This window comes from Chromobacterium haemolyticum (assembly GCF_002081825.1).
GTDB classification, from domain to species: Bacteria; Pseudomonadota; Gammaproteobacteria; order Burkholderiales; family Chromobacteriaceae; genus Chromobacterium; species Chromobacterium fluminis.
Genome location: NZ_MUKU01000009.1, coordinates 108,862 through 164,903, shown reverse-complemented (window position 1 = coordinate 164,903; position 56,042 = coordinate 108,862). Strand labels below are relative to the sequence as shown.

At 65.1% G+C, this 56,042-nt stretch carries 54 protein-coding genes (2 of these 54 only partly in view); 28 read left to right on the top strand and 26 right to left on the bottom strand.

Annotated elements, in window-relative coordinates:
* Window positions 1-1,131: the 5' portion of a phosphate acetyltransferase gene (gene pta, locus B0T39_RS09165; protein WP_081545896.1), read on the bottom strand. Its footprint begins 963 nt before the window's first position; only the first 1,131 of its 2,094 coding nucleotides appear in the window; its start codon is at window positions 1,129-1,131; its stop codon lies off the left edge, out of view.
* A 672-nt stretch (window positions 1,132-1,803) separates the two neighbouring features.
* Between pta and B0T39_RS09160 the strand changes: the two genes are divergently transcribed.
* The 7 genes from B0T39_RS09160 (at window position 1,804) to B0T39_RS09130 (ending at window position 8,740) form a co-directional block, all read left to right on the top strand.
* On the top strand, window positions 1,804-2,913 hold the full coding sequence (locus tag B0T39_RS09160; RefSeq protein WP_081545894.1) for an aromatic ring-hydroxylating oxygenase subunit alpha: 1,110 nt from the start codon (window positions 1,804-1,806) through the stop codon (window positions 2,911-2,913).
* Window positions 2,914-2,988: 75 nt separating this feature from the next.
* Window positions 2,989-3,516, top strand: coding sequence for a hypothetical protein (locus tag B0T39_RS09155; protein WP_048415453.1), 528 nt, complete (start codon window positions 2,989-2,991; stop codon window positions 3,514-3,516).
* The gene (locus tag B0T39_RS09150; protein ID WP_254894527.1) at window positions 3,513-4,403 is read left to right on the top strand and encodes a DMT family transporter; all 891 of its coding nucleotides are present in this window, start codon (window positions 3,513-3,515) and stop codon (window positions 4,401-4,403) included. The genes B0T39_RS09155 and B0T39_RS09150 overlap by 4 nt, the downstream gene beginning before the upstream one ends.
* Before the next feature lie 87 nt (window positions 4,404-4,490).
* Window positions 4,491-5,303 (top strand): DMT family transporter, encoded by an 813-nt coding sequence (locus B0T39_RS09145; RefSeq protein WP_081545892.1) that lies wholly within the window; start codon window positions 4,491-4,493, stop codon window positions 5,301-5,303.
* A 48-nt stretch (window positions 5,304-5,351) separates the two neighbouring features.
* Complete coding sequence (locus B0T39_RS09140) at window positions 5,352-5,879, top strand: ClbS/DfsB family four-helix bundle protein (RefSeq protein WP_081545890.1); 528 nt, start codon at window positions 5,352-5,354, stop codon at window positions 5,877-5,879.
* A gap of 67 nt (window positions 5,880-5,946) precedes the next feature.
* Complete coding sequence (locus B0T39_RS09135) at window positions 5,947-6,309, top strand: STAS/SEC14 domain-containing protein (RefSeq protein ID WP_081545927.1); 363 nt, start codon at window positions 5,947-5,949, stop codon at window positions 6,307-6,309.
* 109 nt (window positions 6,310-6,418) lie between these two features.
* Window positions 6,419-8,740: a Tex family protein gene (locus B0T39_RS09130; protein ID WP_081545888.1), complete on the top strand. Its 2,322-nt coding sequence runs from the start codon at window positions 6,419-6,421 to the stop codon at window positions 8,738-8,740.
* Between the two features lie 33 nt (window positions 8,741-8,773).
* Here the strand turns inward: B0T39_RS09130 and B0T39_RS09125 are convergent, their stop codons facing one another.
* Window positions 8,774-9,256, bottom strand: a complete 483-nt coding sequence (locus B0T39_RS09125) for an Lrp/AsnC family transcriptional regulator (RefSeq protein WP_227104270.1) — start codon at window positions 9,254-9,256, stop codon at window positions 8,774-8,776.
* Between the two features lie 131 nt (window positions 9,257-9,387).
* Between B0T39_RS09125 and phhA the strand changes: the two genes are divergently transcribed.
* The 4 genes from phhA to B0T39_RS09105 all read left to right on the top strand — a co-directional run bounded on the left by phhA (window position 9,388) and on the right by B0T39_RS09105 (window position 14,377).
* Window positions 9,388-10,281 carry a phenylalanine 4-monooxygenase gene (phhA, locus tag B0T39_RS09120; protein ID WP_081545885.1) on the top strand — a complete coding sequence of 298 codons (894 nt, stop codon included), beginning with the start codon at window positions 9,388-9,390 and terminating at the stop codon, window positions 10,279-10,281.
* Window positions 10,282-10,593: 312 nt separating this feature from the next.
* Window positions 10,594-11,586 carry an extracellular solute-binding protein gene (locus B0T39_RS09115; protein WP_081545883.1) on the top strand — a complete coding sequence of 331 codons (993 nt, stop codon included), beginning with the start codon at window positions 10,594-10,596 and terminating at the stop codon, window positions 11,584-11,586.
* Between the two features lie 108 nt (window positions 11,587-11,694).
* Window positions 11,695-13,305, top strand: a complete 1,611-nt coding sequence (locus B0T39_RS09110; RefSeq protein ID WP_081545881.1) for an ABC transporter permease — start codon at window positions 11,695-11,697, stop codon at window positions 13,303-13,305.
* A gap of 1 nt (window position 13,306) precedes the next feature.
* Window positions 13,307-14,377 carry an ABC transporter ATP-binding protein gene (locus B0T39_RS09105; protein ID WP_254894525.1) on the top strand — a complete coding sequence of 357 codons (1,071 nt, stop codon included), beginning with the start codon at window positions 13,307-13,309 and terminating at the stop codon, window positions 14,375-14,377.
* Between the two features lie 121 nt (window positions 14,378-14,498).
* Here the strand turns inward: B0T39_RS09105 and B0T39_RS09100 are convergent, their stop codons facing one another.
* From B0T39_RS09100 to queC, 10 genes are all read right to left on the bottom strand, one after another.
* On the bottom strand, window positions 14,499-15,011 hold the full coding sequence (locus B0T39_RS09100) for a hypothetical protein (RefSeq protein ID WP_081545879.1): 513 nt from the start codon (window positions 15,009-15,011) through the stop codon (window positions 14,499-14,501).
* Between the two features lie 25 nt (window positions 15,012-15,036).
* On the bottom strand, window positions 15,037-15,885 hold the full coding sequence (serB, locus tag B0T39_RS09095; RefSeq protein WP_081545877.1) for a phosphoserine phosphatase SerB: 849 nt from the start codon (window positions 15,883-15,885) through the stop codon (window positions 15,037-15,039).
* 60 nt (window positions 15,886-15,945) lie between these two features.
* Window positions 15,946-16,416 carry a DoxX family membrane protein gene (locus B0T39_RS09090; RefSeq protein WP_081545875.1) on the bottom strand — a complete coding sequence of 157 codons (471 nt, stop codon included), beginning with the start codon at window positions 16,414-16,416 and terminating at the stop codon, window positions 15,946-15,948.
* A gap of 266 nt (window positions 16,417-16,682) precedes the next feature.
* Window positions 16,683-17,432 (bottom strand): HvfC/BufC family peptide modification chaperone, encoded by a 750-nt coding sequence (locus B0T39_RS09085; RefSeq protein WP_081545873.1) that lies wholly within the window; start codon window positions 17,430-17,432, stop codon window positions 16,683-16,685.
* Complete coding sequence (bufB, locus tag B0T39_RS09080; protein ID WP_254894524.1) at window positions 17,419-18,246, bottom strand: MNIO family bufferin maturase; 828 nt, start codon at window positions 18,244-18,246, stop codon at window positions 17,419-17,421. The genes B0T39_RS09085 and bufB overlap by 14 nt, the downstream gene beginning before the upstream one ends.
* 46 nt (window positions 18,247-18,292) lie before the next feature.
* Window positions 18,293-18,568 carry a BufA1 family periplasmic bufferin-type metallophore gene (locus tag B0T39_RS09075; protein ID WP_081545871.1) on the bottom strand — a complete coding sequence of 92 codons (276 nt, stop codon included), beginning with the start codon at window positions 18,566-18,568 and terminating at the stop codon, window positions 18,293-18,295.
* 163 nt (window positions 18,569-18,731) lie between these two features.
* Window positions 18,732-18,992 (bottom strand): BufA1 family periplasmic bufferin-type metallophore, encoded by a 261-nt coding sequence (locus B0T39_RS09070; protein WP_081545869.1) that lies wholly within the window; start codon window positions 18,990-18,992, stop codon window positions 18,732-18,734.
* Window positions 18,993-19,301: 309 nt separating this feature from the next.
* Window positions 19,302-19,937, bottom strand: coding sequence for a 7-carboxy-7-deazaguanine synthase (gene queE / locus B0T39_RS09065; RefSeq protein ID WP_081545867.1), 636 nt, complete (start codon window positions 19,935-19,937; stop codon window positions 19,302-19,304).
* 103 nt (window positions 19,938-20,040) lie between these two features.
* Complete coding sequence (locus tag B0T39_RS26550; RefSeq protein WP_081545865.1) at window positions 20,041-21,060, bottom strand: 6-pyruvoyl trahydropterin synthase family protein; 1,020 nt, start codon at window positions 21,058-21,060, stop codon at window positions 20,041-20,043.
* Between the two features lies 1 nt (window position 21,061).
* Window positions 21,062-21,760 carry a 7-cyano-7-deazaguanine synthase QueC gene (gene queC / locus B0T39_RS09055; protein WP_043590351.1) on the bottom strand — a complete coding sequence of 233 codons (699 nt, stop codon included), beginning with the start codon at window positions 21,758-21,760 and terminating at the stop codon, window positions 21,062-21,064.
* A gap of 361 nt (window positions 21,761-22,121) precedes the next feature.
* Here queC and B0T39_RS09050 point away from each other — a divergent pair, with 361 nt between their 5' ends.
* Entirely contained in the window at window positions 22,122-23,234 is a 1,113-nt protein-coding gene (locus B0T39_RS09050) for a M35 family metallo-endopeptidase (RefSeq protein ID WP_081545863.1), read from the top strand.
* A gap of 276 nt (window positions 23,235-23,510) precedes the next feature.
* Here the strand turns inward: B0T39_RS09050 and dcuC are convergent, their stop codons facing one another.
* The 7 genes from dcuC to B0T39_RS09015 form a co-directional block, all read right to left on the bottom strand.
* A complete protein-coding gene (gene dcuC / locus B0T39_RS09045; RefSeq protein WP_081545861.1) occupies window positions 23,511-24,860 on the bottom strand; it encodes an anaerobic C4-dicarboxylate transporter DcuC in 1,350 nt (449 codons plus the stop codon).
* A 178-nt stretch (window positions 24,861-25,038) separates the two neighbouring features.
* Entirely contained in the window at window positions 25,039-25,563 is a 525-nt protein-coding gene (locus B0T39_RS09040; RefSeq protein ID WP_081545859.1) for a hypothetical protein, read from the bottom strand.
* Window positions 25,564-25,716: 153 nt separating this feature from the next.
* A complete protein-coding gene (locus tag B0T39_RS09035) occupies window positions 25,717-26,358 on the bottom strand; it encodes a DUF5610 domain-containing protein (RefSeq protein WP_081545857.1) in 642 nt (213 codons plus the stop codon).
* 424 nt (window positions 26,359-26,782) lie between these two features.
* Window positions 26,783-27,859 carry a glycerophosphodiester phosphodiesterase gene (gene glpQ, locus B0T39_RS09030; RefSeq protein WP_081545855.1) on the bottom strand — a complete coding sequence of 359 codons (1,077 nt, stop codon included), beginning with the start codon at window positions 27,857-27,859 and terminating at the stop codon, window positions 26,783-26,785.
* A gap of 421 nt (window positions 27,860-28,280) precedes the next feature.
* Window positions 28,281-29,297 (bottom strand): Gfo/Idh/MocA family oxidoreductase, encoded by a 1,017-nt coding sequence (locus tag B0T39_RS09025; RefSeq protein ID WP_081545853.1) that lies wholly within the window; start codon window positions 29,295-29,297, stop codon window positions 28,281-28,283.
* A gap of 163 nt (window positions 29,298-29,460) precedes the next feature.
* A complete protein-coding gene (gene iolG / locus B0T39_RS09020) occupies window positions 29,461-30,456 on the bottom strand; it encodes an inositol 2-dehydrogenase (RefSeq protein WP_081545851.1) in 996 nt (331 codons plus the stop codon).
* On the bottom strand, window positions 30,449-31,315 hold the full coding sequence (locus tag B0T39_RS09015) for a MurR/RpiR family transcriptional regulator (protein WP_081545849.1): 867 nt from the start codon (window positions 31,313-31,315) through the stop codon (window positions 30,449-30,451). The genes iolG and B0T39_RS09015 overlap by 8 nt, the downstream gene beginning before the upstream one ends.
* 205 nt (window positions 31,316-31,520) lie before the next feature.
* On the opposite strand from B0T39_RS09015, the gene B0T39_RS09010 reads away from it, so the two are divergent.
* The 16 genes from B0T39_RS09010 to B0T39_RS08935 all read left to right on the top strand — a co-directional run bounded on the left by B0T39_RS09010 (window position 31,521) and on the right by B0T39_RS08935 (window position 49,122).
* Window positions 31,521-32,564: a sugar ABC transporter substrate-binding protein gene (locus tag B0T39_RS09010; RefSeq protein ID WP_081545847.1), complete on the top strand. Its 1,044-nt coding sequence runs from the start codon at window positions 31,521-31,523 to the stop codon at window positions 32,562-32,564.
* Between the two features lie 63 nt (window positions 32,565-32,627).
* The gene (locus B0T39_RS09005) at window positions 32,628-33,773 is read left to right on the top strand and encodes an ABC transporter permease (protein ID WP_081545845.1); all 1,146 of its coding nucleotides are present in this window, start codon (window positions 32,628-32,630) and stop codon (window positions 33,771-33,773) included.
* A gap of 65 nt (window positions 33,774-33,838) precedes the next feature.
* Window positions 33,839-34,183, top strand: coding sequence for a hypothetical protein (locus B0T39_RS09000; protein WP_141111145.1), 345 nt, complete (start codon window positions 33,839-33,841; stop codon window positions 34,181-34,183).
* Complete coding sequence (locus tag B0T39_RS08995) at window positions 34,170-34,964, top strand: ATP-binding cassette domain-containing protein (RefSeq protein ID WP_081545841.1); 795 nt, start codon at window positions 34,170-34,172, stop codon at window positions 34,962-34,964. Before B0T39_RS09000 ends, B0T39_RS08995 begins: the two co-directional genes overlap by 14 nt.
* A gap of 14 nt (window positions 34,965-34,978) precedes the next feature.
* Window positions 34,979-36,937 carry a bifunctional 5-dehydro-2-deoxygluconokinase/5-dehydro-2-deoxyphosphogluconate aldolase gene (locus tag B0T39_RS08990; protein WP_081545839.1) on the top strand — a complete coding sequence of 653 codons (1,959 nt, stop codon included), beginning with the start codon at window positions 34,979-34,981 and terminating at the stop codon, window positions 36,935-36,937.
* A complete protein-coding gene (gene iolD / locus B0T39_RS08985; protein ID WP_081545837.1) occupies window positions 36,934-38,790 on the top strand; it encodes a 3D-(3,5/4)-trihydroxycyclohexane-1,2-dione acylhydrolase (decyclizing) in 1,857 nt (618 codons plus the stop codon). Before B0T39_RS08990 ends, iolD begins: the two co-directional genes overlap by 4 nt.
* A gap of 14 nt (window positions 38,791-38,804) precedes the next feature.
* Complete coding sequence (iolE, locus tag B0T39_RS08980; protein ID WP_081545835.1) at window positions 38,805-39,725, top strand: myo-inosose-2 dehydratase; 921 nt, start codon at window positions 38,805-38,807, stop codon at window positions 39,723-39,725.
* Window positions 39,722-40,531: a 5-deoxy-glucuronate isomerase gene (gene iolB / locus B0T39_RS08975; protein ID WP_081545833.1), complete on the top strand. Its 810-nt coding sequence runs from the start codon at window positions 39,722-39,724 to the stop codon at window positions 40,529-40,531. Before iolE ends, iolB begins: the two co-directional genes overlap by 4 nt.
* 87 nt (window positions 40,532-40,618) lie before the next feature.
* The gene (locus B0T39_RS08970) at window positions 40,619-41,914 is read left to right on the top strand and encodes an aminopeptidase P N-terminal domain-containing protein (protein WP_081545831.1); all 1,296 of its coding nucleotides are present in this window, start codon (window positions 40,619-40,621) and stop codon (window positions 41,912-41,914) included.
* 43 nt (window positions 41,915-41,957) lie between these two features.
* The gene (locus tag B0T39_RS08965) at window positions 41,958-43,121 is read left to right on the top strand and encodes an FAD-dependent oxidoreductase (RefSeq protein ID WP_081545829.1); all 1,164 of its coding nucleotides are present in this window, start codon (window positions 41,958-41,960) and stop codon (window positions 43,119-43,121) included.
* An 11-nt stretch (window positions 43,122-43,132) separates the two neighbouring features.
* Complete coding sequence (locus B0T39_RS08960) at window positions 43,133-44,284, top strand: UbiH/UbiF family hydroxylase (RefSeq protein WP_254894523.1); 1,152 nt, start codon at window positions 43,133-43,135, stop codon at window positions 44,282-44,284.
* 24 nt (window positions 44,285-44,308) lie between these two features.
* The gene (locus B0T39_RS08955; RefSeq protein ID WP_019103618.1) at window positions 44,309-45,043 is read left to right on the top strand and encodes a DsbC family protein; all 735 of its coding nucleotides are present in this window, start codon (window positions 44,309-44,311) and stop codon (window positions 45,041-45,043) included.
* Window positions 45,044-45,139: 96 nt separating this feature from the next.
* On the top strand, window positions 45,140-45,853 hold the full coding sequence (locus tag B0T39_RS08950; RefSeq protein ID WP_081545825.1) for a hypothetical protein: 714 nt from the start codon (window positions 45,140-45,142) through the stop codon (window positions 45,851-45,853).
* 129 nt (window positions 45,854-45,982) lie between these two features.
* Entirely contained in the window at window positions 45,983-46,243 is a 261-nt protein-coding gene (locus B0T39_RS08945; protein ID WP_019101840.1) for an acyl-CoA-binding protein, read from the top strand.
* A gap of 606 nt (window positions 46,244-46,849) precedes the next feature.
* Entirely contained in the window at window positions 46,850-47,320 is a 471-nt protein-coding gene (locus tag B0T39_RS08940) for a molybdopterin-dependent oxidoreductase (protein WP_166452767.1), read from the top strand.
* Window positions 47,320-49,122, top strand: a complete 1,803-nt coding sequence (locus tag B0T39_RS08935) for an ATP-binding response regulator (protein ID WP_081545821.1) — start codon at window positions 47,320-47,322, stop codon at window positions 49,120-49,122. The genes B0T39_RS08940 and B0T39_RS08935 overlap by 1 nt, the downstream gene beginning before the upstream one ends.
* Before the next feature lie 222 nt (window positions 49,123-49,344).
* On the opposite strand, the gene B0T39_RS08930 is transcribed toward B0T39_RS08935, so the two are convergent.
* From B0T39_RS08930 to fliN, 7 genes are all read right to left on the bottom strand, one after another.
* The gene (locus tag B0T39_RS08930) at window positions 49,345-50,208 is read right to left on the bottom strand and encodes a helix-turn-helix domain-containing protein (RefSeq protein ID WP_019101843.1); all 864 of its coding nucleotides are present in this window, start codon (window positions 50,206-50,208) and stop codon (window positions 49,345-49,347) included.
* A gap of 477 nt (window positions 50,209-50,685) precedes the next feature.
* Window positions 50,686-52,776: a flagellar biosynthesis protein FlhA gene (locus tag B0T39_RS08925; RefSeq protein ID WP_081545817.1), complete on the bottom strand. Its 2,091-nt coding sequence runs from the start codon at window positions 52,774-52,776 to the stop codon at window positions 50,686-50,688.
* A complete protein-coding gene (gene flhB / locus B0T39_RS08920) occupies window positions 52,773-53,915 on the bottom strand; it encodes a flagellar type III secretion system protein FlhB (RefSeq protein ID WP_081545815.1) in 1,143 nt (380 codons plus the stop codon). Before flhB ends, B0T39_RS08925 begins: the two co-directional genes overlap by 4 nt.
* The gene (gene fliR / locus B0T39_RS08915) at window positions 53,908-54,687 is read right to left on the bottom strand and encodes a flagellar biosynthetic protein FliR (protein WP_081545813.1); all 780 of its coding nucleotides are present in this window, start codon (window positions 54,685-54,687) and stop codon (window positions 53,908-53,910) included. The genes flhB and fliR overlap by 8 nt, the downstream gene beginning before the upstream one ends.
* 2 nt (window positions 54,688-54,689) lie before the next feature.
* Window positions 54,690-54,962 (bottom strand): flagellar biosynthesis protein FliQ, encoded by a 273-nt coding sequence (fliQ, locus tag B0T39_RS08910; protein ID WP_081545811.1) that lies wholly within the window; start codon window positions 54,960-54,962, stop codon window positions 54,690-54,692.
* A 25-nt stretch (window positions 54,963-54,987) separates the two neighbouring features.
* On the bottom strand, window positions 54,988-55,866 hold the full coding sequence (gene fliP / locus B0T39_RS08905; RefSeq protein ID WP_254894522.1) for a flagellar type III secretion system pore protein FliP: 879 nt from the start codon (window positions 55,864-55,866) through the stop codon (window positions 54,988-54,990).
* Window positions 55,867-55,883: 17 nt separating this feature from the next.
* A protein-coding gene (gene fliN / locus B0T39_RS08900) for a flagellar motor switch protein FliN (protein WP_081545807.1) crosses the window boundary here: on the bottom strand, window positions 55,884-56,042 show its end. The gene runs 204 nt beyond the window's last position; the window shows 159 of its 363 coding nt (coding positions 205-363); its start codon lies off the right edge, out of view; it ends in the stop codon at window positions 55,884-55,886.

The following is a 56,042-nucleotide window of genomic DNA, read 5'->3' as shown; positions in this document are numbered from 1 at the left end:
CAGCTGGTAACGGAAGGCCGGCGGCGGCAGGCGCAGTTCCTGCGGCGTGCCGATGTATTGTTTCAGCGGCGCCACGTTCAGGTGCTCTGCGACGAATTCGATCACGCGCTCCATGCGTTCGCGGTCGTCGGACGGCACTTGCAAACTCATATTATTGAGCGCGCTGCTGGTGTCGAAGGTGTTGGATTCGCTGGCCATCACCGGCATGCCGCCGGTGAAGGCCTGCTGGCACAGCAGCATGATGCGCGGGTCGGGCATCGAATCGCAGGTCAGCAACAGGCCGGCCAGCGGCACCCCGTTCATCGCCGCCATCGCGGTGGCCAGTACGATGTCCTCGCGGTCGCCCGGCGTGATGATCAGCGCGCCGGGCTTGAGCAGGTGCACGATATTGGGCACGGTGCGAGCGGTCACCACCATGGTGCGCACGCGGCGGCTGGTCAATTGGCCGGCGTGCAACAGCCGCGCCTTCAGATGATTGGCCACGTCCAGGGTGCGCGGCGCCAGCAGTTCCGGCTCGTGCGGGATGGCGCCCAGCATCGGCAGCCGTGCCTTCTTCATCAAGCTGCCGCTTTCCAGCACCTCGGTGGCGATGTCCTGAGCGTTCTGGTCCTTGGGCACCCGGTTGAGGATGTAGCCGGCGATCTGGCCGCCCTGGCCGCCGCCAAAAGCTTGAATGCTCATTTCCAGCTGTTCGGCGATCTCATGGCTGGCCAGGTTGTCGGCGGCGCTGACCAGGATGGTCTGCGCTTGCAGATTGCGTGCGATCTTGGTGTTGAGGAAGGTGGAGAACACTTGTTTCTGGTCCGGCACCAGGCCTTCCACCAGCACCACGTCCACCTGATTGGCCGCCTGTTGGTACAGGCTGACGACTTCTTCCATCAATTGATCCACCTGGCCCTTGGACAACAGGCGTTCCACCCGCTCCATCGGAATTGGCTCCGGCGGATTGAGCCGGCAGATGGCGCGGGCGAAATGGGTGGAGCGCTCCGGCTCCTTGGGGTCCGCGCCCTGGGCGATGGGTTTGACGAAGCCGACGCGCAGGCCGGCTTGCTCCAGGCTGTGGATGGCGCCCAGCGCCACCGAGGTCAGGCCGGCGTTGAAGCCGATGGGAGCGAGGAAAAAAGTTTGCATGTTTTCAGAGGCTTTCCTGTGACGCGCGGGGGGAATGGGCGCGAACGACGGTCCGGCACCGACCGAGCGGTGTCGCAGGCTGCAGGCGCGTGGCGCGATGAGTCGTTAAATTGGGCATTTAGGCAAAAATCAGCGGTTTTGTCGCCATTGATCCCAAGCTTGCGGCCGTGGCGGCGAGGATGGATTCCCTCTGTGGCGGGCGCGGCTTTTCAATCGGTATAGCATTGCCGGAAGCTGGCGTCAGCGCTGCGGCGCTACCGGCGAAAAGCGTGGCTGCGCCTGCTTTTACGGGGCAGGCATTGTAACTGACGGCATATCGGCTACAGTCCAGATGGGGCCACGGCTCAAAGCCGGACGGAGGCGATGACGACGATTATAACATCATGAATTAAGCGACTCTAATGTTGCATTGCAGCGTGAATGCTAAATCTTTGATTCCTATCAAAAATATTATTCTAAGTATGATTTTGGTATGGCAAGCTGATGTTTTTACGCCAAAAACCCGCTTCCGGCAGAGAGGAAAGGCTTGCCCCGGTGGGGGGGCGGGGGCATAATCCGCCCCTCTGTCGCAAGGTTCGGCCTTGTTTTTGTTGATTGTTTTTGATAGTCCCGCAAACTCGTTTTAAGCGAGATTCGGCTGGTCTTATATCTTCTACCGGAGGTGTGGGAATAATGTCTGATCTGGCTTCCGCGCAGTTGCTTCAAGCATCTGCTGCCCAGCTACCCGTCTATACCTATTTTGATCCCGCCTATTACGCTCAGGAACAGCGGCTGCTGTTTGGAGACGCGCCCATCTACTATGGCCATGAGCTGATGACGCCCAACGCCGGCGATTATCAGACCCTGGAGTGGATGGGCCACGGCAAGATGCTCAAGAATGTGGATGGCCGGATCAAGCTGATCTCCAATGTGTGCCGTCATCGCCAGGCCGTTATTTATAAAGGCCGCGGCAACGGCAATCATATCGTCTGCAATTTGCATGGTTGGACTTACGACGCCGAAGGCACTTTGCTGGGCGCGCCGCATTTCCCGGAGACGCCGTGTCTGAAGTTGAACCAGACCGAACTGACGCGTTGGAACGGCCTCTTGTTCGACGCGCGCCGTAATGTGGCGCGCGACCTGGAAAACCTGGGCGTGGCCAAACATATGAGCTTTGACGGCTACGCCTACCATTCCAGCCATCTGACCGAGTACGCCTTCAACTGGAAGACCTTCATCGAAGTGTATTCCGAGGATTACCACGTCGATCCCTTCCATCCCGGCCTCGGCAATTTCGTCGATTGCGGCGATCTGAAGTGGGAGTGGGGCGCTCAATACCATGTACAGACCGTGGGCGTGAAGAATCAGTTGGCGACCTCCGGCTCCCGCGTCTACGGCAAGTGGCACGAGGAAGTCCGCCGCCGCTACGCCGATCAGCAGCCGGAGTTCGGCGCCATCTGGCTGACCTACTACCCCAACATCATGGTGGAGTGGTATCCGCATGTGCTGGTGGTTAGCGTGGTGATGCCGCGCGGGCCGGAGCAGTGCACGGTGTTGACCGAGTTCTACTACCCGGAGGATGTGGTGTGGTTCGAGCCGGAGTTCATCGAGGCGGAACAGGCGGCTTATTTTGAAACCGCCAAGGAAGACGACGAGATCTGCTACCGGATGCACGAAGGCCGACGCGCCTTGTGGCTGCGCGGCGAGAGCGAGGTGGGGCCTTATCAATCGCCCACTGAAGAAGGCATGCTGCACTTCCACGAGTTCTATCGACGCAAGATGGGCGAGGCGCCGGCTGGTTAAGCGACGGCTTGCAGTGTCATAATGCAAAGGCGCGGACTCAGTCCGCGCCTTTCTTATTCTGGTTTGCCCGATTCCATGCTCAAAACGCTTTTCCGCTGTTTGCCCTTGTCGCTGGCCTTGCTGGCTCCGCTGGCCCAGGCTGCCGTTTACACCGATGCCGCGAGCCGGGTGCGTTTCAATGTGCCGCCGGGCTGGAAGGTCCGCCCCAGCGTGGTGGACGGCCAGCGCGTGCTGCGGGTGGTGCCGCCCAAAGCCGATCAGCGCGAGCGCGCCGCCATTGATGTGCAGGTGTTCTCGCGCAAGCCGGGGCGCGGCGACACCCTGGCCCGGCTGGCGCAAAAATACCGCCGGGAGGGCGACAATCGCGAAGCCGCCAATTTCGCCCGCGGCAATAGCCGTAGCGGCCGGCTGGTGACCGAATACCGCGACGGCCGCTTCGTTTCCAACCGGCTGTGGATCGTCCGCCATAACCTGCATGTGTTCCAGTTGGGGGACAAGAAGCGCATGGCCGAGGCGCGCTGCGCCGCCAACGCCTCTGAATTCAAAACTTACCGTCGGCAGATGGAGGCCATCTGCCTGTCGCTGGAATTGTTGAAGCGATGACACCGGCTTTGAGCGACGGCGCGCGGGCCTTGGGTCTGCGCTTGCGCCAAGGCCGGCTGGGTTCCGGCTGGATGGTAGTGGCGGCGCTGTGTTTCGCGCTGATGAGCATGTTCGTCAAGCTGGGCGCCGACGCCTTCGCTTCCACCGAGTTGCTGTTCTGGCGCACCGCCATCGGCGCGCTGGCCTTGGGCGCGGCGATGGCCTGGAAGCGCCAGTCGCCGCGGACGCCGCATTGGCGCGGGCACGTCAAGCGCAGCTTCGTGGGCTACGCGTCCATGGTGGCGCTGTTCTACGCGCTGACCCGGCTGCCCTTGTCCACGGCGGTGACGCTGAACTACACCTCCTCGCTGTTCTTCGCCTTGCTGTGCGTGATCAAGTTGAAAGACCGGCTAACGCCGCGCACCGGCCTGGCCCTTTTGTTGGGTTTCGTCGGCATCGTTATTCTGCTGCGCCCCACTTTCAGCTCAGAGCAGTGGCTGGCCGGCCTGATCGGACTCTTGTCCGGCGTCAGCGCCGGCTTCGCGGTGTTTCAGGTGCGCGAGTTGGGGCAGATGGGGGAGCCGTCCTGGAAGGTGGTGTTCTGGTTTTTCGCCATTTCCAGCGTGTTCGGCGGCGTCTGGCTGGCTTTGGGGCCGGGTTTCAGCGCGGTGACGGCGGACAATGTCTTGCCGCTGCTTGGCGTCGGCGTTTGCGGCATGTTGGGACAATTGGCGATGACCCGCGCTTACAAAGACGGGCGCAAATATCTGGTGGCCAGTTTCGGCTATCTGACCGTGCTGTTTTCCGCGCTGCTGGGCGTAGCGTTGTGGGGCGATCCGCTGAGCGGTTGGTCGTTGGCGGCGATGGTGTTGATCGTGGGGTCCGGCCTGATGGCGGCCTTGCGTTGAAACAGCGCTTGGGTGTTCAACAAGGGTGAATAGTGAAAAGGATAATGTGGTTTGACTAGTGGAAAGTGGCGCCTGGGTTCGGGCTGGATGGTGGTGGCTGCGGTGTTTTTCGGCTTGATGGGGGTGTTCGTCAAGCTGGGCGCCGAGTATTTTTCCTCCACCGAGCTGGTGTTCTGGCGCACCCTGGTGGGCGTGGTCACCCTGGGCGCGGCGGCCTTGTGGCGGCGCGATCGCTTCGCCACCCCCTTGCTGCGCTATCACGTGCAGCGCGGCCTGATCGGCTACGTCTCGATGCTATTGTATTTCTACGCCATTGCCCATCTGCCCTTGTCCACGGCGGTGACGCTCAACTACACCTCGCCGATGTTCCTGGCGTTGCTGTCGGTGGCGCTGCTGCGCGAGCGCCTGCCCAAGCAGGCGCTGGCCGGCCTGGCGCTGGGCTTCGTCGGCGTGGTGCTGTTGCTGCGGCCCACCTTGTCCAGCGAGGCCTGGGTGGCCGGCTTGCTTGGCGTCGGCTCCGGCCTGCTGGCCGGCTGGTCCTATCTGCATGTGCGTGAACTGGGCCGCCAGGGCGAGCCGGAATGGAAGGTGGTGTTCTATTTCGCCCTGATCTCCACGCTGGGCGGTCTGCTGCTGATGTTGTTCGAAAGCTGGCATCCGGTGACGTTGGAGAACGCGTGGCTGCTGCTGGGACTGGGCGCCACTGCTACCATCGCTCAATTGGCGATGACCCGTGCCTACAAGGTGGGGCGCAAACTCTTGGCCGCCAATCTGTCTTATCTGACCGTGGTGTTTTCCACCCTGTTGGGCGTTGGTCTGTGGGGAGATCCGCTCAGCGCCGCCAGCCTGGCGGCGATGGGTTTGATCATCGTCAGCGGCATGCTGGCCAGCCGGCGTTAAGCTGCAACCATGGTCCGGCGCTTGACCGGACGCGGCGAGGAGACGGCGATGACGGTGCCTGCGGACAAGGCCGCCTTGTTGGCGGCGATGCGGGACGAGTACCGGCGCTTGCGCGCGGTGCTGGCGCGGGTACCGCCGGAGCGCGCCTTCGTTCAGGAACTGGATGGCCACGCCAAGAACAGCCGCATGAGCGCCGCGGACCTGCTGGCCTATCTGTTGGGTTGGCAGGCGCTGGTGTTGAAGTGGCACCGGCTGGAGCGGGAAGGCTTGCCGATAGACTTTCCCGACACCGGCTACCGCTGGAATCAGTTGGGCCTGCTGGCGCAGAAGTTCTATCGCGATTTCGAGGATGTCGACGACTGGGCGCGGCTGCTCGCGATGCTGGACGATAGCCAGCGTCAGGTAGAGGCGCTGGTGGAGAGCTATTCCGACGAGGCGCTTTACGGCCGCCCCTGGTACGACAAATGGACGCGCGGGCGGATGATACAGTTCAACACCGCCTCGCCCTGCCGCAACGCCCGCGGGCGCTTCGCCGCCTGGCTCAAGACCCTGGGCCAGGTTCGGGAGGAGGGCTGAAAAAGCTTGCCGGCGCCGGACCGGCTGGATTTACAATAAAGCAAACCGCCGTTAAATGGAGAAGGACATGATCTCGATACGCGAACAACACTACGGTCTGGACGTGGCGCTGTACAACGAATTCACGCTGGCGGACTTCAAACTGCTGGAGGAGGCTCTGCTCAAGCGCCAGTCCGAGTGCGTCAAGCCCGATCTGCTGCTGGACCTGACCGAGCTGAAGGACTTCACGCTGGACATGGCGTTGGAAGAGGTCAAATTCATGCGCGCCCATGAAAATCACGTCGGCCGCGTAGCGCTGGTGGTCAGCGATGTGTGGATCAAGCTGGCCGCCCACATCGCCGGCCTGTTGTCCAATACCCGCACTCAGTATTTCGATACCGCGGAAGAGGCCCAGGCCTGGTTGGAAAGCCCGGTGGCGGCCGGCACCTGATTTGTCCGGTTGCGCTGATTTCGGGACGCGCTATGCGGCGTCCCGGTTGATTTTGTCGGCGATGGCGGTACAGTAGCGGTTTTTGTTCAACTCGAAAGAATAAAAACCGATGTTGAAAAGCATTTCCAGCCGCCTGGCGGCCGAACTCTCCGTCCGCGAGGCGCAAGTGGCCGCCACCATCGACCTGATCGACGGCGGCGCCACCGTTCCCTTCATCGCCCGCTACCGCAAGGAAGCCACCGGCGGTCTGGACGACACCCAGTTGCGTACTCTGGCCGAGCGCCTGGTCTATCTGCGCGAGCTGGACGAGCGCCGCGTCAGCATCCTCGGCAGCATCTCCGAGCAAGGCAAGCTGAGCCCCGAACTGGAGGCCGCGCTCTACGCCGCCGACAACAAGACCGCGCTGGAAGACCTTTACCTCCCCTACAAGCCCAAGCGCCGGACCAAGGCGCAGATCGCGCGCGAAGCCGGGTTGGAGCCCTTGGCCGACGGCCTGCTGACTGACCCTAGCCAGGACCCCAACGTCGCCGCGGCCGCCTATGTCAACGCCGAAGCCGGCGTGGCCGACGCCAAGGCGGCACTGGACGGGGCGCGCGCCATCCTGATCGAGCGCTTCGCCGAAGACGCCGAACTCTTGGGCCAGTTGCGCGAAAAGCTGTGGAACGAGGGCGAGCTGGTTGGCCAGGTCGTGGCCGGCAAGGAGAACGAGGGCGCCAAGTTTTCCGATTATTTCGAACACCGCGAAGCCATCCGCGCCACGCCCTCGCACCGCGCGCTGGCGCTGTTGCGCGGCCGCAACGAGGGCGTGCTCAGCCTGACGCTGAAATACCAGCCGGACGAAACCCCGATTACCGAGCGCTCCGCCTACGAGCAACTGATCGCCGCGCGCTTCGGCGTGCGCGACGCCGGCCGCCCGGCCGACAAATGGCTGTTGGACGGCGTGCGCCTGTGCTGGCGCGCCAAGATCTTCCTGTCGCTGGAGCTGGAGCTGGTGTCGCGGCTCAAAGACGCCGCCGACGCCGAGGCGATCAAGGTGTTCGCCGACAATCTGCATGATCTTTTGCTGGCGGCCCCGGCCGGCCAGCGCGCCACCTTGGGCCTGGATCCGGGCTTGCGCACCGGATGCAAGGTGGCGGTGGTGGACGGCACCGGCAAGTTGCTGGACACCGCCACTATCTATCCGCACGAGCCGCGCCGCGATTGGGACCGCTCGCTGGCGGTGCTGGGCGCTTTGTGCGCGCGCCACCGCGTGGACCTGATCGCCATCGGCAACGGCACCGCCAGCCGTGAAACCGACAAGCTGGCGCAGGAGCTGATCCGCGCCTATCCACAACTGGGCATGACCAAGATCGTGGTGTCCGAAGCCGGCGCCTCGGTATATTCGGCGTCGGAACTGGCGGCGCGGGAGTTTCCGGACCTGGACGTATCCTTGCGCGGCGCGGTGTCCATCGCCCGCCGTTTGCAGGACCCGCTGGCCGAACTGGTGAAGATCGATCCCAAGTCCATCGGCGTCGGCCAGTACCAGCACGACGTCAACCAGAGTCAGTTGGCGCGCGCCTTGGACGCGGTGGTGGAAGACTGCGTCAATGCCGTCGGCGTCGACGTCAACACCGCCTCGGCGCCGCTGCTGACCCGCATCTCCGGCCTCAACGCCACGCTGGCGGCCAATATTGTGTCCTACCGCGATCAGAACGGTGCCTTCCGCAGCCGCAAGCAATTGCTGAAAGTGCCGCGGCTGGGCGACAAGACCTTCGAACAGGCGGCAGGCTTCCTGCGCATCCGTGATGGCGATAACCCGCTGGACGGCTCCGCCGTGCATCCGGAAGCCTATCCGGTGGTGGAGCAGATTGTGCTCAAAACCGGGCGCGAGATGAAATCGCTGCTGGGTGATTCCGGCTTCCTGAAAACGGTGAAGGCGGTGGACTACACCGACGAACGCTTCGGTCTGCCCACGGTGATGGATATCCTGCGCGAGCTGGACAAGCCGGGCCGCGATCCGCGTCCGGAGTTCAAGACCGCCACCTTTCAGGACGGCGTCGAGGACATCAAGGACCTGCAGCCGGGCATGGTCTTGGAGGGGGTGGTCACCAATGTCGCCAACTTCGGCGCCTTCGTCGACATCGGCGTGCATCAGGACGGACTGGTTCACATCTCGGCCTTGTCCAACAAGTTCGTCGACGACCCGCGCAAAGTGGTCAAGGCCGGCGACGTGGTCAAGGTCAAGGTGATGGAAGTGGACGCGGCGCGCAAGCGCATCGCGCTGACCATGCGCTTGGACGACGCGCCGGGCGCCGGCAACAGCCGAGGCCCGCGCAACGACGGCCCGCGCGGCCAGGATAGACGCGGCGGCGACCGCCAGCGCGGCCAGCAGCCGGCCGGCGACACCGCGATGGCGGCGGCGTTCGCCAAGCTCAAGCGCGGAGGGGACTGAAGTCAAAAACGGCGGGGATATTCCCGCTGTTTTTCATTCCGGCACCGAGGACAGCGGCAGTTTCATCGTCTGCTTGATCGCGTTCAAGGCGATGGTGGATTTGACGCTGCGCACCAGCGACAGCCGCATCAGCCGGTTCATCACGAAGGTGGACAGCGAGGGCAGGTCCGGCACCACGATGCGCAATAGGTAGTCCGCCTCGCCGGCGGCGGCGTAGCATTCCAGCACTTCCGGCAGCTCGTTGATGGCCTGGGCGAATTCCTGCAAGGCGCTTTCGCTGTGGCGCTCCAGGCTGACGTGGGCGAAAGCCATAACCGACAAGCCCACCTGTTCCGGCTTCAGCGCCACCTGATAGCCCTGGATCACGCCGCTTTCCTCCATGCGCTGGATGCGGCGGCCGATCTGGGACGCGGACAAAGCCACTTGCTGCGCCAGTTTCTGATGGGTGACGCGGGCGTCGTGCTGCAACGCGTCCAGGATCTGGTAATCGAAGCGGTCCAATTCAATTTTGCGCATAGTGAGCATTTCATGGCAGTTATATGCGGCAAGTGTGCAAAAAAAATCGCATACAGGCAAATTTTGCGGTCTTCCCGCATCGCTCCGGGCCTAAACTAGAGTTATTCACCTAAATATCCGGACCCACCGCCATGAACGACCGAGCCGATTTCGTCGTGCCCGACATCACCACGCGCAAGAACGTCGGACTCAGCCACGACAGCGCGGACTTCACCCTGCCGCAACCGCTGGAGCGCTACACCGCCGCCGACCACGCCACCTGGGCCACGCTGTACCGCCGCCAGAGCGAGATGCTGCCGGGCCGCGTTTGCGACGAATTCCTGGAAGGCCTGGAGCACCTGGGCGTGGACGCGGACCGGGTGCCGGACTTCGCCAAGCTGAATGAACAACTGATGGCCGCCACCGGCTGGCGGATCGTGGCGGTGCCGGGTCTGATTCCGGACGATGTGTTTTTCGAGCATCTGGCCAACCGCCGCTTCCCGGTAACCTGGTGGCTGCGCGAGCCGCATCAGCTGGACTATCTGCAAGAACCCGATGTGTTCCATGATTTGTTCGGCCATGTGCCGCTGTTGATCAATCCGGTGTTCGCCGACTACCTGGAGGCTTACGGCAAGGGCGGCATGAAGGCCAAGGCGCTGGGCGCTTTGCCGATGCTGGCGCGCTTGTACTGGTACACGGTGGAGTTCGGCTTGATCAACACGCCCAAGGGCATGCGCATCTACGGTGCGGGCATCGTGTCCAGCAAGGGCGAATCGGTGTACTGCCTGGACAGCGCCAGCCCCAACCGCGTCGGCTTCGATCTGGAACGCATCATGCGCACCCGCTACCGCATCGACACTTTCCAGAAAACCTATTTCGTGATCGACAGCTTCCAGCAGTTGTTCGACGCCACCGCGCCGGACTTCGCGCCCATCTACGCGCGGCTGGCGGCGGAGCCGACGCTGGGCGCCGGCGACGTGGCCCCGGAAGACAAGGTGTTCAATATCGGCGATCGCAGCGGCTGGGGCGATTCCGAGGATGTATGAGGCCCCGGCGCGATCGTCGCCGGACGCTGTAAAAGGATCCGCCGCGGCGGGTCTTTTTATTTTTTTCGATTAAAACGAAAGCGGGGATGTTTGTTAGATTGATAAGCATTCTCATTTTTGTTAGAGTCTGTTTACGATCTTGCGAGCTAGAGCGAGACAAGGCGAAAACGGCTGAGAAAGCGGAATGTACACACGGTACATGAGCATTTCGAAGCCGTTTTCAACGCCGTACCGCCGCAGCGCAGCAGATCGTAAACAGGCTCTTAGATTGAGGCTCTGATTCCTATCGCTCAACCCAACAGGGGACACACCTTGAAAACGCACTTGATGCTTGCCGCCGTTCTGGCGGGGTTCGCCGGTCACGCCGTGGCGGAAGACGTAGTGGTTTACAGCGCTCGCGCCGAGCAACTGCTCAAACCCATCATCGAGGTTTACAAGAAGGAAACCGGCGTCAACATCAAGCTGGTGTCGGACAAGGAAGGCCCGCTGATGGAGCGCCTGCGCGCCGAGGGCAGCAACAGCCCGGCGGATCTGCTATTGACCGTGGATGCCGGCAATCTGTGGCAGGCTTCCAAGATGGGCTTGTTCAAGCCGGTGAAGTCGCCGCTGTTGGACGCCAACATTCCGTCTTATCTGCGCGACCCCGGCCATGAGTGGTACGGCCTGTCCATCCGCGCGCGCACCATTTTCTACAACACCCAGAAAGTGAAGCCGGGCCAGTTGTCCAGCTACGCCGACCTGGCCGATCCCAAGTGGAAGGGCAAGCTGTGCCTGCGCACGTCCAAGAAGGTCTACAACCAGTCGCTGGTGGCGATGATGTTGTCCGATCTGGGCCCGGTGAAGACGGAGAAAGTGGTCAAGGGCTGGGTGGATAATCTGGCCACCCGCGAATTCCCGGACGACACCAAGATGCTAGAGGCCATCGCCGCCGGCCAGTGCGAAGTGGGCATCGCCAACACCTATTACTACGGCCGGCTGATGGAAAAATCGCCGAACCTGCCGGTGGGCATCTTCTGGGCCGACCAGGCGGGCAAGGGCGCCCATGTGAACATTTCCGGCGCCGGCGTGGTCAAGTACGCCAAGAACGAAAAGGGCGCGCTGAAGTTCCTGGAATGGCTGTCCAGCGCCAAGGCGCAGAATATGTTCGCCGACGTGAACATGGAGTTCCCGGTCAATCCCAAGGTCAAGCCTGACGCGCGCGTGGCCGCCTGGGGCGATTTCAAGCACAGCTACATCAATGTCGCCAACGCCGGTTCGCGCCAGGCGGAAGCGGTGAAGCTGATGGACCGCGTCGGCTACAAATAAGCCGCGGCGGGCAGCCTGTCCGCATTTATTTACAGCCTGTCGGGCACCAAAGCCCCGGCAGGCTGTCTTTGCTTGTTTCCCCGCGTTTTTGACATGGTTTCTCCGCCGATGATCCGTTCTCTGTCGCCTTGGCGCGGCCTGGCCTTTGGCGTCAGCCTGCTGACCGTCGCGCCCTTGCTGGTGATTTTATGGTCGCTGCTGGCACCGGATTGGGAGGTGTGGCGGCATTTGTACGATTACACGCTGCCGGAGCTGCTGCTCAACACCGTGTATCTGATAGGCGGCGTCGGCGCCGGCGTGCTGCTGCTGGGCGTGCCGCTGGCCTGGCTGACCGCGGTGCACGATTTTCCCGGCCGCCGTTTCTTCCACTGGGCGTTGATGCTGCCGCTGGCGATGCCGGCCTATGTGCTGGCGTTTTCGCAACTGGGCCTGTTCGATTTCACCGGACCTGTGCAGACCTGGCTGCGCGAGCGTTTCGGCGATTCGTCCTGGGTGCCCAATATCCGTTCCACGCCGGGCGTGATCCTGGTGATGTCGCTGGCTTTTTATCCCTATGTCTACCTGCTGGCGCGCAACGCCTTCGCCACCATGGGCCGGCGCGCGCTGGAAGTGGGGCAATCGCTGGGCCTGTCGCGCTGGCAGGGCTTCCGCCGCGTGGCGCTGCCGATGGCGCGGCCGTGGATCGCCGGCGGCCTGATGCTGGCGCTGATGGAAACGCTGGCGGATTTCGGCACTGTGGCCATTTTCAATTTCGACGCCTTCACCTCGGCCATCTACAAGGCCTGGTTCAGCCTGTTTTCCTTGCCGGCGGCCAAGCAACTGGCGTCCTTGCTGGTGTTGATGGTCTTGCTGCTGCTGTGGCTGGAGCAGCGTTCGCGTGGGCGGCGCGCCTATACTCAGGCCGGCAAGGCGGCGCCGCCGCCGCGCTTGCGGCTGGAAGGCGCGGCCGGCTGGCTGGCCGCCGCCGCCTGCTCGCTGGTGCTGGCGCTGGCCTTCGTCTTGCCCTTCGGCCAGCTGCTGGTTTGGGCCGGCGCCCACCTGGCCGAGGACCTGGACGCGGACTTTTTCGGCCATGTGGCCAACTCGCTGCTGCTGGCCTCGCTGGCCGCTGTTCTGGTGGCCTTCATCGCCCTGCTGTTGAGTTACGCGACGCGGCGCGATCCGACGCGCTGGACCCGCTTGTGGAGCCGGCTGGCGACCCTGGGCTACGCGGTGCCGGGCACGGTGTTGGCGGTGGGGGTGTTCGTGCCGGTGGCCTGGTTCGACAATCTGCTGCTGGACTGGCTGCGCCCCTGGCTGGCGGCGGACGCCAGCGCGGTGATCAAGGGCACTTTGCTGGTGCTGATGCTGGCCTATGTGGCGCGCTTCCTGGCCGTGGGGCATTCCGCGGTGGACGCGGCCATGCATCGCATCAGCAGCAGCCAGGAGGAGGCGGCGCGCAATATGGGCTACAGCGGCTTGCGCCTGCTGGCGCGCCTGCATCTGCCGCTGCTGCGCGGCGGCCTGTTCACCGCGGCGCTGATGGTGTTCGTCGATGTGATGAAGGAGATGCCGATTACCTTGATGACCCGGCCTTACGGCTGGGACACGCTGGCGGTGAGAATTTTCAATTTGACGACCGAGGGCGAATGGGAGCGCGCGGCTCTGCCGGCGGTGGCCATCGTGCTGGCCGGCTTGTTGCCGGTATGGGTACTGTCGCGGCAGAAGGATGCGGTCTGAGATGAAGCGTATGGATAGGCAAGCTTTGCTGGAGTTCGACCTGGTCAGCCAGAAGTACGGCGAGACCCGCGTGGTCGACAATATGAGTTTCGAATTGCGGGCGGGCGAGATCGCTTGCCTGTTGGGCAGCTCCGGCTGCGGTAAAACCACGGTGTTGCGCTGCATTGCCGGTTTCGAGAGCCTGCTGGGCGGGGAGATCCGGCTCAACGGAGAAGTGATCAGTTCTATCCGCGAACAGGTTCCGGCGCATCAGCGCCGGATCGGCATGGTGTTCCAGGACTACGCGCTGTTCCCGCACCTGACCGTGGCCGGCAACGTCGGCTTCGGCCTGGACGCCTTGCCCAAGGCCCAGCGCGCGGCGCGGGTGCTGGAGGTGTTGGAGGTGGTGGGCCTGGCGGAGTGGGCGCGGCGTTACCCGCACGAGCTGTCCGGCGGCCAGCAGCAGCGGGTGGCGCTGGCGCGCGCCTTGGCGCCCAAGCCCAGCCTGCTGTTGCTGGACGAGCCGTTTTCCAATCTGGACGTGGATTTGCGCGAACGCCTGTCGCGCGAGGTGCGCGAGATACTGAAAAGCCAGGGCGCCACCGCCATCATGGTGACCCATGATCAGCACGAGGCCTTCGCCATCGCCGACCGCGTCGGGGTGATGCAGCAGGGCCGGCTATTGCAGTGGGACGCGCCATACCGGCTTTATCACGAGCCGGCCACCCGCTACGTCGCCGACTTCATCGGCCAGGGCGTGTTCCTGGCCGGCAAGGTGACCGGGCCGCGTTGCGTGGCGTTGGAGATAGGCGAATTCTGCGGCATCGTGCCCTTGCAGTTCGAGACAGGGGACGAGGTGGACGTGCTGGTGCGGCCCGACGATGTGCAGCACGACGACGCCAGTCCGACGCGGGCCCTGGTCTGCGCCAAGGTGTTCCGCGGCGCGGAGTTCCATTACACGCTGGCGCTGCCGTCCGGCCAGCGGGTGCTGGCCCAGGTGCCCAGCCATCACGACCACGCGGTGGGTGAGGCGATAGGCATCCGGCTGGAGTTGGATCATTTGATCGCCTTTCCGCGCGAGGGCAAGGCTTAGGCAAGGCTGACTCGCCACGGAAGCACGTAGCAGAACGCGGGATCAGAGCGCAGGCCGTGTCCGCGTGTTTCAGCGTGTTTCCTTGGCGATGGGGGATTTTCCGGTGCTTGGGTTCTCGGGCTCAGCGCTCGAGGATGGCCTTGCGATGGCGGCGGAACACCCACTTTTCCCACAGCAGGCGGGTGGCTTCGTCGAAGGCGCCGGCGATGTCGGCGCGGATCAGGTAATTGCCGTTTTCGCCCGGCGTCACTGTGTTGATGCGGGCGGCGAGGAAGAGCAGCAGCGCGGAATCGGGATTGGGGCATAAGGCGACCAGCACCGGTTCGCTGCCGTGGTTGGCGTGGTCTGAGATCCAGGCGATGCTGTCCAGGCCCAGCCGGCACGGCGTCAGCGGCGGGCGCTCCGGGTGGCGGGACAGCAGCGACACTTCCAGCGCCAGGTCCAGCTTGGCCTCCAGCCTGACCAGCATCGGATCGGCCTCGGGCAGGGTTTCGGTGGGCGCGGCGAGTACCCGCAGCGCTAGCCGGGTTTCACGCTCTTGGCGCGCCGGGCAGATCCCACCAGGCAGGGGCTGGACCGAGAACGGCAATTCGGCGTCGAAGCTGGCGCTGTCCAGTTCAGGAAATAAGCTCATCGGTCGGCTCCCGCGGCGTGGCCGTTCAGTGATACAGGTTCAGGATGCGGTCCAAGCCGCCGTGATTGACGGCGATGTCGGCCTGGGCGCGCACCACCGGCTTGGCGTGCACGGCGATGCCGACGCCGGCTTCGGCCAGCATCTGCAAGTCGTTGGCGCCGTCGCCCATCGCCAGCACCTGCTCCGGCTTCAGTCCCAGCGCCTCGCGCTGCTGGATCAGCAAGCGCTTCTTGGCGGCGGCGTCGACGATGGGGCCGCGCACCCGGCCGGTCAAGGCGCCGTTTTCCACTTCCAACTGATTGGCGAAGGCGTAGTCCAGGCCCAGCTCGGCTTTCAGTCTGTCGGTGAAGAAGGTAAAGCCGCCGGACACCAGCATGAATTTGACGCCGTGGCGTTTGCAGGCGGCCAGCAAGGCCTCGGCGCCCGGCATCAATCTGACTCTTTCACGATAGACCTGTTCCAGCGCGCTTTCCGGCAGCCCGCGCAGCAGCGCCACCCGCTCCGTCAGCGAGGCGGCGAAGTCCAGTTCGCCATGCATCGAGCGCTCGGTGATGGCCGCCACCTGAGGCTTGAGGCCGTTCATGTCGGCGATTTCGTCTATGCACTCGATGGTGATCAGCGTGGAGTCCATATCCGACACCAGCAGGCCGAAATCGGCGAAGCTGCGGCCGGCTTCGACATAGGCGCCGTCGTAGCCCCATTGCTCGCACAGCGCCAGCGCCGCGGTCCGTTGCGCCGGCGCCGCGCCGCGCAGGCGCGCCACGCTGGGGCTGGGATGGTCCATATGGGTGGCCTCGGCGAGGTGGGCCAGTTCATGCAGATGATGGGGGTCCAGCGCGTCGGCTTGGATCACCAGGGTGTAGGCGAGGCTCATGGCGTGGCGGGTCAATGCGTGTCGGAACGGGCATTATGCCACGCCGCGCCGGTAGCTGGTTCAGTCCCGCGCCGCGCAGCGTTCGGCCCAGCGCCGCAGTGGCGCGTCCACGGACAGCAGGCCGGGGCCGAAGGCGAACACCACGGCGATCAGCATGCCCCAGTAGTAATGGAATTCGCGCGTGGCTTCGGTCAGGCCGGGGTAGCTGATTACCGCCACCGCGTTGAGGATGAACAGGCCGGCGGCGGCGAAGCGCGCGCCCAGGCCCAGCGCCAGCAGCGCGGACAGGCCCAGTTCGCCGGCAGCGGCCAAGGCCGCGGCGATGGCGGGCGGCAGCAGCGGCACGTGGTATTCCTCGGTGAACAACAGAATGGTGGTGTCCCAGTCGTCTATCTTGGTCAGGCCGGACTTGAAGAACACATTGGCGATCCACAGCCGGAACAGCAGCAAGAGCAGCGGCTGCAGCAGATCGCCGCCGCGGATCAGCCAGCGGTAGGGCGCGTTGAGGCGGGAGCAGGTCAAGGGGTTCATGGCGGTATCTCCTGTGTGTTGAGTATGGTTCAGCGGCGGTGCATGGCAAGCCGCGGGCGTGCGTTCCCCCTCCATGCCCGCAAGCTTGGATGAGATTCGGTGCTTAGAACCTGTTTACGATCTGCTGCGCTTCGTGAAACGTCGCACGGTGAGTGCAAGCTCAAAATGCTCATGTACCACTTGTACATTCCGCTTTTTCGCTTGTTTTCGCCTTGTCTCGCTCTTGCTCGCGAGATCGTGAACAGGCTCTTAGGGTTTAAGCGTGTTTACAGTGTGACGTCTTGGATCAGGCGCTGCTGGAACAGCCGCAGCAGGCCGGCTTGCAGGTCGAAGCCCGCTTCGGCGGCCAGTGCCTGTTCCACCGCGTTTTCCAGCGTCGCGCCGTCGAGGAAGGCTTGCAGCAGCGCGGCCAGGCCGGCGCCGACGATGTCGACCTGAGCCCGGCCTTGTAGGCGGTAGATCAGCATCGCCTCCGGCTGGCTGTGCAGGTCCACGTTCAGTTCCACCGGTTGGCGCTGGTGGGCCAGCCAGATCGACGCCGCCGGCCAAGGGCTGAGCAGGGCGGCGACATCGGGCAGCGGCCGCAGCTTGAGTTCGCCCCAGCACTGTTGCGGGAAGGCGGCCAGCGCGGCGCTGTCGGCCGGTGCCGCGTCGGCGGCGTAGTAGGCGCGGTGAACCCGCCATTCCAGCCGCGCGACGTCCGCCAGATAGGGCAGCTCGCGGGCGTGTTCGAAGCCGGCGACGAAGTCGCCGAAGGCGGCGCCGTACAGATGCAGATTGCCGCTGTGCGACGGGTGGCCGCCGATGAAGACGCGGGCCAGTCCGGTGAAGAAGTCCTCGCCCACCAGTTGGCGGCAGACCGGGTAAATAAAGGCCAGGGTGTCGATCAAGCCCACCCGGTAGTTGTTGCGGTAGACCGCGAGTCCGGCCGGGTTCAGCGCCGAGGCCGCTTCCGCCGAGAGAGACGGATCGGCGATCCGCTCCAGCAGTTCCGCCTGCCAATCAGACCAGTTCATGCGCGGCCTCCAGGATGGCCTGGGCCTTGGCGGCTTCACCGCGCAAGGTGGCCAGCGGCGGAATCTCCAGGTCCCATTCGATCAGCGTGGGGCGCGGCCCCAGCCGGGCAATGGCCTCGCGGTACAGTTGCCAGACGCCGTCGTGCACCGGCTGGCTGTGGGTGTCCACCAGCATGCCCTCGCGTTCGCTGTAGCCGGCCAGGTGGATCTCGCCTATCGCCGCCGGCGGCAGCGCGTCCAGCACCGCGTCGGTGTCCACGCCCAGATTGACGCGGTTGACGTAGAGATTATTGATGTCCAGCAGGATGCCGCAGCCGGTGCGGCGCACCAGTTCCGCGAGGAATTCGCCCTCGTGCATCTCGTTGCCGGGGAATTCCAGATAGCTGGACAGGTTTTCCAGCAGGATGGGGCGGCCCAGCGCGTCCTGGGTTTCCGCGACGTGGCCGGCGATCACCGCCAACGATTCGCGGGTATAAGGGATGGGCAACAGATCGTTGACGAAGCGGCGCTCGGAATGATTGAAGGACAGGTGTTCCGACACTGCCGCCGGCTGCACGGCGTCCACCAGCCGCTTGAGCGAGGCAAGATGGGCCGGGTCCGGGCGCGAGGCCGAGCCCAGGCCCAGGCCGACGCCGTGCAGCGACAGCGGCCAACAGGCGGCCACTTCGCGCAGCATGCTCCAAGGCATGCCGCCGTCGAAGAAGTTCTCGCTGTGCACTTCCACCCAGCCCAGGTCCGGGCGGCTGTCGAGGGCTTCGCGGTAATGCGGGGCGCGCAGGCCGATGCCGCAGACCGCTGGAAGCTTGGTTTCCATCATCATTCACCTCGGGTCGCCCATCCGGGCGGGCCCGGAGGAGCGATCAGGATTGTTTGGGTGGCGGCGTGGTGCGGCCGCCCAGGCTTTCGCAAGTGCCCTTGGGCACGTTGTGCCACTCGTTCGGGTCATTGTCGACCTTGGCCTCGCCGGCGCAATAATGGGCGCCGTCGGCGGACGCGCAGTCGTTCTTGCCGGCCGGGGTGACGCCGTAGCATTTTTCCTTGGGCTGCGGCGCGTCTTCGGCCTGAGCCGAGGCGGCGACGCCCAGCGCGATGACGGCGCCGACGGCGGAGGCAAGCAGTTTGCGAGAGGTGTTCATGTCAGTCTCCTGTGAGGTAGGTGTGGGCCAGCCTTGGAGAGCATTTCAAGGCCGACGTTTGGCAAACCTCGTTGAGACTACATGGATTTGAAATTTGTTCTTTCAGATTTCATTCAGATTCCGGCCGGAGCGCGACGAAGGCCGCGCTCCGGCCGAATCCGGCTTACTTCTTGGGAGCGGTGCTGCCGCCCATTTTCTCGCAGCTGCCCTTGGCCACGTATTTCCAGTCGCCCGGGTCCTTGTCCATCTTGGCCTGGCCGGCGCAGGAGTGGGCGCCGGTGGCGGACGCGCAGTCGTTCTTGCCGGCTTGGGCGATGCCGTAGCACTTCTCCTTGTCGGCGGCGGCCACTGGAGCGGAAGCCAGCGCGCCGATGGCGACGACGGCGCTAAGTGCGGAGGCGATCAGGGTTTTGCTGGTACTCATGGTGTTTCTCCTGTTTAACGGCCGGAGGCCGAATCATGATGGGGTGATTATAAACGAGCCAGTCTGCCGGACTCTCGCATTGAGAAAGCTTGCCGGGTCCGGACATTCATTGAGTCGAGATCGTTTCCGGATTCTTACACTGTAGTCGCGATTTTTTTTATCGTGGCGCCAGATGCGGTCGGCAGTTCTTCCTGGCCATGAGTCGGCGTCGGCGCGGCCTCCTTACAGCGGGGCGCGATATTTTTTGCGGGAGGAACGAAGGGGGCGGGGGAGGCGGATAAGAGTTGGGCCCCGAAGGGCCCGGCAAGTTCAGCGGATATTGGTAACTTTATGTGTCTGAACCGACAGCCGCCAGCGCGGGTGCGTCATGCAGTAGGCGATGGCGGCGCGGGTGTTGGCCGCAAGGTTCGGGCCGTCCATGGGCTGCAGATAGAAGGTGTCGAAGTCCAGCTGTTCTACGGTTTCCGGCATCTGCGTCGCTTGCGGGTAGACCAGCTTGAGTTCGTCGCCGCTGCGCAGCAGCAGCTCCGCTCCGGCCTTGGGGCTGACGCAGATCCAGTCCAGCCCCGGCGGCGCGGCCACGGTGCCGTTGGTTTCCACCGCCACTTCGAAGCCGAGCCGGTGCAGTTCGGCGATCAGCTCGGCGTCCAGTTGCAGCAGCGGCTCGCCGCCGGTGCACACCACATAGGGCGTGCCGCCGGCGCCGGTCGGCCATTCCGAGGCGATGCGCTCGGCCAGCGCCGCCGCGCTCTTGAACTTGCCGCCGTCCGGGCCGACGCCGACGAAGTCGGTGTCGCAGAATTGGCAGACCGCCTTGGCGCGGTCCTCTTCGCGGCCGGACCACAGATTGCAGCCGGCAAAGCGGCAGAACACCGCGGCGCGGCCGGCCTGGCGGCCCTCGCCCTGCAGCGTATAGAAGATTTCCTTGACCGTGTAAGTCGTCACATTGTGTTCTCTACATGAATGAGGTGGGCTTGGAGCGTGTGTACGATCTTGCGAGCTAAGGCGAGCCACGTCTCACGACGCGCAGCAGATCGTAAACAGGTTCTTACAGCAGCGGCCAGCGCATGGCGTCGCGGAACATCAGCGACACGCCGCGCAGCTCTTGCTCCATCAGATCGATGCGCGCCAGTTCCGGCACCAGCGGGGACAGGTGGGCGTGCACCCATTCCGCCACCGAGGCGCTGTCGCCGCCGCGCACGCCGCTGAGCTGGTCCAGCGGATTGTGGTCCAGTTGGCGGTAGAGGGGCTTGAAGCGGTCTTTGACGTCGCCGAAGTCCAGCAGCCAGCCCATGGCCTGGTCCAGTTCGCCGCTGAGCATCAGCCGGACCAGGTAGCTGTGGCCGGTGTAGGCGCCCTTGTCGTCGAAGGGCCTGGCGCTTTCGAAGCGCTGCTCTTTCCAGATGCGGAAGCGTTGGCCGTCGAACTGGCTGCCGGCGCTATGAGTTTCGCGTACCTCCACCCAGGCCAGGCCCGGCAGCGTATCGGCCAGCCGCTGGTGCAGCCATTGCGCCAACACTTCGCTGGTGGGGTTGTCCAGGCCGGCGATGTCGTTGAGGTAGCGGTGGTTGAGTTCGAGGAACAGCGGCCTCCAGGCGGCTTCCAGCCGCGGGTGGCCGCTCAGTCTGGCGTCGGCGGCCAGGCGCACGCCGAATCCGTGGCCGTGCAGACGGCCGCATTTGTGGCCAGCCGGCACATGGGGCAGTTGATGGGCGGCTTCGAACTGAACCTGTATCCAATTGAGGGCGGTGTCGCCGTCCAGGGCCACGCCGCGCTGCGGCGAGCTCTGCAGGCTCAGCGCCGCCGGGCAGGGCAGGGCGGAACGCAGGTGGGCGGCCAGCGCCAGATCGTCGCATTGGGCCAGTTGGCGATTGAGATCAGCGTAGTCCAGCGGCGCGACGGCGGCATCCAAAGCCGCCTGCAGCTGTTCGTGGCCGGGGTATTGGGCATCGGCGCGGGCGATGACGCGGAAGCTGTGGCCGTGCGGGCGCGCGGTGAGGTCGGGCGCGCCGCTCACCTGCCGGGCGGCTTCGAAGCGGGCGCCGGCGATCAGGCTGGAGGTGTGCATCTTAGTCCTCCCGGCGAGTTTGGCAGCGGACGATCAGCGGGTCGGGCACGCCGGCTTCGGCGAAACCCTTGGCGCGCAACTCGCAAGACGCGCAATGGCCGCAGGGCGGCACCTGTCCGTTATAACAGGTGTGGCTCCAGGATAATGCGTCCATCGCGCCAACTTGTTGCGCCAAAGCGACGGTTTCCGCCTTGGACAGATACATCAGCGGCGCGTGCAGCTCCACTCGGCTGTCCATGCCCAGCCGCAAGGCCACTTCCAGCGCCTTGAGGGTGTTTTCACGGCAATCGGGATAGCCGGAATAATCGGTCTGCGCGACGCCGGCGACCAGGTGACGCGCGCCGCGTGTATAGGCCAGCGCGGCGGCGAAGGTCAGGAAGATCAGGTTGCGGCCGGGCACGAAGGTGTTGGGCAGCGCGTCGTCGTCGCGGGCGCCGTCTTCCGGCGCAATGTCGGCGTCGGTCAACGCGTTGCCGCCGATGGCGGCGAAGGTGTCGATGGGCAGCACGGTTTGGCGCACGCCGGCGAGCGCGGCGATCTTGCGCGCACAGTCCAACTCCACGCGGTGGCGCTGGCCGTAGTCGAAGGTCACGGCCTCGACATTGCCATGGCCGAAGGTTTGCAAGGCCCAATACAGGCAGGTAGTGGAGTCCTGGCCGCCGGAAAGGACGACCAGAGCCTTTTCAGGTGTCTGATTCATTGTGTTCGCCATTCGATAAACAGTCGAAGCTTGAGATGTGGAGCCGGGCGAGGCGCGGGCCTGCCGACATGTCGCCTGCCTGGATCGGTCTCACCAAGCAGGGCAACCCGCTACTTTAACCTAGAACAGGTTGTTTTATGAAGCGTGCCAAAAATCAGACAGCCGCCGATTCCGTGTCGGCAGGGGCGCTTTTCTTGATTGAAATCATGTTTTCGTCATGTAATTAATGACTTTCGCATTCGAAATATGTTTGCGATCCATTTTAATAAACACGTGATGACAAAGGGGTTGGAAGGGCTGGAAGCCTTGCCGGGCCACAAGCGCGGCGGGACTAGCCGGTGTTTCCACCAGGAGAAGATCAATGAAAAAATTGTTGCCGATTGCCTTGTTCGTGATGGCTTTGGGGAGCGGCCTGGTTCAGGCGCATGATCTGCAAGTGAGCGTGGCCAAGCAGCAGGCCTCGGTGGCGGCGGATCAGGATGTCGAGGTGGTGCTGAATTACCGCAATACCGGCAAGGAAACCTTGCGTATCTACAAGTGGTACGTGCCGGGGCAGGAACTGCAGGAACAGATTTTCGAGGTGAGCCGCGACGGCAAGCCGGTCAGCTATCTGGGGCCGCGCTACAAGCGGGCGGTGCCCACCATCAAGGATACCGTGGCGCTGGCGCCGGGTGCTTCGCTGAGCGTCAAGGTCAAGGTGTCCGACTATTACGATATGTCGAAAAGCGGCCGTTTCGACGTGCGCTTCCAGGCAGCCAGTTCCCGCGTGCTGAACCGCGCCGCGCCGCAGCTTAACGCCAAGATCGCCTCTGGCGCGGACGCCGCCGTCGTGGCCGACGAGGTGCTCAGCTCCAATACCGCCAGCGTGTCGGTGGCCGGCCGCAGAAGCAAGCTGCTGAAGCAGTCGCTGGACGCGCAGCGCGAATGGTCCATCCTCAGCCGCAAGGCGGCCGCTTCCAGCGTCACTTACGCGGCTAATTGCTCTGTGACCCAGCAAAGCCAGACCAACGGCGGCGTCAGCGCGGCCATCAATATGGCCAACGATTCGGTCAGCTATCTGTCCGGCTCTCCGTCCGGCACCCCGCGCTACACCACGTGGTTCGGCAAGTACGCGCTGGCCAACTGGAACACCGCCAAGTCCCATTACGTCAGCATCAAGGACGCGCTGGACACCAAGCCGATCAGCATCGATTGTGGTTGCACCCAGGCCGGCACTTACGCCTACGTCTATCCGGCGCAGCCGTACAAGATCTATCTGTGCGGCGCCTTCTGGAACGCACCGACCAGCGGCACCGACTCCAAGGGCGGCACCCTGGTGCATGAGTTGTCTCACTTCACCGTGGTGGCGGGCACCGACGACCACGTTTATGGTCAGAGCGGCGCCAAGAATTTGGCGAAGACTAATCCGGCTCAAGCTTTGAACAACGCCGACAACCACGAATACTTCGCCGAGAACACCCCGGCCCAGCAGTAAGCTTTCCCTTGAGCAATGGGAAACGGCCGCCTATGGGCGGTCGTGTTCTCTTCGGCGGGCGCCGGGTTTGGCGGCGCTTCAAACGCCTTATTGCTGAAGCGCAGCAGATCGGAAACGGGTTCTCAGAGCCTGTTCAAAGTCTCGCGAGCTAGGGCGAGACAAGGCGTTGCGGCTGAGGAAGCGGAATGTACATACGGTACATGAGCATTTCGGAGCTGTTTTCAACGCGCTTCTTATATCCATCCTGCCGACGGGCAGCAGACTTTGAACAAGTTCTCAGGCCGGCACCAGCGCCAGCGTGCCCAGCACCACAATCACCAGGCCGACGATCACCGGCACCGAGGTGCGCTTGACGATCTCGAACGGGGACACCTGGCCCATGCCGGCGCAGGCCACCACCACGCCCGACACCGGCGACACGGTGCGGCCCAGATTGGACGCCTGTAGCATGGGGATGGCGAGGAAGGCGGGGTTGATGCCGGCTTCGGCCGCCAGTTTGGGGATCAGTTCCACGAAGGCGTAGAAGGGCGCGTTGCCGGAGCCGGTGGTCAGCGCGGCCAGCGTGGTGATCGCCACCAGCACCAGCATCAACACCATGGCCCCGGAGCCGAAGGACTGCGCCAGGCCGATCAGCTGATTGATGAAGCCCAGCGCGGATAGGCCGTGGGCGAACACGCCGGCGGCCACGATCAGCATCACCACGCTGCTGAAGGCGTCGCCCATGCCTTTGTAAGCCACTTCCAAGCCAGCGAACACCGGCGCGGCGCGGCGATGGCGCAGGAATTCCACCAGCGCGGCCAGCGCGATGCACAGGATCAATACGGTGACGATGTGCAGTTCCGGCGCCAGCTTGCCGTTGAACACCAGCACGCCGGCGATGGGCGTGAACGGCAGCAGGCAGTACAGCGCCGGCGCGTCGGTGACGATCTCGTGCACGTCCTGGCGCGTCAGCGGCAGGTTTTCCTTGCGGTCCAGATAGCGCTGCCAGAAGAAGTGGGCGCAGCCTATGCCGGCGATGGCCAGCAGGGAAATGGGCAGCGTGGTCTTGAAGGCGAAGTCGATCAGCGGCATGCCCGAGGCTTGGGCGGCGATCACCACGTCGCCGGAGGTGGGCGACAAGATCAGCGCCGCCGGCGATGCGCAGATGGCCGCGGCCGCGCCGCGGCTGATGCCCATGTTCACCATCAGCGGGAACAAAGTGGCCATCAGCAATACGCCCAGGCCGGTGGCGGAGGACACCGCCAGCGACAGCAGGCAGGCGACGAAGTAAGCCGCCACCATTAGCACGTACGGCGACTTGATGCGGCTGAGCGGCTTGGAAGCCAGCTTGACCACCATGTCGTTGGCGCCGATATGGGTCATATAGCCGGCGAAGCCGCACAGCGCCATCACCATCAGGCCCAGGTCCGCGGCGCGGCTGCTGAGCAGGGATTTGACGAACTCGGCGATGTCGGTGGCGGCGTGACCGGTGGCCGCCACGTTCTTGGGCAGCACCGGCAAGCCTTGCAAGGCGGTAGCGATCAGCAGCGCCAGGCCGCCCAGCATCAGCACGCCGGTGGCGGAGTAGCCTTTGAAGATAGCCCGGCCCACCAGCAGCGTGACTATCGTGCCTATCAGTAATTCCATATCCGGCTCAATGTAAATAACAAAATTATAATTTACTAAAAAATACGGGTGAGCATATTTTTAGATGAATCAAAATTGATATGGGGCAAGAACGCGGTGCGCGACCGCGCTTAGGGGAGCGCAGGGAGAGAGGGACAGGCTCTTGAGGCGCGTTCCGTGCTAGAGCCGGAATCGTTGCCTAGACCGGCGGTTGGCCGAAATTGATCAGCGCCACCGTCACTTGCTCCTTGGCGGAGACCAGATCGTGGTAAGCGACGTGAAGCATATTCATGCTTTCCAGCACCTGATGGGTTTCATTGAAGCCGCAATCCAGGCTTTGCCGCGCGACGGCCAGGAAGATGAACAGCTGCTGCATCGGCGATTGCTTGGGGTGTTGCTGCCGATAGAGGGCGAACAGCTGGTAGAAGTCGCGGATGATCCGTTCCGCCGCGTAGCCGGGGTTGTGTTCCAGGCCGAGGCCGGTCAGCAGGTCCTTGCCCATTAGCGGCAGGTCCAGCGCGCAACTGAGCGGGTCCATCACCGCGTGGTGGAATAAATCCAGAAATTGCTTGTCGGCGGAGAAACGGCTGTCGGCGTCGGGGCTGGCCGCGGCGGCGGCGGCGGGCTCGCGCTGGCGGCCGTGTTTTCCGCCTTGCTCCTGTTGCGAGAGCTGGTGTCCGGCGGAACGGCCGGCCTGGGTCAGGGTAACGGGCAGGATGGGCATGACGGTCTCCTTGCGAGCGTGCCGCCGGTCTGGCTGGCGGCGTTCGGCCGGAAACGCAGTTTGGATCTGATTCGTTTCCCCGGCCATGCCCTATTTTCGACACGGCCGGGGAAAACTTTATTTTTAATTTAACGCTGCATTCAGTTTTAACCGTCAGCTTGTTGCCGCGGCCGCGTCGCTTTGGGTTTTGGGCTTCATGCTGGCGACGAAGTCGTCGAAGCCCTTGTTGACCAGATCGCGGGTTTTCTTGACCTCGTCGGCGATATTGCCGTTGAACACCTTGAGGCCGTTGAGGACGTCCACGGCCTCGGCATAGCCTTTTTCGAAGCCGCCGCGCACGATGTCGACGAAGTTCTTGGCCTGTTCTTCCTGGCTCAGTTCCGGGTGCTGTTTGGCGTAGGTGCTGAAGAAGCTGAGCGCGCCGGATAGGATGCGCTGGGACGTGCCTTCCGGCGAATTGTCCTCGCTCAGTTTCTGCTGCAGGATGTTGGGCGTCTGCTGCGCTCCCTGGGCGCTCTGGCCATCGGACGCGGGCTGGGCGCCCGCGCCGCCGTTCAGCTGATCGGCCAGGATCTGGTTGATGCTGTCGATGGCGGTGCGGTAGAGCAGGGACAGCGATTTACCGTCGGCGTTGGTGGAAACGTCCAGATTGGCCACCAGTTGCGCGTTCAATTGATTGCGCGCGGTGGCGGAGCTGCTGACGTTCTGGCTGGCGCTGCTGCTGGTCTGGCTCTGCTGGACGCTGGCGCTGAGCTGACTGCCGACGGACGGGGTGTTCACGGAATTGACGGACATAGTGCGCTCCTAAGCGGAAAGGGCGGTTGTGATCGACGGCCGGAAGCGGCGCGACGCCTTCATGCCCAAGGCGCTGTTGGTGTTGGTCGACCTGGTCTGAACCTGCTGTGTTGTTGGGGGCTTGCGCAGCGGGCGCAAGGAAACCGAGGGCTGCCTTACCTCAGTATGGCCATATTTTCGGCTGGGCCCGCGGAAACTTGAGGCTTATTTTGGTGAGCGTGCGCATGCGGCAGGCAGAGCCCAGGCTGGCTTTGGGCCGGCCCGGCTCTGCCTTTGAAAGCCGGCGGCTGCCGGCTTCGGAACACGCGTTTAGGGCCGCTAACAAAAGCTCGCAGAGAACCTGAGCCAAGGCGCGCCGACGCAGGCAGTACGAGTAGTACGACAAGGAGGCGCAACGCAGGATCAGGGGTTTTGTTAGCGGCTCTTAGCGGTGCTGTTTCTGGCGGCGCAGGAAATCCACCGCCAGGTCCGGGAAGTCGCTGAAGGCGCCGTCCACCTGGGCGCGGTTGTACACCGCGTCCAGCAACTGGTCCATATTCTTGGCGTAGGCCGGCAGCGCGTCCTTGCGCAGGGTGTAAGGGTGGATCGCCAGGCCGTTGGCGTGCGCGGCGCGGCCCATGCCGGTGAGCTTGATCTTGCCCGGCGTCGAGGTCTTGTCTATCAGCATCGGGTATTGCGGGCCGATGCCGTCGGCGTACTTGGCGATTTCCTTCATGCCTTCCGGACGGAACATCCAGTCATAGTTGTAGTTCACCCACTGGCCGGCGGCGTTCTGCTCGAAGGTTTCCTGCCAGTCGGTGTAAGCGATCAGCTGCACCAGCTTGAGGTCCATGCCGGCCTTGGGCATCAACTCGGTCTTGATGCGCTTGAGTTCATTGAAGTCGAAGCATTGCAGATAGACCTTGTCGTTCTTGCCGGTGTAGCCGTAGCGCTTGAGCACTTCCAGCGCCTTCACCGTGATGTCCTTGCCTTCCTGGCGGTGGAACCACGGCGCCTTGATCTCCGGGTACAAGCCGATGTCTCGGCCGGTGGAGTGGTTCAGGCCCTGGATGAATTCGATTTCCTCTTCAAAAGTGTGGATGCGGAAATCGGACTTGCCCATGGGGAAGCGGCCGGGGTAGCTCTGACGCTTGACGCCCTTGTCGATGTCGAAGCCTTCGGTGAAGCGCAGCGATTTGATCTCGGCCAGGGTGAAGTCGATCGCGTAATAGCGTCCGTCCTTGCGCGCGCGTTCGGGGAAGCGCTCGGCCACGTCGGTGACGCGGTCCAGGTAATGGTCGTGCAGCACGATCAGCCTGTCGTCCTTGGTCATCACCAGGTCCTGCTCCAGATAGTCCGCGCCCTGGGCGTAGGCCAGCGCTTTGGACGGCAGCGTGTGTTCCGGCAGGTAACCGCTGGCGCCGCGGTGGGCGATGACGATCTTGTCGGCTGCCTGGACGGACGCGGCCAGGCCGATGGCCAGCGCGACGGCGGCGAGCAGGGGTTTGCAAGCGAATGACATGGATTCTCCTATATATAAGTTCGCAAGGGGCGTTGGCGAGACGCCATGATCGGATGCGCGGATGTCGGCGTGATGAAACCCGGCAAGTCCATCGGCATCGCCATGGTTTTGTTTTTGCTGAAAAGAGTAGGACGATAGGGTATCGCCGCGCCGGCGGCAAGCTCCCCGGCGCGGTAGTTTTGAAGATGTTCACATGCTTGAGGGGGACAGCGGGACTAGCGGCTCTCTCACCATGCCCCATTCATCCCGCCGACGTGTGCTAGATCGTAAACAGACTCTTAGAACGTGTTTACGATCTCGCGAGCTAAGGCGAGACAAGGCGAAAACGAGCGAAAAAGCGGAATGTACAAGCGGTACATGAGCATTTCGAAGTTGTTTTCAACGCCGTATCGCCGACGCGCAGCAGATCGTAAACAGGTTCTTACAACTCCACTGCCTGTCGGGTCCTCAAGGCCTCGGTAATGGCCAGGCCGATGCGGGTGGCTTCACGGGCGTCGGCCAGGCTCAGGGACAGCGGCTGGTCCAGGCGCGCGGCGTCGACGAAGTGCTGCAACTCCAGCGCGAAGGCTTCAGCGAAGCGCTGGTAGAAGTCCGTTACGCACTCGTTGCGCACGCCGTGGCGGTCGCTGATCTCCACTCGGTTGGCGCGCGGGTTGGCGCCCACGCTCAGCCGGCCCTGGGTGGCGAAGATCTCGGTCAGCGTTTCATGGCCGTGCGCCTGAGTGCGCGATGCGTAGAAGCAGGCCAGCTTGCCGTCCTCGAACTCGCACATCGCCACGCCGTTGTCCACGTCGCCGTATTGCGCCAGCGCGCCGTGCACCGCGTTGACGCCGCTGGCCCATACCCGCAACGGGCGCGGCGAGCCCAGCAGCCAGCGCGCCAGGTCGATGTCGTGGATGCTGCAATCCATGAAGATGCCGCCGCTGCTGGGCGCGAACTGCACGAAGAAGCCGCTGTCGTCGTTGAGGTCGCAAGTCTGCGAGCGCACCAGATAGGGCTGGCCCACCAGGCCTTGCGTCAATTTTGCGGCGGCGTCCTGATAGCTGGGGTCGAAACGGCGCACGAAACCCACCATGGCTTTGAGTTCCGGGCGGCGGGCGGCGGCGCGCTCCACTCGCAGGCAGTCCTCCAGATTCAGCGCCAGCGGCTTTTCGCAGAACACGTGCTTGCCGGCGTCCAGGCAGGCGATGATCTGCTCGGCGTGGAGGGCGGTGGGGGTGGCCAGCAGCACCGCGTCCAGCCCCGGTTCGGCCAGCAGGCCCTCCAGCGCGGCGTGGCCGGCGGCGTCGGGCAGCTCCCGCCGCGCCCAGTCCAGTTCCTCTCGCAGCGGCGAGCAGGCGGCGATCACGCGCGCGCCGGCGATGCGGTCGCGCAGATTGAGCGCGTGGCGGCGGCCCAGTCGGCCCAGGCCGGCGACGCCGAGGTTTAATGTAGACATGACAAGCCTTCCTGTTGAGTTAGCACCTGTTCACGATCTGCTGCGCTGTGGCGATGCCGCGTTGAAAACCGCATTCGAAATGCTCATGTACCACCTGTACATTCCGCTTTCTCAGCCGTTTTCGCCTTGTCTCGCTCTTGCTCGCGAGATCGTAAACACGCTCTTAGACCTGATCCAGTTCGACGACCCGGCCCAGCCGCCAGGAGCGGGTGGCGGCGTCGGCCAGCTCTAGCGCGCGCACGCCGTCTTCCACCGTGGTGCGCGGCGCGGCGCCGTCGCGGATCACCTCCAGGAAGTGAGCCATCTCGGCGGCGTAGGCCTGGCTGTAGCGCTCCAGGAAGAAGGGCTCGGGCAGGTCGGCGGCCACGGCGCGCTCGCCGTAGGCGATCACCTCGGTGGGCCGGTGGTTGCCGGCCTGCAGCATGCCGCGGCTGCCCTGCACTTCGAAGCGCTGGTCGTAGCCGTAGGCGGCGCGGCGGCTGGTGTTGATCTGGCACAGCCGGCCCTGGCGGGTGCGCAGCGTCACCGCCGTACTGTCGGCGTCGCCGGCGGCGGCGATGGCCGGGTCGCTTAGCGCGCTGGCGCTGGCGTGCACGCTGAGGACTTCGTCGTCCAGAATCCAGCGGCAGATGTCGAAGTCGTGGATCAGCATGTCCTTGAAGATGCCGCCGGAGCGGCGGATATAGTCCAGCGGCGGCGCGCCGGGGTCGCGGCTGGTGACGATGAGCATTTCCGGCGCGCCGATCTCGCCGGCGGCCAGCCTGGCCTTGAGCGCGGCGAAGGTGGGGTCGTAGCGGCGCTGGAAGCCGATCAGGCAGGGCACGCTGGCCGCGGCCACCGCCTGGGCGCACTGGCGCGCGCGCTCCAGCTCCAGGTCCACCGGTTTTTCGCAGAAGATGGCCTTGCCGCGCGCGGCGGCGGCCAGGATCAGTTCGGCGTGGGTGTCGGTGCTGGCGGCGATGACCACGGCGCGCACTGCCGGATCGTCCAGCGCCTGTTCCGCGGAGCAGGCCTCGGCGCCGTGGACGGCGGCCAGTTCCCGCGCCGCCGGCGCATGGCTGTCCACCACGTATTTGAGCCGCATGCCCGGCAGGCGGACGAGGTTGGCGGCGTGGATCTTGCCGATGCGGCCGGCCCCGAACAGCGCTGTGTCAATCATCGTATCCTCCAGTCTCCTTGGTTTCTTCTATGTTCAGCTCCAGCCGGCAGGCCAGCGCGATGAACAGCGCCTGGCACAGACAGATGGTGCTGGTCAGCGAACGGAAGGCGAAGGCGGAGCCTTCCCGGACCGTCAATACCGCGTCGGCCCCGCGCGCCAGCGGGCTGAGCTGGCTGTCGGTGATCACCAACTGCTTGGCCTTGTGCTGCGCCGCCACTCGCGCGCAATAGCGGCTTTCCTTGCCGTAGGGCTGGAAGCTGATGGCGATCAGCACGTCTTTTTCTCCAATGCTGCGGATTTGCTGCGGAAACATGCCGCCCAGGCCGGATAACAAATGCACTTTCTTCGCGGTGTGCTGCAAGGCGTAGGCGATGTAGGAGGCGATGGGAAACATGCGCCGCACCCCGGCCACGTAGATGTTGTCGGCGTTCAATAGCAGCTCCACCGCTGCTTCCAGCTGCGCCTCGTCCAGCGAGGCGTCCAGCTCTTGCAGGCCTTGTTGGCAGGCGGCGATGAAGTCGCGGGTCATGCCGCTGGTGGAGCGCTGCTCGTCGCGGTTGGCGATCAGGCTCTGGATGCGCTGCCGGTAATTGGGCTGCGGCGCGCCCTGTGGCGTAAATGCGTCACGAAACAGCGCCTGCATGTCGGAAAAGCCGGCAAAGCCGAAGCGCTGAGCGAAGCGGACGATGGCGGAGGGCTGCACCTCGCAAGCCTGGGCGATGTCGGTAATGCGCTGCAGCATCAGCGTGCCCCGGTGCTGCTCCACGTAAGCGGCAATCACTTTCAGCTGCTTGCTCAGCGTGTCGTATTCGGCGGCGATGCGCTGCATCAATTCCTCCGCGGGGGCGGTATTGGCCATGAGCGGGCTTTCCTAAGGTTTTGGCCAGTATACGTTTTGTCCTTGTGTTCGAAAATATTTTTCTATTAAAAATTAATTTTGGAAAATTATTTGCAGAGTAGAGCGAAAGCTCATAAGGTGATTTCACGCCCGCCGCCAGACAGCGGCCGCGGCCGACACCATAGCGGGCCCCACGATGGGCCGGCGGAGAAGAAGGAGGAGAGAGATGCAGCAGCGACTCTGGAAGAGTAAGTGGAAGCGGGCGCTGCCCGCGGCGGCGCTGGCGCTCTGCGCGCTGGCTCAAGCCGCGCAGGCGGCCGACGCCCGTTTCGTGCTGGTCAGCCACGCGCCGGATTCCGACGCCTGGTGGAACACCATCAAGAACGCCATCAAGCAGGCCGGCGAGGATTTCAACGTGCAGGTGGATTACCGCAATCCGCCCAACGGCGACCTGGCCGATATGGCGCGGCTGATCGAGCAGGCGGCGGCGCGGCGCTACGACGGCGTGATCGCCAGCATTGCCGATTACGATGTGCTGAAGCGGCCGCTGGGCCAGGTGGTGGCCAAGAAGATCCCGCTGATCACCATCAATTCCGGCACCGTCAAGCAAAGCGAAAGCCTGGGCGCGGCCCTGCACGTCGGCCAGCCGGAATACGACGCCGGCTTCGATTCCGGCAAGCAGGCCAAGGCCGCGGGCATCAAGACCTTTCTCTGTGTCAACCACTACGCCACCAACCCGGCCTCCTTCGAGCGCTGCAAGGGCTTCGCCGACGCCATCGGCGCCGATGTGCGCAAATCCACGCTGGACGCCGGCGACGACCCTACCGGCATCGAAAGCAAGGTCAGCGCCTATCTACGCAACAACCCCGGCACCCAGGCGCTGCTGACGCTGGGGCCGACCTCGGCCAGCCCGGCGATCAAGGCGGTGAAGAAGATGGGCCTGGCCGGCAAGCTCTACTTCGCCACCTTCGACCTGTCCGAGGACATCTCCAAGGCGATCAAGGACGGCACCATCAAGTTCGCCATCGACCAGCAGCCCTATCTGCAGGGCTATATCCCGGTAGCGGCCTTGGCCATCATGAAGCGCGACAAGACCACGGATCCGGCCAAGGTGGAAGCCGCGCTCAAGGCCAGTCCCAAGTTCCAGGCCAGGCTGAAGGAGTACGGGCTGGCGCCCCTCTACAAGGGCCGCCACATCAACTCCGGCCCCGGCTTCGTCACCAAGGACAATATCGCCAAGGTGGAGAAGTACGCCGGGCAGTACCGCTAGCCGCCGTTTTTCGATGGATCTGACGCCCGGCGCCGCGACGGCTCCGAGGCGAGGAGCATAGCAATGAGCATGAGCAAGGCCAGCCCGGGCAAGGCCGCGGGCATTCGCATGGCGCCGCCCGGCGACGATGAAAGAGTGCGGCGGCTGTCGCTGTTCGACCGGCTGATGGGCCGGCCGGAGTTCGCCGCCGTCGCCGGCGCGGTGCTGGTGTTCGCGGTGTTCGGCGTCGGCGCTGGCGGTTCCGGCATGTTCGCGGTGGACGGCATCGTCAACTGGTCGCAGGTGGCGGCCTATCTTGGCATCATCGCCATCGGCGCCTGCCTGCTGATGATAGCCGGCGAGTTCGATCTGAGCCTGGGCTCGATGATAGGCTTCGCCGGCATGATGGTGGCGATTCCGCCGCTGTATTTCGGCTGGCCGTTCTGGCTGGCCATCCTGTTCGCCTTCGCCGGCTCGCTGGCGGTGGGCTGGCTCAACGGCTATCTGGTGCTCAAGACCCGGTTGCCGTCCTTCATCGTCACCCTGGCTTTTCTCTTCATCCTGCGCGGCCTGACGCTGGCTTTGTCCATCCTGTTCGCCAACCGCACCATCGTCAGCGGCGTCGGCGACCTGGCGGCGGCGGACCCGCTGGCGCAATGGCTGTTCGTCGGCCACGTCGGCGCCGGCCTGTTCCACTGGCTGGCCGGCATCGGCGCCATCGCCTCCTTGCCGGACGGCGGCGCGGCGGCGGCCGGCGTGCCCAAGGTGCTGCTGTGGTGGCTGGCGCTGGCGGCGATCGCGGCCTTTGTGCTGGCGCGCACCCGGATCGGCAACTGGATCTTCGCCGCCGGCGGCGACGCCAACGCGGCCAAGAACGTGGGGGTGCCGGTCAAGCAGGTGAAGATAGGCCTGTTCATGTTCACCGCTTTTTGCGCCTGCCTGTTCGCGGTGCTGCAAGTGTGCGACGTGGGCTCCGCCGCCGCGGACCGCGGCCTGCAAAAGGAGTTCGAGGCCATCATCGCCGCGGTGATAGGCGGCTGTCTGCTCACCGGCGGCTACGGCTCGGTGGTGGGCGCCTGCGTCGGCGCGCTGATCTTCGGCGTGGTGCAGATCGGCATCACCTACACCAATATCAACTCCGACTGGTTTCGCGTCTTCCTCGGCCTGATGCTGCTGATGGCGGTGTTGTTCAATCACTATGTCAGACGCCGCGTCACGGAGGCCAAATGAGAGCCGGCCCTCGATCCGCTGCGCGTCGTGGAGCGTTACACGGTGAGTACGTCTTCGAAATGCTCATGTACCAACCGTACATTCCGCTTTCTCAGCCGTTTTCGCCTTGTCTCGCTTTAGCTCGCCAGATCGTGAGCCGGCTCTGGGTCACGACCGGCAAAATCCCTGCGGCCGCGTTGCGCCTCCTTGCCGTACTCAATGTACTGTCCGCGTCGGCGCGCCTTGCCGCAGCCGCTGCGCTGGATTTTTCCGGCCGTGACGGACAGAGGTCGAGTCGGCAAAACGATGCGGCCGCGTTGCGCCTCCTTGCTGTACTCAATGTACTGTCCGCGTCGGCGCGCCTTGCCGCGGCCGCGGCGCTGAACAATCCTGGCCGCGGGCCGCAAGGAGTCGAATATGAAACCGTGTGACGACTACATCCTGGAGCTGGACCAGGTCAGCAAGACCTTCGGCTCGGTGATTGCCTTGCAGAAGGTAGACCTGCAACTGCGCCGCGGCGAGGTGCATTGCCTACTGGGCGACAACGGCGCCGGCAAATCCACGCTGATCAAGACCCTGGCCGGGGTGCACCGGCCCAGTGGCGGCGAATACCGGGTGGACGGACAGCCGGTGCGCTTCGAATCGCCGCGCCAGGCGCTGGACCAGGGCATAGCCACTGTTTACCAGGACTTGGCTCTGGTGCCGCTGATGTCGGTGGCGCGCAACTTCTTCCTGGGGCGGGAGCCGATGAAGAAATGGCTGGGCCTGCTGCCGGTGCTGGACTTGGAGCTGGCCGGCGAAGTGGCGCGCGACAAGCTGGTGGAAATGGGCATCCACATTCGCGATCCGCACCAGGCGATAGGCACCCTGTCCGGCGGCGAGAAGCAATGCCTGGCCATCGCCCGCGCCATTCACTTCGGCGCCCGGGTGCTGATCCTGGACGAGCCCACCGCCGCGCTGGGCGTCAAGCAGAGCGTCAATGTGCTCAAGCTGATTTCCAAGGCGCGGGAGAAGGGCATCTCGGTGATCTTCATCACCCACAACGTCAACCACGCCTATCCGATAGGCGACCGCTTCACCCTGCTCAATCGCGGCCGCTCGCTGGGTACTTACGCCAAGGACTCGGTCAGCAAGGAGGAAGTGCTGGACATGATGGCTGGCGGCGCGGAAATGCAGAAACTGATGGCCGAGCTGGACGGCGTCCACATCTGAAAGGTAGATCTAGCATGCAAAACACCACCCGTTTCGCCAGCGGCCGAGACCGCGACCTGGTCTGCCTGGGCCGGCTGGCGGTGGACCTGTACGCGCAGCAACTGGGCGCGCCGCTGGAAGACGCGGCCAGCTTCGCCAAATACCTGGGCGGCTCCTCCGCCAACATCGCTTTCGGCGCGGCCCGGCTGGGTTTGAAATCGGCGATGCTGTCCCGCGTCGGCGACGAACAGATGGGGCGCTTCCTGCTCAACACCCTGCGCGCCGAAGGCTGCGACGTCAGCCAGGTGAAGGTGGACCCGGAGCGGCTGACCGGCCTGACCCTGCTGGGAATTAAGGACCGGGACACTTTTCCCCTGCTGTTCTACCGCGAAAACTGCGCCGACATGGCGCTCAGCGCCGATGACATCGACGAGGGCTTCATCGCAGGCAGCCGGGCTTTGCTGATCACCGGCACCCATTTGTCACGGCCCGGAGTGGAGGCGGCCAGCCGCCGCGCGCTGCAATACGCGCGCCGCCACGACGCGCGCACGGTGTTGGACATCGACTACCGGCCGGTGCTGTGGGGCCTGGCCGGCCGCGGCGACGGCGAAACCCGCTACATCGCCAGCGCCGAGGTCAGCGCCCATTTGCAGAGCCTGCTCTCAGAGTTCGACCTCATCGTCGGCACTGTGGAGGAGTTCCTGATCGCCGGCGGCGAGGCCGAGCTGATGCCGGCCTTGGCCCGAGTGCGCGCGCTGAGCCAGGCGGTGCTGGTGGTCAAGCTGGGGCCCTTGGGTTGCGCGGTGATTCCCGGCGAAGTGCCGGCGCGCATCGAGGACGCCTTCAGCGTGGCCGGCGAGGAAGTGGACGTGATGAATGTATTGGGCGCCGGCGACGCCTTCCTGGCCGGTTTCCTTTCTGTCTGGCTACGCGGCGGCGACTACGCAGAATGCTGCCGCCGCGCCAATGCCTGCGGCGCGCTGGTGGTGTCGCGCCACGGCTGCGCGCCGGCGATGCCGACCCCGGCCGAGCTGGAGCGCTTTCTCGCCGCGCCGACGCGGCGGCCGGGCGAGGACGCGGCCCTGAGCCGGTTGCACCGGGTCAGCGCGGCGCGGCCGCGTTGGGACGAGTTGTGTGTGTTCGCCTTCGACCATCGCAGTCAGTTCTTTGAGCTGGCGCGCGCGGCGGGCGCGGACGAGGCGCGGCTGCCGCGTTTGAAACAGCTGCTGGTGCAAGCGGTGGCCGGCGTGGAGCAGCGCTTGGGTCTGCGCGGGCGGGTGGGGGTGCTGATAGACGAGCGCTACGGTGCCGACGCGCTGTACGCCGCCACCGGCCGCGGTTGGTGGGTGGGCCGGCCGGTGGAGCTGCCAGGGTCCAATCCGCTGGTGTTCGAGCAAGGCCGAGCGATGGCCGGCGCGCTGGCCGCCTGGCCGCGCGAGCACGTGATCAAATGCCTGGCCCAGTACCACCCGGACGATGCGCTGGACAACCGGCTGGAACAGGAAGCGCAGATCCGCGCGCTCTATGACGCCGCCCAGGCCAGCGGACACGAACTGTTGCTGGAAATCATTCCACCCAAGGATTTGCCGCGCGCGGACGACACCGTCTACCGCGCGCTCAAGCGCTTGTACAACCTGGGCATCTATCCGGACTGGTGGAAGCTGGAGCCGCCCGCCGCCGCGCAGTGGCCGGCGCTGGACGCGCTGATCGCCGAGCGCGACCCCTATTGCCGAGGCGTGGTGCTGCTGGGCTTGAACGCGCCCTTGGACGCGCTGCGCCGGGGCTTTGCCGCCGCGCGCGCGAGCCGCAGTTGCCGCGGCTTCATGGTGGGTCGCAGCCTGTTTCAGCGGCCGGCCGAGCGCTGGCTTGCGGGCGAGATCGACGACGCCGGCCTGGTGGCCGAGGCCGGCGCCCGATTCACTGAACTGGTGGCGGTCTGGCGCGAGGAACGCGGCACGGCCGGCCGCGCGCTCAGCGAGGAGGGCGCGCGATGAGCACGATTCGCTTAACCATGGCCCAGGCGCTGGTGCGCTACCTGGCCGCGCAGCGGGTGGAGCTGGACGGCGAGGAGCTGCCGCTGTTCGCCGGGGTGTGGGCCATCTTCGGCCACGGCAACGTCGCCGGCCTGGGCGAGGCGCTGCAGCAGGCCGGCGACAGCCTGCCCACCTGGCGCGCCCACAATGAGCAAGGCATGGCTCATGCGGCCATCGCCTACGCCAAAGCCCATTTCCGCCGCCGGATGATGGCGGTGACCAGCTCCATCGGCCCCGGCGCCACCAACTTGGTCACCGCCGCGGCGCTGGCCCACGTCAACCGGCTGCCGCTGCTGCTCTTGCCCGGCGATGTGTTCGTGTCGCGCGCGCCGGACCCGGTGCTGCAGCAATTGGAAGCGCCGCAGGATGGCACCTTGTCGGTCAACGACTGCCTGCGGCCGGTGTCGCGCTATTTCGACCGCATCGTCCACCCGGCGCAGCTGCTCACGGCATTGCCGCGCGCGCTGGCGGTGCTGACCGACCCGGCGCAGTGCGGGCCGGCCACGCTGGCGCTGCCGCAGGACGTGCAGACCATGGCTTGGGACTATCCGACGGACTGGTTCCGGCCGAGGCGGTGGCGCATCGCCGCGCCGCCGCCGGAAACGGATGCGCTGGAGCGGGCTGCGCGGGCGCTGGCCGCCGCGCGGCGGCCGCTGATCGTGGCCGGCGGCGGCGTGCTCTACAGCGCCGGCGGCGCGGCGGCCTTGCGCGCCTTCGCCGAGCGCCACGGCGCGCCGGTGGCCGAAACCCAGGCCGGCAAGAGCGCCTTGCCCTGGGACCACCCGCTGCAACTGGGCGCAATCGGCGTCACCGGCTCGCCGGCCGCCAACCGGCTGGCGGAACAGGCCGATCTGGTGCTGGCCCTGGGCAGCCGTTTGCAGGATTTCAGCACCGGCTCCGGGCAGTTGTTTCGTCAGGCGCGGCTGCTCAGCGTCAACGTCAACGCGCTGGACGGGATCAAGGCCGACGCCGTGGCTTTGACCGGCGACGCCGCGCTGTGCCTGGACGCGCTGTCGGCGCGGCTGGACGGCTGGCGCGCCGACGCCGGCTGGAGCGCTGAGGCGCGCGCGCTGGCCGAAGACTGGCGCGCGGAGACGGCGCGCGTCACCGGCCAGCGACAGCCTCACGGCCTGCCTTACGACGGCGAGGTGATAGGCGCGGTACAGCGCCACCCCGGCTCCGAGCGCGACGACATCGTGGTCTGCGCCGCCGGCACCCTGCCGGCCGAATTGCACAAGCTGTGGCGCGCGGCGACGCCGGGCGGCTACCACCTGGAATACGGCTATTCCTGCATGGGCTATGAAATCGCCGGAGGTCTGGGCGTGAAGATGGCGCGGCCGGAGCGCGAAGTCATCGTGATGGTGGGCGACGGCAGTTATCTGATGATGAATAGCGAATTGGCGACTTCGGTGATGCTGGACCGCAAGCTGATCGTGGTGCTGCTGGACAATCGCGGCTACGGCTGCATCAACCGCTTGCAGCAAGCCTGCGGCGGCGCGCCGTTCAACAATCTGCTGGACGACTGCCGCCAGGGCCGCCACGGCGCGCCGAGGGTGGACTTTGCTGCTCACGCGCGTGCTTTGGGAGCCGAGGCCGAACATGTGGCCGACATCGCCGGCCTGGAGGCGGCGCTGGTCCGCGCCCGCGCCGCCGAGCGCAGCTATCTGATCGTGATCGACACCGATCCGGCGCGCACCACCGAGGCCGGCGGCTGCTGGTGGGAAGTGGCGGTGCCGGAGGTGTCGGAACGGGCCGAGGTCCGCGCCGCGCGCCAGGCTTACGAAGACCGGCTGCGCCGGCGTCAATACGAATAGCGGGGAACAAGGCAATGCATGCATTCGACGTGAAAATCGGCATCAATCCGATTTCCTGGAGCAATGACGACCTGCCGTCGCTGGGCGGCGAGATTTCGCTGGAGCAGGCGCTGGCCGAAGGCGCGGCCATAGGCTACCGCGGTTTTGAGCTGGGCAATAAATTCCCGCGCCAGCCGGAAGCGCTGGCGGCGGCGCTGGCGCCGCACGGCCTGCAATGCGTGTCCGGCTGGCATTCCGGCAGGCTGGCCGAGCGCGGCGTGGATGAGGAAATCGCCGCGGCGGAGCCGCATGTGCGTTTGCTGGCCGCCAGCGGCTGCCGGGTGATGGTCTACGGCGAAGTGGCCCAGGCGATACAGGGCCAGCCGAGGCCCTTGAGCCAGCGCCCGCGCTTTGGCTCGGAGCGGCAATGGCGCGACTACGGCGAGCGGCTGAACGCCTTCGGCCGCCATCTGCAAAGCCACGGCCTGACGCTGGCCTACCATCACCATATGGGGGCCTACGTCGAAACCCCGGACGATGTGGACGCGCTGATGGCGGTCACCGGCCCGGAAGTGGGCCTGCTGTTCGACAGCGGCCACATCGCCTTCGCCGGCGGCGAACCGCTGGCGGTGCTGCGCCGTCATATCGGCCGCGTGGTTCACGTTCATTGCAAGGACATCCGCCCGCAGGTGGCGCGGCTGGCGCGCAACCGCGGCTGGAGTTTTCTGGAGGCGGTGCTCAACGGCGTGTTCACCGTGCCCGGCGACGGCGTCATCGATTTCGAAGCCCTGCTGCGCACGCTGGCCGAGCACGGCTATCGCGGCTGGCTGGTGGTGGAGGCGGAACAGGACCCGGTGGTGGCGCCCAGCTACCGCTACGCCGAGCTGGGCTTCCGCACCCTGGCCGGGCTGGTGGCCGCCATCCGCGCCGGCGCGTCGGAAAGGAGTTGCGCATGAATCAGCCTGATTTGCGCGTGAGAGCGGCGGCCGGCCGCGTCGCCGCCGATGTGACGCCGGCCTCCGCCGGCTGGCGCCATGTCGGCTTCCGCGCCTTGCGCCTGGCCGACGGCGAGGCCGAGGACTGGCTGCAAGCGGAGCGGGAATGCTGCGTGGTGGTGCTGGCCGGCGTCGTCGACATCGTCGCCGGCGACCAACATTGGCCGGGCGTGGGCGGCCGCGCCGACGTGTTCGACGGGCAAGCGCCGTGGGCGGCTTATATTCCCGCCGGCTGTGCATTGCGCATCGTCGCCCGCGGCGCGGCCGAAGTGGCTTTGTGCTCGGCGCCGGGCCGGCCGCTGATCCGGCCGCCGCGGCTGATCCGGCCGCAGGACATGGCGCAGAGCGTGCGCGGGCAGGGGAGCAACACCCGCTACGTCACCGACATTCTGCCGCAGCAGGCGGAGGCGGACGGCCTACTGGTGGTGGAAGTGCGCACCCCGTCCGGCCATTCGTCCAGCTATCCGCCGCACAAGCACGACCGCGACGCGCTGCCGGCGGAAAGCCAGCTGGAGGAAACCTATTACCACCGGGTGAGCCCGGCGCAGGGCTTCGTGTTCCAGCGCGTCTACACCGACGAGCGCGATCTGGACCAATCCCACGCGGTGGAGGACGGCGACGTGGTGCTGGTGCCGCGCGGCTATCATCCGGTGTGCGTGCCGCACGGCTATGAATCCTACTACCTCAACGTGATGGCCGGGCCGCGCCGCGAATGGCGCTTCCACAACGACCCGGCGCATGAGTGGATGCTGTCCGCCGCGACCTGAGGCGCGGCGGCGGGGCTTGGGTTGGCGCGGGCGGCGGTGTAAACTGCCGCTTTTACGACCGCGCCGGTCTCTTGCCTGGATTCCGCCATGCCCACGCCTCATGCCGCACGCCGCGCCCGCCTGCTGTCCGCCCTGGGCGAGGCCGTCGCGGTGCTGCCCACCGCGCCGGAAGCGGTGCGCAACGCCGATAATTTCTATCCCTATCGCCCGGACAGCCATTTCCTGTACCTGACCGGTTTCGCCGAACCGGAAGCGGTGCTGGTGCTGGACGGCCGCAGCGGCAAGTCCATCCTGTTCTGCCGCGACAAGAATCCGGACATGGAAATCTGGGAAGGCTTCCGCCACGGGCCGCAGGCGGCGGCCGAGGCTTTCGGCTTCGAGGAGGCTTATCCCGTCGCCGAGCTGGACGCGCGGATGCTGGAGCTGCTGTCCGGCTGCGGCCGGCTGTGCTGGAGCCTGGGCCGCGACGCCAAATTCGACGCGCGCGTCAACGGCTGGCTGGACAGCCTGCGCCAGCGCGCCTACCACGGCGCGCCGGCGCCCAGTTGCTACGGCGACGTGCACGCGCTGCTGGACGAGATGCGCTTGATCAAGGACGACAGCGAGATCGCGCTGCTGCGCCGCGCCGGCGAGATTTCCGCCGCCGGTCATGTGCAGGCGATGCGGACCACCCGGCCCGGCCTGCATGAATACCAGATCGAGGCGGAAATCCTGCACGCCTTCGTCAGCCGCGGCGCGCGCCAGCCTTCCTACGAAAGCATCGTCGCCGGCGGCGCCCATGCCTGCACTCTGCATTACTGCGCCAACAACGGCCTGCTGCGCGACGGCGAGATGCTGTTGATCGACGCCGGCTGCGAGCTGGAAGGCTACGCCGGCGACATCACCCGCAGCTTCCCGATCAACGGCCGCTTCAGCGGCCCGCAGCGCGACGTCTATGAAGTGGTGCTGGCGGCGCAGGCGGCGGCCATCGCCGCGCTGGGCCCCAAGGTGCCCTGGAACGCGTCCGGCGACGCCGCGCTGGCGGTGCTGGCTCAGGGCATGCTGGACCTGGGGCTGCTGCAAGGCAGCGTGGACGGGGTGATCGAATCCGGCGCTTACCGCCAGTTCTACATGCACGGCATCGGTCATTTGATCGGCCTGGATGTGCACGACGTGGGCGCGCGCAAGCGCAACGGCCTGTGGCGCGCTTACCAGCCCGGCATGTGCGTGACGGTGGAGCCGGGCTTGTATATCCGCCCGGCGGACGGCGTGCCGGCCGCCTTGCACAATATCGGCGTGCGCATCGAAGACGACGTGCTGATTACCGAGCAGGGCTGCGAGGTCTATACCGGCGGCGTGCCCAAGCAGATTGATCAGATCGAAGCGCTGATGAACGAGAATTGAGTATCCGGAGCCTGTGTCCCGAGGAAACAGGAAGGAAGCAGACATGCAGCAACAGACAAATGAACATGCGGACGTGGTGATCATAGGCGGCGGCCCGGTGGGGGCGCTGGCCGCGCTGCGGCTGGCGCGCGCCGGCCGCGAGGTGACGCTGGTGGAGGCCCGAGGCCGCGACGAGGCGGTGCGCGACGCGCGCGCGCTGGCGCTGTCCTGGCACAGCCGCGAGCTGCTGCGCGAAGCCGGCGCCTGGCCGGAGGATTTGCCGGCGTCCTTGATCGACAGCGTGCACGTGTCGCAGCAAAGCGCTTGCGGCCGCACCCTGTTGCAAGGCGAGGATGTGGGGCTGCCGCACTTGGGCGCGGTGGTGGACTATCCGGCGCTGGTGGCGGCGCTGGGCGGCGCGCTGGAGCGCGCCGGCGTGCGCGTGCTGTGGCGTCACCGGGTGAGGGCGGTCAAGAGCCTCAGTCATTACGCGGTGGTGACGGTGGCGTCCGACGCCGGCGAGAGCGTCTTGACCTGCCGGCTGGCGGTGATGGCCGAGGGCGGCGCGCTGGCGGAAAGCCTGCCCGGCGTCAAGCGCCTGAGCCACGATTACCGCCAGTGCGCGGTGCTGGCCGAGGTGAGCACCGAATTGCCTCCCAAGGGCGTGGCCTACGAGCGCTTCGCCCATGACGGGCCGTTGGCCCTGTTGCCGCACGGCGACGCTTATATGTTGGTGTGGACCCGCAGCGCCGAGGACGCTGCCCGCTTGCAGGCTGCGGACGACGCCGAGGTGGCCGCTGCTTTGCAGCAGGCCTTCGGCGAGCGCCAGGGCCGCATTCTGAGCGTGGGGCCGCGCGCGGCGTTCCCGCTGGCGCTGAAGCAGCTCAACCGCGTGGTCAGCGGCCGGGTGGCGATGATAGGCAACGCCGCGCAAACCATGCACCCGGTGGCGGCGCAGGGCCTGAACCTGGGCCTGCGCGACGCCGCCGGCCTCAGCGCGGCGCTGGCCGGCGCGGCCGATCCCGGCGACGCCGCCGCGCTGGCGGCCTATGCCGCGTTGCGACGGGTGGACAGCCACGCGGTGGTGGGTTTCACCCATGGTTTGATTAAATTATTCGACGGCCATCATCCGGTGGTCAGCGCCATGCGCAGTGTCGGCCTCAGCGCGCTGGACGCGTTGCCGCCGCTGCGGCGCAAGTTCGCCAGCCATTTGGTGTTCGGCGTTTGATGGGAGCGGATGTGAAAGCATGGCAGTACGATGTGATCGTCGTGGGCGGCGGCCTGGTGGGCGCCAGCCTGGCGCTGGCCTTGGACCGCGCGGGCAAGCGAGTGGCCTTGCTCGAAGGGCGGCCGCCTCAGCTAGAGGGGCTGGAGCAGGGCTGGGACGCGCGTATCTACGCGGTGAGCCCGGCCAACCGCCGCTTCCTGGAGAGCCTGGACGCCTGGCCCGGCGCCGAGCGGCTGGGGGCGATTGAAGCGATGGATGTGCGCGGGGACGCCGGCGGCCGCATCCAGTTCGCCGCCAGCGACGCCGGCGAGCACGCGCTGGCCTGGATTGCCGAAAACCGCTGGCTGCTGGCCGCGCTGTGGCGGCGTCTGGCGACGTCCGGCGTCGATTGTCTGCCGGGGCTTAAGCCGCAGGCGCTGAGCGCCGACGCGCTTGGCGCGGAGTTGACGCTGGACGACGGCCGCCGGCTGAGCGCCGCCTTGCTGGTCGGCGCGGACGGCGCCAACTCCTGGGTGCGCGAGCAGGCCGGCCTGGACGCCAGCGTCAAGCCTTACGGCCAGAGCGGGGTGGTGGCCAATTTCGACTGCGAACGCCCGCACGGCGGCGTGGCGCGGCAATGGTTCACCGGCGACAGCATCCTGGCCTGGCTGCCCATGGCCGGGAACCGAATTTCCATGGTGTGGTCAAGCTCTGATCCCGAGCGTTTGCTGCAACTGTCGCCGGAGCAACTGGCGGAGACGGTGGCCGCGGCCGGAGGACGGGCGCTGGGCGCATTGGCGGTTATCACTCCCGCGGCGGCGTTTCCGCTGCGCTTGATCCAGCCGGAGCGGGTGGCGGCGGAGCGGGTGGTGCTGGTGGGCGACGCCGCCCACACCGTGCACCCCTTGGCCGGCCAGGGCGTGAATCTGGGTTTCCAGGACGCGGCGCAATTGGCCGCCTTGCTGGCCGGCGAGCGCGACGCCGGAGACTGGATGTTGCTGCGTCGCTACGAGCGTCAGCGGCGCGAAGCGGTGAAAACCATGCAGTTGGGCTGCGACGGCCTGTTTCAGTTGTTTCAGGCCAAGGTGCCGGGTCTGCCTTGGTTGCGCAATACCGGCTTGAACCTGACCAATTGCCTGAAGCCTTTGAAGCGGCAATTCGCTCGCCAGGCAATTGGTTACTGAACCTTCCCTTGAGGATAAAGATTGATGAAGAAGAACCTGAAGTCCCTGGCGCTGGGTGCCTCCCTGATGATGGCGCTGGCCGCTTGCTCGCAAGCCGCCGGCAGCGGCAACGCCGGCGATGTGAAAAAGGCGTTTGAAGGCCGCTTCCCGGGCAAGCCGGTCAAGGCGGTGACCGCCACGCCGGTGAAAGGCATTTACGAGGTGGTGGTGGACAATAAGCAGGTGGTGTACACCAACGCCGACGCCAGCTATCTCTTCGTCGGCGATCTGATCGACGCGGTGAAGAAGGAAAGCCTGACCGAGAAGAAAATGGCCGAGCTGAACAAAGTGGATTTCAAGTCGCTGCCGTTCGAGTACGCGCTGAAGGAAGTGCGCGGCAAGGGCGAGCGCAAGCTGGCGGTATTCTCCGATCCGGACTGCCCGTTCTGCAAGAAGCTGGAGCGCGAAGGCCTGAAGAATCTGGACAACGTCACCATCTACACCTTCCTCTATCCGCTTAGCCAGCTGCACCCGGACGCGATGCGCAAGTCCAAGCAGATCTGGTGCTCGCCGGACAAAGTGGCGGCCTGGTCCGGCTTCATGCGCGACGGCAAGCCGCTGACCGGCCCGGACAATTGCGACACTCCGCTGGAGAAGATTCAGCAACTGGGCGAGAAGCTGGGCATCACCGGCACGCCGGGCCTGATCTTCGCCAACGGCCAGCTGGTGCCGGGCGCGATCGATGGCGACGATATCGAGAAGCTGCTCAACGCCAAGTGAGCGCATGAAGACATGCGCCGCTAAGCGGGTTTCCACGGCCTGTTCCTGCGTTCTCGCGACGCCGGCTCAGGCCGTTGTCGCGCCTGGCGGGCGGCGATGACGGCGCGGCCGGGCTGGAGCGCGCGCTGGCGCGGCCTGTCCAACGGCGACCGCATCTTGCTGGGCCTGTCGTTTTCGCTGGCCGTGCATGGCCTGGCGATTTTTGCGCCGTGGCCGGTGGGCGGCGCGCGCGGAGAGCCGGCGGGACTGAGCGTGCGTCTGACGGCGGCCAGGCCGCCGCTGCGGCTGGAGCCGGCCGCAGCGCCGCCGGCATGGACCGCGCCGAGGGCGGAGCAGACCCTGCCGGAGGCGGCGTTTGAGGCGGAACCAGAGCCGGCGCCGAGGCCAAGCGCCTCGGCTCCAGCCGCTGAGCTTCCCGCCGCTGCGTCTGCGCCCCTTGCGGAGGCCACGCAGCCGGGGGACGAACTGCCGCAGCGTTTGGGTCTGGACCTGTATTATCCGGCCAGCCAACTGGAGCAACTGGCCGTGCCGCTGCGGCCGATCGAACTGCCTGAACTGGCCGATTTGACGGGGGGGGCGATCCGGATCGAATTGCGCGTCTATATCAATGAGCGGGGCGAAGTGGATGCGGTGCAATGGGTCAGCGCCCAGCCGGCCGGCAGCGAACAGCCCTTGCTCGAGCGTTTTCGTCAGGCGGGGTTTTCGCCGGCGCGCAAGGATGGCATCGCGGTGAAGAGCTATAAACGTATTTTGATCGAGTCCGAACCTGGCGACGGAGCGGCTTCGACGCCGCAGCCCGGACAGCGCTGACGGTGTGGGCCTGCGGGCTGACCGCAGCGCGGGTTCGTGGTAAATTCCGCTCTCCGGCACTGGCTGCCGGCGGCTAACATCTCCAATCAGGGGCGCACCAACGTCCCGGTCTTCAACAAAGGAATTCCCATGTCTGATCTGCAGACTCTGTTCACCCAGGCCCAGGCCGATGTCAAGACCCTGTCCGAGCGTCCGGACAACCAGACTCTGTTGCAACTGTACGCGCTGTTCAAACAGGCTACCGAAGGCGACGCCGCCGGCGAACGCCCGGGCATGATGGACTTCATCAACCGCGCCAAGTTCGACGCCTGGGAAAAGCTGAAGGGCAAGGGCAGCGACGAGGCGAAGCAGGAATACGTGGACGTGGTGAAGCGTCTGCTGGAAGAGTAAGAACCTGTTTACGATCTGCTGCGCGTCGGCGATACGGCGTTGAAAACCGGCTCAAAATGCTCATGTACCACCTGTACATTCCGCTTTTTCGCTCGTTTTCGCCTTGTCTCGCCTTAGCTCGCGAGATCGTAAACAGGCGCTAAGCCGGCCGCGGCCGACCCCTGCCGCTGAAACGGAGCGCCCGCGGGCAGCGCCGTTTTCGGCGGCGAACCGGCACCAGACTAGCGTGCCGTTTTTTTAGAACCTGTTCACTATCTGCTGCGCTGCGGCGATACGGCGTTAAAAACCAGCTCAAAATGCTCATGTACCACGTGTACATTCCGCTTTTTCGCTTGTTTTCGCCTTGTCTCGCTCTTGCTCGCGAGATCGTGAACAGGCTCTTAGAACCTGTTCAAAATCTGCTGAGCGTTGCCGATATGGCGAGCGTGTTTTCGAAACGCTCATGCGCCGTCGGCGCAATCCGCTATTTCCACCGCGGCGTCTTGTCTCGCCTTAGCTCGCGAGATCGTGAACAGGTTCTATAGTTGTCTGACTGTTGATGAGCAGTGCGGCGGTATGGTTTTTCAATCAAGTGAAGCGTTGGCCAAGATGAAGAGAGTCTTTTGCTTGCTGGTTTTCGTCCTGCTGGCGCAAGCGTGCCGGGCGGGCGACGACCCGGTTTTGCTGGTGGTGTCGGGCAAGATCAGTCATTTCACCGATTCGGCGCGCAGCGTGTACGAATTCCGCGAAAGCGCGCTGATGGCCTTGCCTCAAACCTCGCTGGTCACCGCCACCAGCTGGACGCCCAAGGCCACTTTCAGCGGGCCGCTGGTGCGGGACATCCTCAATAAAGTGGGCGCCTACGGCCATCAGGCCCAGTTTGTGGCGCTCAACGACTATACCTATTCCATTCCTATCGGCGAGTTGGTCAAGTACCGCGCCATCCTGGCCCGCCGCTTCAACCAGCAGCCGATGAACGTAGCCCGTTACGGCCCGTTGTGGCTGATGTATCCGCTGGAGCAGATGCCGGATTCGGCCAAGGGGCCGGCCTTGGACGCCAAGCTGATCTGGCAGATTGACGGTCTGGTGGTGAACTGATGAACCAGGACAATCAAGCGTCATCCGGCGTAGAGCCGGGCTGGGCCGGCCGCCTGCGGGGGCTGGTTTCCGGCTGGGGCGGCTGGCCGGAAGGCCGGCGCATGCTATGGGTGGGCCTGCTGGTGCTGATCACCGCCGCCGGCGGCATGTATTACAGCATCAGCCAGCTGGGCAAGGTCAATTCAGTGGCCAACAGCAGCGAGGATTTGTATTGGTCGGTGGCGCAATTCCAGCTGGAAATGGAGCGCGCCAAGTCCGCGCTGGTGGGTTTCCAGGCCGGCCGCATCAAGCAAGACGAGCTGTTGCGGCGCTTGGAAGTGGCCAGCAGCCGTTTTCATGTGTTTTCCGAACCGGCGCCGGTGCGGGTGCAGATGTTGCTGCGCCAGGTGAAGGGTTTCGACACCCTGGTGGTGGATTACCAGCAATTATTCAACGATCCCGCTTTTAGCCATCCTGCGCTGGCCTCGGTGCCGGCGCTGTTGGAGCGCATCGACCTGCTGCGGCCGCAACTGATGGCTTTCGCGGTGGAGGCGAGGGTGGCGGAGGTCAAAAGCCGCACCGAGCGGCTGGAGGATCTGGACCGACAGCGCAGCAATGTGCTGTATCTGCAGTCGGTGTTGTGGGGCGTGATCTGCGCCGTGATTTTGCTGCTGTCGCGCTATAGCTCGGTCAAGCGTCTGGCCAGCGCCAAGCAGGCCTTGCTAGAGAAGGAGCAGTCCGCGCACCAGGCCACGGTGGCGATGGAGCTGGACCGCACCACCTTCCTGGCCACGTTGAGCCACGAGATCCGTTCCCCCTTGCAGTCGATGCAGGTTTGCATCGAATTGCTGGAGCCGGTGGCGGACGGCCAGAAAACCGCGCGCACCGCCTTGCAGCGCTTGAAAACCAGCGTGTCGCATTTATCCGCCCAGGTGCACGACATCATGGACATCAGCGCCATCCGCAATATGAAGCTGCGGATGAATCCGCAACCGATGCCGCTGGCCGAGGTGTTGCAAGCCACCATGGATGTGATGCGGCCCTTGGCCGACGCCAAGGGCCTGGCGCTGAATTACCAGGCCGGGCCGCTGCCGGCGACGGTGCTGCTGGACGAGGTCAGGCTGCGTCAGGTCGTGGGCAATCTGGTGTCCAACGCCATCCGCTACACCGATAGCGGCACGGTCACGGTCAGCGTGTCTTGCCTGCGCGCCACCGGCCATCACGAGCTGGTGCTGCAAGTGCGCGACACCGGGGTGGGCATTCCGCTGGAGTACCAGCAGCGTATTTTTCAGCCTTTCATCCAGGGCAAGCATAGACGCGCCGGCAGCTGCGGGCTGGGCCTGTCCATCGTCAAGGAGCTGGTCAATCTGTTTGGCGGCTGCATAGCGCTGGACAGCGCCGAGGGCAAGGGCGCCTGCTTCACCGTGCGCATACCGGTGCAGGCGGCGGAGACGCCGGGCTCGCAATCGGTGTTGATCGTGGACGACGACGCCGACATTCGCGACACTCTGGCCGAGTTGCTGCAGCGCGACGGCTATCAGGTGGCCACCGCGGAGACGGCGGCCTTGGCGGAACGGGCGCTGGAGCAAGCCGATTTCGACGCCGTGCTGCTGGATATGCATCTGGGCGCGGACAGCGGCTACCAGGTGGCGGAGCGGGCCTGGAACGGCCTGCGCGCCGAGCATACCGCCGTCGTTGGGATGAGCGCTTATCCGGAGGCCTTTGACGATCCGCGCGCGAGCCGCTTCGCCGGCATCCTGGCCAAGCCCTTCGACGCCGGTCAATTGCGGCAGATGTTGACCGTGGTCAGCAAGCGGGCTTGACCCGCGTCGCGCAAAAAAGCCCTGGATGTCCTCCAGGGCTTTTTCAATGCCGCGCCGCGGCGATAGTGAACAGCTGCCTATTCAACATCTCGCGAGCCAAGGCGAGACAAGGCGAAAACGAGCGAAAAAGCGGAATGTACACGTGGTACATGAGCATTTTTGAGCTTGGTTTCAACGCTGTATCGCCGCAGCGCAGTAGCGGAGCAGATCGTAAACAGGTTCTCAGACTTCCAGATCGTGGGCGGCGGTGACCACATTGGTGATCTGCAACGCCAGAATGGAGCCCGGCGTCGGTTTGCCGATGTAGTAGACGCCCTGAATGCGTAAGGCCTGCTGCAGCGCGGATTCGTATTCCTCCGCATGGCCGGTCAGCACGATGATGGGCACGGTGGACGAGCGCTGGCGTATGGTCTCGATGACCTTCATGCAGTCCTCGTCGCCCAGCACCCAGTCCAGCACGAAAGCGTCGAACTCCTCGTGCGGCAGCGCGGCCAGCAGTTCGGACGGGGATTCGTAGGGCAGGGCGAACAGGCCCTGGCGCACCAGCACCGCGGCCAGGATGTCGGCGTCCATATCGTCCAGCACCGCCACCAGCAAGCGCTTGTTGTTGGCGCGCTTGGGCGGCTGTACCGCCAGATAGGTGACTTCGTGGCCGTTGATGCAGCGGTCGTGGCTGCCCGGATACACGTGCCAGCTGTCGCCCTGACGACGCGCCAGCAAGAGCGGCGAGATGGAATCGTCCTGCACCACGTCGCCCAGCTGTATCCAGCAATGGGCTTCCTCGGTGTGGTCGGTCAGGTGGAGGATGGCCGGGATCAGGTCGGCGTCCGGCACCCGCACCGGCCGGCGGTTGTCCTGCGACACCAGCAGTTCGGACGTGGGCAGGCCCAGGTATTGCGCCAGCTTCTCCAATTGACCCAGCTGCCACTGGCTGCTGCCGTTGAGCTTGCGGTAGGTTTGCGACGCGCTCAGGCCCAGCACTTCTTCGATCAGGCTGACCTGTTGAGACTCCGCCAGACCGCGCTGCTCCAGATGGGTGCGGATATTGGCGTTGATGATTTCCGTGGTTGGCTTGTTCTGTGTCATTTGCATGTCTTTGGAGTAGGGCGACTATCGGGTCGTTCTGGTCCGCAGCTTGCCGCCGGCGCGGGCGGAGGGCTGCTGTCTTTGTTCATTATCGGCGGCGGCGAGCGGAAGGCGGATGGCCTTCCGGGCAGGGGCGGGCACGTCGACGCTTTACTTTAGGTTTTAGCCGATATTAGTCAGATTTTGCAAAATTTGCGAAAAGTTTTCGCCGAAAATGCAAAAAAGGCTTTCATTTTAAAATTAGGCATACAGATTGAAACCTGTTCCTTGGTACAGATCCGGGCTGGATTATGCCTCTGCCTTAGCGGGTCATGTCCGAATCTCAGCCGCTAGAGGATTGATTATTTGGGGATGTTTAAGAAATGAAGGCGACGGCGGGCGCAGGAGTGGGGGTGTTGTAATTTCGCATATCATGCGAAGGGCGTGCGGGCGCGACGACGCGCGCCCGCGGCGCCCCGCGGGATTGGGGGCGGCGGATCAGCCCAGAGTGCCGGTCAAGCTGACTTCGCGGGTCTCCGGCACTTCGTTGTAGGACAGCACGTGCAGGCCTGGCGCGAACAAGCGCGCGTAGCGCGCCAGCAGCGGGCGGATCTGCGGCATCACCAGCAGGATGGGCGCGTGGCCCAGTTGCTTCATCTGGTCGCGCACCACCGGCATATTGGCCTGCAGCTGCTGCAGCACATTGGGGTCGATGGGGAAGCTGTCCAGCTGCGGCTTGCCGGTTTGCTGCGCTTGGCTCAAAGCGCCCAGCAGCAGGTTTTCCAGGTCAGCGGACAGGTTGAAGGCCTTCATCTCGCCGCGCGGGCCCAGGATGGACTGCACGATCTGGCGCTTCAGCGCGCAACGCACTTCAGCCGCCAGCATGATGGGATCCTTGCTGCTTTCGCTGGCGTCCAGCAGGGCGTTGGCGATGGGGGCGATGTCTTTCAGCGACACATTGTCGGTCAGCAGTTGGCGGTAGGCCTTGAGCTGCAAGGGCGCCGGCAGCGCCTGGTTCAGCGCGGAGGCGAGCTTGGGCGCCAGCGCGGACAGCCGTTCGTTGATGGCGGCCACGTCGTCGTGGCGGAACAACTCGGACAAATGCTCGCGCATCACTTTATTCAGATGGGTGGCCACCACGCTGGCGCAGTCCACGACTTGGTAGCCCAGGCCCAGCGCCTTGCTCTTGTCGTCCGGCAGAATCCAGGTCACCGGCATGGCGTAGGCCGGGTCCACGCCGGGCATGCCGTCCACTTCGCCGTACAGTTCCGGCGAGGGGATGGCCATCAGCCGGTCGGCGTAGACCTCGCCTTCGGCCACGGTGTTGCCGCTGAGCAGGATGGCGTACTGCGAGGGCTTGAGGCGCAGATCGTCGCGCAGATTCACTTGCGGCATCAGCACGCCCATGCTCTCGCTCAGGCTTTGGCGCACGCCGCGCACGCGCTTGGCCAGCGGCGCGCCCTGGCTCTTGTCCAGCAGCGACACCAGTTTGTAGCCCAGGTTGACGCCCAGGGCGTCCACATAGGGCAGGGCGCCCCATTCCAGTTCGATGTCGGCGTCGCCGGCCAGCGCGCTTTTCGCCAGCGCCGGGTCCGGCTGGTTCGGCAGCACTTGCTGTCGTTGGTGCAGCCGCCAGGCGACGAAGCCCAGCAGCAGCGCGAAGCCGAGGAAGGTGGGCCAGGGCATGCCGGGGATGGCGGCCAGCACCAGCATCATGCCGGCGGCGCTCATCAGCACGGTGGGGGAGGCCAGCATCTGCTTGCTCACCTGTTCCTGCATGTCGCCGTCGTCGCTGATGCGGGTGACGATGATGGCGGCGGCGGAGGACAGCAGCAGTGCCGGGATCTGCGCCACCAGGCCGTCGCCTATGGTCATCAGCGCGTATTGGCGGAAGGCGTCGCCGGCGGACAGGCCGTGCATCAGCGCGCCGATGGCCACGCCGCCGAACAGATTGATGATCAGGATCAGGATGCCGGCGATGGCGTCGCCGCGCACGAACTTGGAGGCGCCGTCCATCGCGCCGTAGAAGTCGGCCTCGGTGGCGATGTCGCGGCGGCGCTGCTGTGCTTGCTCCTGGTTGATCAGGCCGGCGTTGAGGTCGGCGTCGATGGCCATCTGCTTGCCGGGCAGCGCGTCCAGAGTGAAGCGGGCGGAGACTTCCGAGATCCGTTCCGCGCCCTTGGTCACCACCATGAAGTTGATGATCATCAGGATGACGAACACCACCATGCCGACAACGAAATTGCCGCCTATCACCACCTGGCCGAAGGCCTCGATCACCCGGCCGGCGGCGTGAGTGCCCTCATGGCCGTGCAGCAGCACCACTCGGGTGGAGGCCACGTTCAGCGACAGCCTGAGCAGGGTGGTGGCCAGGATGATGGTGGGGAAGGCGGAGAAGTCCAGCGGCCGCTTGGCGGAGACGCTGACCAGGATGACGATGATGGCTAGCACGATGTTGAAGGTGAACAGCATGTCCAGCGCCATCGGCGGCAGCGGCAGCATCACCATGGCCAGTATGGCCAGCAAAAACAGCGGGGCGGCGATCTTGTGGCGGCCGATGTCGGCCAGCAGTCGGGTGAAAGCGTTCATGGTGCGGTTCTGGGATCGGCCATGTCGCGCGGGATCGGCAAATCGTCCGGCAGCCGCGGCTGGCTGCGGCGCGATCCGTTGCGGAAGGCCTTGAGTTGCATGACATAGGTCAGGACTTGCGCCACCGCTCGGTACAGCGGCGCGGGAATTTGCTGGTTGACCTGGGTGGTGTGGTAGACGGCGCGCGCCAGCGGCGGCAGCGGCACGATGTCCACCTGATGCTCCTGGGCCACCTGACGGATGTAGAGCGCCATCTCGTCCAGGCCCTTGGCGATGATGAAGGGCGCTTCGGCGCGCTCCTCATCGTATTTCAACGCCACCGCGTAGTGCTCCGGGTTGACGATGACCACGTCGGCGGTGGGCACGGCCTTGCGCACGCCGCGCTGGGCCATCTGCATCTGGATTTGGCGAATGCGCTGTTTGATCTCCGGCCGGCCCTCGGTGCTTTTGTACTCTTCCTTGATCTCCTGCTTGCTCATTTTCTGCTGCTTCATGAACAGCAGGATTTGCAGCGGCAGGTCGATCAGCGCGAACAGCATGAAGACCGCGGTCAGCGTCAGCAGGGCGTTGATCAGCAGCTCGGCGCTGCCGGCCAGCGCGGTGGCGAAGGGCGCGCCCTGCAAGGCGAAGAAATCCTCCAGCGCGCTCTGGCTCAGCCGGTACAGCACCCAGCCCAGCAACAGCGCCTTGGCGATGGATTTGCCGATTTCGCTGGCGTGCCGCGCCGAGGCGATGCGGCCGAAGTGGGCCAGCGGGTTGAAGCGCTCCAGCTTGGGTTGCAGATGGTTGAAGCTGAAGACCCAGCCGCCGGGGTAGAGCGAAACCACGATCATGCACAGTGGAATCACCGCCAGCGGCAGCACCATCTTGACCAGCAGCAACAAGGTGCCGGCAAACAGCTTGGACCAGCTGTTGTCCAGCGCGCCGTTACCGGAGAGCGGGGCGAAGGCCAGCGCGAACAGTTGGCGGAACTCATCCAGCCACTGCGGCATCAGCCAGAAAGCCAGTTTCAGCGCCAGCAGCAGGCCCAGCGCGGCGGCCAGATCGCGCGAGCGCGGCACCTGGCCTTGCTGGCGCGCCTGCCGCAGCTTGTGCGGTGTGGCCTTTTCGGTTTTATCGCCGCCGCGCCCCTCAGCCATGGCCGGCTCTCAGCATGCCGCCCAGCAGGCGCAGCATCTGTTCGTTCAGGTTCAGGTATTGCTGCGGGATGAAGCGCGCCACCAGGCCCAGCGTGCCCAGGCCGAACAGAGTAATCAGAGGGAAGCCCAGCGAGAACAGGTTCAGCGACGGCGCCACCCGGTTGATCATGCCCACGCCGGCCTGCACCACGAAGGTGGCGAACACCGCCGGCAGCGCCAACAGCATGGCGGCGGACAGCACCCAGGCCACGCCGCCGGCCAGCATGGACAGCGAGGCGGCCGGCACGCCGCCGCCCACCGGCCAGGCCTGGAAGCTGGCGTAAACCACCTGGATCAGCAGCAAATGGCCGTCCAGCGCGAAGAAGATCATGGCGCCCAGCAGGTAGAGCAGGCTGGACACCACGTCGGAGGAGTTGCCGTTGCCGGGGTCGTTCATCACCGCCATGGACAGCGCCATCTGCGAGGACACCAGGAAGCCGAGCACGGCCAGCACCGCCAGCACCAGTTGGAAGGCGAGGCCGAAGACGAGGCCAATCACCGCCTGCTCGATGCTGGCGGCGACGCCGGCCAGCGAGAACAGGTCCAGCTTGGGCAGCGGCAGGGTGGCCGGCAGCGTGGCGGCGGACAGCGCCAGCGCCAGGCCGATGCGCACCCGCACCGGCACCATGCCCTCGCCGATGAAGGGCGCGACGCTGAAGGCGGCCATCAGCCGGCAAAACGGCCACCAGAAGGCCGGGATCAAGTCCAGCAGTTGGGCGTAGAGGCCGGTCACGGCTATCCGACCAAACTGGCGGCGCGCTGGAACATCGCCACGCAGAAATCCATCAGGAAGCCGGTGATCCAGTGGCCGGCGATGGCGATGGTCAGCAGGGTCACCAGCAGCCGCGGCAGGAAGGACAGCGTCTGTTCGTTGATCTGGGTGGCGGCCTGAATCAGGCTGACGATGACGCCGACGATCAGGCTGGGCAGGATCAGCAGCACCACCAGGGTGACGACGACGCGCAGGCTGTCGTTGACGATGTCGACGGCGATGTCGGGAGTCAGCATGGCAAGTCCATTCTCAAAAGCGCGCTCAATAAGCCTGTATCGAGGTGACCAGGGTGTTCACCGTCAGCGACCAGCCGTCCACCAGCACGAACAGCAGCAGCTTGAGCGGCAGCGAAATCACCAGCGGCGACAGCATCATCATGCCCATCGCCATCAGCACGCTGGACACCACCAGGTCTATCACCAGGAAGGGGATGAACAGCATGCAGCCGATCTGGAACGCGGTTTTCAATTCCGACAGCACGAAGGCCGCGAGCTTGACCGCGAAGGCGTGGTCCTGCGGATTGCTGATCTTTTCCTCGCCGGACAGCCTGGCGATCTGCGCCAGCGCGGTTTTGCTGGTTTGCGCCAGCATGAAGCGGCTGATGGGCCTCTGCGCGATCTCCAGCGCCTGCTGCATGGTGATCTTGTCCTGATCGAAGGGCTGCAAGGCCTGGTTCCACACCTCCAGCCCCACCGGCCGCATCACCAGCAGGGTCAGGATCAAGGACACGCCGGTGACGATGCGGTTGGGCAGGCCCTGTTGCAGGCCTAGCGCCTGGCGCAGCAGCGAGAGCACGATGATGAAGCGGGTGAAGCTGGTCATCATCAGCACCAGCACGGGCAAGAGCCCGAGCAGGGTCATCAGGATCAGGATCTGGGTCTTGATGGTGAAGTCCACCGGCGTGCCGCCGGCGTTGGCCGACAGCAGTTTCAGCGGTTCTGCCTGACAGGCGGCGGCCAGCGCCCACAGCCCGGCAGCGAGCAGGCTGGGGTGGAGGGACCTCGAAAAACCTGCTGCGCGGTCCGATAGCGGCGTTGCTCCGTGCTCGCTCCCTCGCTGTACGGTTTGTACTATCTCGGTCGCTGCGCGCGGTGCGCCTTGCTCTCGAACCGCTCGCGACGGTTTTTCGAGGTCCCTCAATTTCTTCAAGGCTTCCATCAGGTCAGGCTGTCCAGTTCCAGATCGTTCAGCTCCACCACCCGCAGGCCGTAGTTCTCGCCGGCCACCACCACCTCGCCGCGGCCGATCACCGTACCGTTGACCTTGATGTCCAGCGGTTCGCCGGCCAGCTTGTCCAACTCCACCACCGAACCGTT

Bases quoted from the DNA above. Each gene is read 5' to 3' on its own strand.
- B0T39_RS09035 (WP_081545857.1), bottom strand. From the start codon at position 26,358: ATGTCCGTCAATTCCGTGAACACCCCGTCCGTCGGCAGTCAGCTCAGC.
- B0T39_RS09075 (WP_081545871.1), bottom strand. From the start codon at position 18,568: ATGAACACCTCTCGCAAACTGCTTGCCTCCGCCGTCGGCGCCGTCATC.
- B0T39_RS08965 (WP_081545829.1), top strand. From the start codon at position 41,958: ATGCAGCAACAGACAAATGAACATGCGGACGTGGTGATCATAGGCGGC.
- B0T39_RS09005 (WP_081545845.1), top strand. From the start codon at position 32,628: ATGAGCATGAGCAAGGCCAGCCCGGGCAAGGCCGCGGGCATTCGCATG.
- B0T39_RS09140 (WP_081545890.1), top strand. From the start codon at position 5,352: ATGACGGTGCCTGCGGACAAGGCCGCCTTGTTGGCGGCGATGCGGGAC.
- phhA (WP_081545885.1), top strand. From the start codon at position 9,388: ATGAACGACCGAGCCGATTTCGTCGTGCCCGACATCACCACGCGCAAG.
- B0T39_RS09105 (WP_254894525.1), top strand. From the start codon at position 13,307: ATGAAGCGTATGGATAGGCAAGCTTTGCTGGAGTTCGACCTGGTCAGC.
- B0T39_RS09090 (WP_081545875.1), bottom strand. From the start codon at position 16,416: ATGAACCCCTTGACCTGCTCCCGCCTCAACGCGCCCTACCGCTGGCTG.
- flhB (WP_081545815.1), bottom strand. From the start codon at position 53,915: ATGGCTGAGGGGCGCGGCGGCGATAAAACCGAAAAGGCCACACCGCAC.
- B0T39_RS09130 (WP_081545888.1), top strand. From the start codon at position 6,419: ATGTTGAAAAGCATTTCCAGCCGCCTGGCGGCCGAACTCTCCGTCCGC.
- B0T39_RS08930 (WP_019101843.1), bottom strand. From the start codon at position 50,208: ATGACACAGAACAAGCCAACCACGGAAATCATCAACGCCAATATCCGC.
- B0T39_RS09110 (WP_081545881.1), top strand. From the start codon at position 11,695: ATGATCCGTTCTCTGTCGCCTTGGCGCGGCCTGGCCTTTGGCGTCAGC.
- B0T39_RS09040 (WP_081545859.1), bottom strand. From the start codon at position 25,563: ATGCCCATCCTGCCCGTTACCCTGACCCAGGCCGGCCGTTCCGCCGGA.
- serB (WP_081545877.1), bottom strand. From the start codon at position 15,885: ATGAGCCTCGCCTACACCCTGGTGATCCAAGCCGACGCGCTGGACCCC.
- B0T39_RS08950 (WP_081545825.1), top strand. From the start codon at position 45,140: ATGACGGCGCGGCCGGGCTGGAGCGCGCGCTGGCGCGGCCTGTCCAAC.
- B0T39_RS09010 (WP_081545847.1), top strand. From the start codon at position 31,521: ATGCAGCAGCGACTCTGGAAGAGTAAGTGGAAGCGGGCGCTGCCCGCG.
- glpQ (WP_081545855.1), bottom strand. From the start codon at position 27,859: ATGTCATTCGCTTGCAAACCCCTGCTCGCCGCCGTCGCGCTGGCCATC.
- B0T39_RS09135 (WP_081545927.1), top strand. From the start codon at position 5,947: ATGATCTCGATACGCGAACAACACTACGGTCTGGACGTGGCGCTGTAC.
- B0T39_RS09125 (WP_227104270.1), bottom strand. From the start codon at position 9,256: ATGCGCAAAATTGAATTGGACCGCTTCGATTACCAGATCCTGGACGCG.
- B0T39_RS08935 (WP_081545821.1), top strand. From the start codon at position 47,320: ATGAACCAGGACAATCAAGCGTCATCCGGCGTAGAGCCGGGCTGGGCC.
- B0T39_RS09015 (WP_081545849.1), bottom strand. From the start codon at position 31,315: ATGGCCAATACCGCCCCCGCGGAGGAATTGATGCAGCGCATCGCCGCC.
- B0T39_RS09050 (WP_081545863.1), top strand. From the start codon at position 22,122: ATGAAAAAATTGTTGCCGATTGCCTTGTTCGTGATGGCTTTGGGGAGC.
- B0T39_RS09150 (WP_254894527.1), top strand. From the start codon at position 3,513: ATGACACCGGCTTTGAGCGACGGCGCGCGGGCCTTGGGTCTGCGCTTG.
- B0T39_RS09160 (WP_081545894.1), top strand. From the start codon at position 1,804: ATGTCTGATCTGGCTTCCGCGCAGTTGCTTCAAGCATCTGCTGCCCAG.
- B0T39_RS08995 (WP_081545841.1), top strand. From the start codon at position 34,170: ATGAAACCGTGTGACGACTACATCCTGGAGCTGGACCAGGTCAGCAAG.
- queC (WP_043590351.1), bottom strand. From the start codon at position 21,760: ATGAATCAGACACCTGAAAAGGCTCTGGTCGTCCTTTCCGGCGGCCAG.
- B0T39_RS08945 (WP_019101840.1), top strand. From the start codon at position 45,983: ATGTCTGATCTGCAGACTCTGTTCACCCAGGCCCAGGCCGATGTCAAG.
- B0T39_RS26550 (WP_081545865.1), bottom strand. From the start codon at position 21,060: ATGCACACCTCCAGCCTGATCGCCGGCGCCCGCTTCGAAGCCGCCCGG.
- B0T39_RS08955 (WP_019103618.1), top strand. From the start codon at position 44,309: ATGAAGAAGAACCTGAAGTCCCTGGCGCTGGGTGCCTCCCTGATGATG.
- iolE (WP_081545835.1), top strand. From the start codon at position 38,805: ATGCATGCATTCGACGTGAAAATCGGCATCAATCCGATTTCCTGGAGC.
- B0T39_RS09100 (WP_081545879.1), bottom strand. From the start codon at position 15,011: ATGAGCTTATTTCCTGAACTGGACAGCGCCAGCTTCGACGCCGAATTG.
- B0T39_RS09070 (WP_081545869.1), bottom strand. From the start codon at position 18,992: ATGAGTACCAGCAAAACCCTGATCGCCTCCGCACTTAGCGCCGTCGTC.
- bufB (WP_254894524.1), bottom strand. From the start codon at position 18,246: ATGGAAACCAAGCTTCCAGCGGTCTGCGGCATCGGCCTGCGCGCCCCG.
- B0T39_RS09155 (WP_048415453.1), top strand. From the start codon at position 2,989: ATGCTCAAAACGCTTTTCCGCTGTTTGCCCTTGTCGCTGGCCTTGCTG.
- B0T39_RS09000 (WP_141111145.1), top strand. From the start codon at position 33,839: ATGTACCAACCGTACATTCCGCTTTCTCAGCCGTTTTCGCCTTGTCTC.
- iolB (WP_081545833.1), top strand. From the start codon at position 39,722: ATGAATCAGCCTGATTTGCGCGTGAGAGCGGCGGCCGGCCGCGTCGCC.
- B0T39_RS09085 (WP_081545873.1), bottom strand. From the start codon at position 17,432: ATGAACTGGTCTGATTGGCAGGCGGAACTGCTGGAGCGGATCGCCGAT.
- B0T39_RS08925 (WP_081545817.1), bottom strand. From the start codon at position 52,776: ATGAACGCTTTCACCCGACTGCTGGCCGACATCGGCCGCCACAAGATC.
- B0T39_RS09025 (WP_081545853.1), bottom strand. From the start codon at position 29,297: ATGTCTACATTAAACCTCGGCGTCGCCGGCCTGGGCCGACTGGGCCGC.
- B0T39_RS08970 (WP_081545831.1), top strand. From the start codon at position 40,619: ATGCCCACGCCTCATGCCGCACGCCGCGCCCGCCTGCTGTCCGCCCTG.
- B0T39_RS08990 (WP_081545839.1), top strand. From the start codon at position 34,979: ATGCAAAACACCACCCGTTTCGCCAGCGGCCGAGACCGCGACCTGGTC.
- fliQ (WP_081545811.1), bottom strand. From the start codon at position 54,962: ATGCTGACTCCCGACATCGCCGTCGACATCGTCAACGACAGCCTGCGC.
- iolG (WP_081545851.1), bottom strand. From the start codon at position 30,456: ATGATTGACACAGCGCTGTTCGGGGCCGGCCGCATCGGCAAGATCCAC.
- B0T39_RS09145 (WP_081545892.1), top strand. From the start codon at position 4,491: ATGGTGGTGGCTGCGGTGTTTTTCGGCTTGATGGGGGTGTTCGTCAAG.
- dcuC (WP_081545861.1), bottom strand. From the start codon at position 24,860: ATGGAATTACTGATAGGCACGATAGTCACGCTGCTGGTGGGCCGGGCT.
- iolD (WP_081545837.1), top strand. From the start codon at position 36,934: ATGAGCACGATTCGCTTAACCATGGCCCAGGCGCTGGTGCGCTACCTG.